Genomic DNA, 47,385 nt, shown 5'->3' with positions numbered 1-47,385 from the left:
CGGCCTGCGGCTTCGGCGCGGCGGGCCGTGGCCCTCCGGGCTTGGGTGCCGAGCTGGTGACGCCGCCGTTCGCGGACACGCCGGCTGCGGGTGCCTTGGGCGCGGCGGGGGCCGCCTTCGGGGCGGCGGGCTTGGAGCCGCCACCCAATGCCTCACGGAGCCGTCGGGCGACGGGCGCTTCGACGGTTGAGGATGCTGATTTGACGAATTCGCCTTGCTCGCTCAGCCGGGCGAGAACTTCCTTGCTGGTGACACCGAGTTCTTTAGCCAACTCGTGCACGCGGGCCTTGCCTGCCACTACATCTCCTGTCTAGGAGGCGACAGCAGTGGGCCGCGCCTCGGGTTTAGCTATGACGCATGGTCATCGGAACTTCACGGTGTGCTCATGTTCTTGACTACCTGTTCTGTTGCCGGGCGAACCGAGTCTTCGTTTCTGGTGAAGAACTCGACCACCGCGGAGGTGTTCGGCGAACCGGTGATGCGCAACGCTCGTGCGAATGCTCGCCGCTTGATTGCCACCTGTAGACACTGCTCGTCGGAGTGCAGCCATGCACCCCGCCCAGGCAGATTACCCGCTGCATCGACGGTGACGGCGGATTCGCCGTCTCCATCGTCTACAGCGGCCACTCGAAGCAAATCGGCGGCCAGCTCACGCTTCCGGCATCCCACACACGTTCGCACTGGTCCTTCGGGACTTTTGTGCTGCCGCGCGCGGTTGGCCGAACTCTCGCGCTGGATCACGGTTCAGTCTACCGTCACGATCACCGCAGAAAGAAACGCGTGCCAACTACCCCTCGCGAGAGGCGCTGTGGGGCGCCTCCTTCTCGGGCGCGGGTTCCGCGTCACTGCGAATGTCGATGCGCCATCCGGTCAGTCGGGCGGCCAACCGAGCGTTCTGCCCTTCCTTGCCGATCGCCAGCGACAGTTGAAAGTCGGGAACGACGACACGGGCGGCTCTTGCGGCCTCGTCGATCACCGACACCGACACGACCTTGGCCGGCGAGAGTGCGTTGGCGACGTATCGCGCCGGGTCCTCGTCGAAGTCGATGATGTCGATCTTCTCGCCGGACAACTCGCTCATCACGTTGCGCACCCGCTGTCCCATGGGCCCGATGCAGGCACCCTTGGCGTTGAGGCCCGCGACCCGCGACCTGACCGCGATCTTCGAGCGGTGGCCGGCCTCGCGGGCGACCGCCGCGATCTCCACGGAGTTGTCCGCAATCTCGGGCACCTCCAGTGAGAACAGCTTCCGCACCAGGTTCGGGTGGGTACGTGACAACTCGATCTTCGGTTCGCGCGCACCGCGCGTCACGCCGATGACGTAGCAGCGCAGCCGATCCCCATGCGTGTAGGACTCCCCCGGCACCTGTTCGGCGGGCCTGATGACTCCCTCGGAACCCTTCGCCTCGGTGCCGAGGCGCACGACGACGTTGCCGCGGGTGTTCTCGCGGGCGTCGCGCTGGACAACGCCGCCGACGATGTCGCCTTCGCGCGCCGAGAACTCACCGAACATCCGTTCGTTCTCGGCGTCGCGGAACCGCTGCAGCATCACCTGACGGGCGGTGGTGGCCGCGACCCGGCCGAATCCCTCAGGGGTGTCGTCCCATTCGCTGACCAGGTTGCCGTCGTCGTCGGTTTCCCTCGCCATCACCTTGACGATGCCGCTCTTGCGGTCGATGTCGATGCGGGCCGCGGCTTCGTGCCCCTGGGTGTGGCGGTAGGCGGTCAGCAGCGCGGACTTGATGGTCTCGAGCAGTTCGTCGACCGGAATCCCCCGGTCCACTTCGATGGCATGCAGCGCACCCATGTCGATGTTCACTCTTCAACCTCCTCAACAGACACCCCGGCCAGCTCGAGCTCGAGCGGGTTCGGCGGTGAGAATTCCACCTGGACAACGGCATTGGCGACGTCGTCGATGGAAAGTTCGCGAATCTTTGGTTTGGCGCCACGGTTGGCGACGACCAGTCGCAGGACACCGTCACCCGGTTCCCCCAACCGCCCGACCACCTGGGAGCCGTCGGACAGCGTCACTTCGACCTTGCGCCCGTGGGCACGGCGAAAGTGTCGCTCGGAGGTCAACGGCCGGTCCACTCCGCGCGAGGTGACTTCCAGCACGTAGGTGGCTTCGTCAGGCGTGTCGTCGATCTGGTCGAGCAGTTCGGAGGCCAACCGCGACAGTTCGCCGAGGGCGTCCAGGTCGAGTCCGCCGTCACCATCGGCGATCACCACGATGCGTGGCGGCCGGGCGGCGGCCTCGACGACGACGTCGTCGACGTCGTATCCGGCGCGGCCGAATGCGCCTTCGAGCAGCTCGGTCACCTGCTGCGGGGACGGCAACCGCGCAGACCGTAGCGGATTCTCCGATGCCACGGTGAGCTCCTCGTCTTGAGTTGTACGGACGCGATTCCGCCAAGCGTTGCGTGGAACCGAGTGTCAAGGATACGCCAGCCGAGGGGCCACTCTTGGCAAACGTTCGGCGAGACGACCGCGGTCGAGTCCAGACGAGCCCGCGCCAGCGGGATGGCAGGATGTCGATGTGCCGAGCACCATTCCCACCGTCAGCAGGCGGCGCGTGCTCGTCGGCGCCACGGCGTTGGCCCTGCTGGGGGGCACCGTGGCCACGGCCTGCGGCTCGTCCCCGCCCGTCAAGGACGTCGACGCCCTGATCGCTGTGCTGGAGCGCGCCCGCGACGACAGTCAGCTGGCGGGCAACGCCGCGGCAGCGGCGGCACCCAAGATCGCGGCGGCGCTGTCGGTCGTCGCCGACCAGCGGGCCGCCCACGCTCGGGCCCTCACCGACGAGATCACCAGAATCTCCGGCGAGGCGCCCACCACCTCGGCGTCGACCTCTGCGTCGTCGACGTCTGCCACTCCGACGACGTCGGGTCCGCCCCCGAAGCCACCCACCAGCGCTGACGTGGTCGCCGCACTCAAGCAGTCGGCGGACGGCGCCGGCCTGCTCGCGACACAGCAGTCGGGGTACCGGGCCGGACTGCTCGGGTCGATCGCCGCGGCGTGCACGGCCGCGGCCACGGTCACCCTCGCCACTTCAGGGGTGACGTCGTGACCTCTCCCGACACCGGCTCGTCGACCGCACCGTCGCCGTCCCGCCCGTCGGACCCCGCCGACGCCGCCCTGTTCGACGCGGTCGCCGTCGAACACGGAGTCATCTACGGCTACGGGCTGGTCTCGGCACATTCGACACCCGACTCGAATCAGCTGGTGTCCAATTCCCTTGCGGGACATCGCGAACTGCGCGAAGAGGGCATCCGTCGACTCGTCGAGCGCAAGGTGACGCCCCCGATACCGGCGCTCGGTTACCAGCTGCCGTTCGTCGTCGACGACCCGACGGGTGCGGCGAAGCTCGCCGTCCGGATGGAGGAGGACTCCGCGGTCGCGTGGCGCGCGGTGCTCGAGCAGGCCGCTGCCGGTGACGACCGCGAACTGGCCGTCACCGCACTGACGCGCGCCGCGGTGACGGCCGCAAGGTGGCGAGCGGTGCTCGGCGTCGAGCCGACCACCGTCGCCTTCCCCGGCGGCAACGACTGACTAGCCGGCCAACTTGCCGGCGATCGTCGCGGCCGCGCCGTCGACCGCGATCTCCTCTACCTCGCCGCTGAACCGGTTTCGCAGCTCGACGACACCGTTGGCCCAGCCGCGTCCCACCACGACGAGCCACGGCACGCCGAGCAGTTCGGCGTCCTTGAACTTGACCCCCGGCGACATCTTGCGGTCGTCGAGAAGGGGTTCCACCCCGAGCAGGTCGAGCTGCTCGGCGAGTTCCGTTGCCCCGGTGCGGGCGTCGTCGTCCTTGTTGGCGATGACGACGTGCACGTCGAAGGGCGACACCGACGACGGCCAGCGCAAGCCGATGTCGTCGTGGCTCTGCTCGGCGATGACGGCCACCATCCGCGACACCCCGATGCCGTAGGAACCCATCGTCAGCCGCAACGGCTTGCCGTTCTCGCCGAGGACGTCGACGGTGAAGGCGTCGGCATACTTGCGGCCGAGCTGGAAGATGTGGCCGATCTCGATGCCGCGCGCCGAGACCAGCGGGCCTCCCCCGTCCGGCGACGGATCGCCGTCGCGCACCTCGGCGGCCTCGATGGTGCCGTCTGGCACGAAGTCCCGTCCCGCCACCAAGCCGACGACGTGCTTGCCGTCCTCGTCGGCTCCGGTGATCCAGGTGGTTCCGTCCACCACGCGTGGATCGACCAGGAAGCGAACACCGTTGGCCAACAACGCCTTTGGCCCGATGTATCCCTTGACCAGGAACGGGTACTTGGGAAAGTCCTCCGCAGGCAACATGACGTACTCGGCCGGGTCGAGGGCCGCACCCAGTCGCTTGTCGTCGACCTCCCGGTCACCGGGCACGCCGATCGCCAACAGCTCCCACTCGCCGCCCGGCTGGCGAACCTTCAGCAACACGTTCTTGAGGGTGTCGGCGGCCACGACGGTGCGACCCGCGAACTCGGGCAGGTTGGCACCGTTGGCCCAGTCCACCAGCGTCGCGATGGTCGGGGTGTTCTCCGTGTCGTGGACGACCGGCGCTGGCAGTCCCTCGACGGGCAGCGACTCGGGCCGCTGGGTGATCACGGCCTCCACGTTGGCCGCGTACCCGGATTCCAGGCAGCGGACGTAGGTGTCCTCCCCGACCTCGCTCTCGGCGAGGAATTCCTCCGACGCGCTGCCGCCCATCGCGCCCGACACCGCCGAGACGACGACGTACTTGACGCCCAGCCGCGCGAAGATCCGCTGGTAGGCCTCGCGGTGCGCGTCGTAGGCGGCCTTGAGACCGTCGTCGTCGACGTCGAACGAGTAGGAATCCTTCATCACGAACTCGCGCCCGCGCAGGATGCCGGCCCGCGGCCGCGCCTCGTCGCGGTACTTGGTCTGGATTTGGTAGAGCCGCAACGGGAAGTCCTTGTAGGAGGAGTACTCCCCCTTCACGGTGAGGGCGAAGATCTCCTCGTGGGTGGGCCCGAGCAGGTAGTCGTTGCCGCGGCGGTCCTTCAGGCGGAAGAGGCCTGCGCCGTACTCGGTCCACCGATTCGTGGTCTCGTACGGTGCGCGTGGGAGCAGGGCTGGTAGCAGGATCTCCTGTCCGCCAATGGCATTCATCTCCTCGCGGATGATCTGCTCGATCTTGCGGAACACGCGAAGCCCGAGGGGCAGCCAGCTGTACAACCCCGGTCCGATCGGCCGGATGTATCCGGCCCTGATGAGCAGCTTGTGGCTGGGCACCTCGGCGTCGGCGGGGTCGTCGCGCAGCGTGCGTAGGAACAGTTCGGACATGCGGGTGATCACAGCCGACAACCTTATCTACCCGCGCAGCTAGTCCCGACCCTGCCACGTGCATACGCACACCTCGTTGCCCTCGGGGTCGGCCAGGACCCAGAACGCGGGGGCGGCGGCATCGGACTTCAACGTGCCGCCCGCCGCCAGCGCCGCGTCGACGCGGGGCCGGGCCAGTTCGGGCGGGACGTCGACGTCGAGGTGGATGCGGTTTCGCTCGATTCGTGGCTCGTCCATCTGCTGAAACCAGATGGCGGGTCCGCGTCGCAGCGGGTCGACGAGGCCGCCGTCGGGCAGATCCATCTCGGCCGGCTGCTCGACGTACCCCGTCACCGCCTTCCAGAACGGCCTGACCAGGGGTATGTCGACGGCGTCGACCGCGATCTCGAAGGTCTGCGGCGCCACGTCGTCGACCGCAGGCTGCGTGTGCAGCCCGTGGGCCACCAGCGCTGCGGTCACGCGCGCGACCAGCTCCAGGTCGGGCTCGGTCACCGAGCCGGCGTCGACGGTGTGCACGCGGAGGACCAACCGGTCGGCGTGAAGGTCGACGGTGAGGTGCCCGTCAACCCCGTCGGTCGAGATCGCCACCGCGGCGGCCTCGGCTGCGGCGGCCAAGGTGGGCACCCGCACGTGGGTCACGGCGACCCCGAGGATCAGCCGCCAGCCCAGCGGGTCGACCACGTCGGAGATGCGTTGGCGGGTGAGTTGCTCGGTCATGGGGCCACGCTAACGCGGTGCCCCGACAGCCCACCCGTTACAGCTCGCCAGCCTCCACGGCCTCCTTCGTGTGCTGGGCGCGGGCGATGTCGCGGGCGGAGAAGCCGATCCAGAACGCGGCGACGCCGACCAGGATCGAGATGCCTGCCACCCACAGCAGGGAGTAGGTGTAGCCGGCTCCGAGCGCGTCGAGCTGGGTGGGCGTCATGTTCTTGACCGGGCCGGTGGTGCCCCCGAGGTACAGCGTGCGGGAGGTTTGCACCGCCATGATGGCGACCAGCACCAGCGGTCCGCCGAGGTTCTGCACCATCAGGGTGATCGCCGACACCGGACCGATCTCACGCGGCCCAACCCCGGCCACCGCGCACAGCGGCAGGATCACCGAGATGATGCCGATTCCGAAGCCGCCGAGCACGATCGGGATGAAGAGGTTCGGGAAGTACGGGATGCTGCGGTCCAGCGTGGAGCCGTAGAGCATGGCCGCGAGCACGTAGATTCCGCCACCGATGATCAGCCAGCGCGGCGCGACCAACGGCGCCAGCTTGGTGGCCAGTACGTTGCCGACGCCAACCGCGACGGCGAACGGCAGGAAGCACACGCCGGCCCGCAGCGCCGAGTAGCCAAGTACGTCCTGCGCGAGCAGGCCGACCATCACCGTCACGGTGAGCAGCACCCCGCCGCCGAGGAACCATGCGGTGAACGTCATCACCCGGTTGCGGTCGTTGAAGACCGAGAACGGCACCAGCGGATTCTCGGCGGTGCGCTCGGCAAGGAGGAAGGACACGAAGAAGACGATCGACGCGACGGCGGCGCCGATCACCCACGGGTCGACCCAGCCGCGCGGTGGTCCCTGGGTGAACACCAACACCGCCGACGTGCAGCCCAGCGTGGCCAGCAGTGCGCCGGTGATGTCCAGCTTGAGCCGTTCGTGGTGCGTCTCGCCGATCCGCAGCCATGCGATGACGATGATGACGATGCCGATCGGCACGTTCATCAGAAATGCCAGCCGCCACGAGATGACCGTGAGCAGTCCGCCGAGCACCAGCCCCATCACCGATCCGATGGCCTGCATTCCCGCCGAGACCGCCATGGCCTGGTTGCGCGCGTGTCCGACGGCGTAGGTCGTGGCGATGAGCGCCAGGCCGGTCGGGGCGGCGACGGCCGCGCCGATGCCCTGCAGGGCGCGCGCGGCGATGAGCGTGAACTCGTCCCCAGCCAGACCGCAGATCAGCGAGGCGATGGTGAACACCCCGACGCCGGAGAGAAAGGCGCGCTTCTGACCGATCGCGTCACCCACCCGCCCGCCGAGCAGCAGCAGCCCGCCGAAGGTCAGAACGTAGGCGGTGATCACCCAACTCTTGCCGGCGTCGGACAGGTCGAGATCGGCCTGCATGCGCGGTAGCGCGACGATGACGATGGTGCCGTCGAGGGTCGACATGAGCTGCATGCCGGTGATGGCCACGATGGCGATGCCGAGCACCGACGACGACAAGGGCGCGGTCGAATTCTCCGTCGAACCTGAGGTACCACCCGCGGCAGACATTGCCGACACCCTACCCAGCGGGACCGATCGTGAAACCGATGTCGGCGGTGGCGGCGTTGGCGCGCTGCGCGGTTAGTTCTTCGAGGCGGCCGCGCAACGCGTCGGTCACCAACTGCCAGGCGTCGGATCCCAGCACCAGCCGGCGGGGCGGATCGTCGGAGTCACCCGCCCGGATCATCGCAGCCACGGTCTTCTCCTGGCTGTCGACCATGTCGTCGATCGTCGGCGCAGGCCGGTCCGCCGGCCCACCCCGGTACGGCGCGCTCAGGGGTATCCGCGTCGCAGCGTCGAAGAAGCCGGTGCGGACGACGCCCGGCTCGACCAGGGTGGTCCGGATGCCGAACGGCTCGACCTCCTGGGCCAGCGCCTCGTAGAAGCCCTCGATGCCCCACTTCGTCACGTGGTAGAGGGAGAAGGCGGGAAAGGCGATGTGCGCGCCCATGCTCGACATCTGCATCAACAGGCCGCCGCCCGTGGCGCGCAGGTGCGGCACGGCCGCCCTGGCCAGGTGGATCGATCCGGTGAGGTTGGTGGCGATCATCGAGTCGATCTGCGCGTCGGTGAGGTCTTCGGCGACACCGAACACTCCGTAGCCTGCGTTGGCGACCACGACGTCGACTCGCGCGTGGGACGCGAACGCCTCGTCGGTCACGGCGCGGACGGCGGCGGGGTCGGTGACGTCGAGCGCCCGCACCCAGAACGCGTCGCCGTAGCGGTCGGCGAGGTCGGCGACGTGGCCGGTGTCGCGGACCGTCGCGGCGACGTGGTCGCCACGGGCCAGCAGTTGTTCGGCGAGTTCGCGTCCCATGCCGCGTGATGCTCCGACGATGAACCAGGTCTTGGGCATGTGTCTCTTCTCCTCGATGTCACGTGCTGTCGGTCCTGTTCAACCTCCGGGGCGGCGGCCGCAATCCATACCGGCCATGACGGTCTCAGATCGCTGCCATACGGTTGACGCATGGCTAGGGTGACGCCATGGACGACATGACCCTCGCGGGGCTGCGCGTGGTCCGTGAGGTGGCGACCCTCGGTTCGTTTACCGCCGCGGCCCGGTCACTCGGCTATTCGCAACCCGCCATCTCGCGCCAGGTCGCCGCCATGGAGGCCGCCGCCGGCGTGCCCCTGTTCGTGCGCAACGCTCGCGGGGTCAGTCCCAGTGCCGCTGGCGCGGCGGTGGTCGCCCGCGCCGGACGCATCCTGGCCGACGTCGACTCGTTGCGGCGCGATCTCGACGGGCTGGGCGACCGGCTGGCGGGCCGCGTGCGATTGGGCGTGTTCCCCGCGGCCGCCGCGGTTCTCGCGCCGCGCGCCATCGCACGGCTGGCCGGCGAACACCCCGGTCTCGAGGTACGGCTGACCGAGGCGTCGACCCCGGCGCTACTTCGAGAGGTGCGCGCCGGACGGGTGACGGTGGCCGTCATCGGCTCGGGCACGGGCCTTGAGGACTACGACCTGACCGGCTTGGCAGTACGGCGGGTGTTCGCCGGCGACCTCTGCGTCGCGGTCCCCGTTGGGCACCGGCTCGGCGCGGCGGCGACGGTGCCGGTCCGCGCGCTGGAAGGCGAATCGTGGGTGGTCGGCGAGGGCAACGCCGGCGATCCGCAGTTCGGACCTTGGCCGACGCTGACCGATCCGGTGGTCGCGCTGCGGACCAAGGGCTGGCAGGCCCGGCTGGGTTTGGTGGCCGCCGGGCTCGGCGTTTGTCTGCTACCCGAACTGGCCGCTCCGTCGGTGCCCAAGGGTGTGACGACCGTCCGCGTCGAGGACCCGAATTGGTTGGGCCGCGTCACCCTCGCGGTGACCCAGCCGACCCCCGGTGAGGCCGCGCGGGCCGCGGTCGCGGCGCTGGTCGCCGCCGGTGACGGCATTCGCGCCGAACCGGCACGGTCGGCCTAGATCTCGCCGGCGTCGATCGCTTCCTTGGTTTCCTGAGCCTGGGCGACCTGCTGCGCGGTGTAGCCGATGAAGAGCGCGACGACGCCGACGATGACGGCCACGGCCGCGACCCACAGCAACCCGTAGGTGTAGCCCTGGTCGAGGGCGTGCATCTGGGCGGCGTCCATGTTCTTGACCGGCCCGGTGGTTCCCCCGAGGTACAGCGTCCGCGACGTGATGACCGCCTGGATGACGGCAAGCACCACGGGGCCGCCGAGGCTCTGCAGCATCAGCGCGATGGCCGAGACCGGACCGATCTCGTCGATCGCGACGCCGGCGATGGCCGACACCGTGAGCGGCACGACGATCATGCCGATGCCGAAGCCGCCGACCGTGATCGGGATGACGAGGTTCGGGAAGTACGGGATGTCGCCGTTGAGCGTGGAGCCGTAGAGCATGGCCGCGAGGACGAAGACGCCACCGATGATCACCAGGACCCGCGGCGGCAGGATCGACACCAGGTAGGACGACAGGCCGAGCCCGATGCCGAGCGCGATGACGAACGGGATGAAGCCGATGCCGGCGCGAAGGGCGCTGTAACCCATGATGTCCTGCACGTACAGGCCGATCAGCACGGTCAGCGTGAACATGATGCCGCCGCCGAGGAACACCGCGGCGAACGTGGCAACCCGGTTGCGGTCGCGGAAGAGACTGAACGGCACGACGGGGTTGACCGCGGTGCGCTCGACGAAGAGGAAGGCGCCGAAGAGGACGAACGCCGCCACACACGAGCCCACCGTCAGCGGGGCGGACCAGCCCTTCTCCGGGCCCATCGAGAAACCGAAGACCGCGGCGGTGCACGCGAGGGTGGCGAGGATGGCGCCAGTCGCGTCGAGCTTCATCCGTTCGCGGTGCGTTTCGCTCAGGGTTCGGCGGGCCAGGTAGATCATCAGCAGACCGACCGGGACGTTCACCAGGAATGCCCAGCGCCAGGAGAATTCGGTCAGCGCGCCGCCGACGACGAGCCCCATCACCGAGCCGACGCCGGTCATGGCGGCGAACACCGCCGTTGCGGTGTTGCGGGCCGGACCCTTCGGGAACGTGGTCGCGATCAGGGCAAGGCCGGTGGGCGACGCGATGGCCGCGCCGACGCCCTGGGCGAGCCTGGCGATGACGAGGGTCGTCTCGTCCCACGCCACGCCGCAGAGGATGGACGCGATGGTGAACAGTGCGACACCGACGATGAAGGTGCGTTTGCGGCCGATGGTGTCGCCGAGTCGCCCGCCGAGCAGCATCAAGCCGCCGAAGGTCAACACGTATGCGGTGATGACCCAGCTGCGCCCCGCGTCGGACAGGTTGAGCTCGTCCTGGATCTTGGGGAGCGCGACGATCGCGACGGTGCTGTCCATCGTGGCCAGCAGCTGCATGCCGCCGATGGCGATGACCGCGGCGATGAAGCGGCGCGACGGTAGCCATTCGGGATACCAGCTGCTCTTGACGATCTGCGTCTGGGTGATCGGCATGGGAAGAGCTCGTTCGGCATCTCCCGCATCACGCTCAGCGGCGGCGCGGGCTGCGTCGTTGGGAGCCGTCATATCGGGTTACCCTACAGTAATCTTAAGAACCCTCTAAGTGGCGAAGCCCGCGACAGCCCCGATCACGATGATTGCGGGAGGTCGAATGCCGTCCGCGCGGATGTGTTCCGGCGCGTCGGCCAGCGTGGTGCGCAGGGTTCGCTGCGCGGCCGTCGTCCCGTGCTGCACCACCAGAACCGGCGTCTCCGCTGGTCGGCCGCCTTCCAGCAGAACCTTCGCGAACAATTCGATCCGTTCGACGGCCATCAGCAGGACGATCGTGCCGGACAGCGCGGCCAGCGCATCCCAATTCACTAACGATTCGGGGTGCCCCGGCGCAAGGTGGCCGCTGACCACCACGAACTCGTGGGTGACCCCGCGGTGGGTGACGGGAACGCCCGCCGCAGCAGGAACCGCTATGGCACTGGTCACACCGGGCACCACGGTGACCGGAATGCCCGCCTCGGCGCACGCCAGCAGCTCTTCGTGACCGCGCGCGAAGACGTACGGATCACCGCCCTTGAGCCGCACGACGAACTTGCCCGCCTTGGCGCGGTCGATCAGGACGGCGTTGATCGCGTCCTGGGCCATGAAGCGGCCGTAGGGGATCTTCGCGGCGTCGATCACCTCGACGTGCGGCGCCAGTTCGGCGATCAGTTCCTGGGGGGCCAGGCGATCGGCGACCACCACGTCTGCCTGTGCGAGCATCCTGCGCCCACGAACGGTGATGAGCTCGGGGTCGCCAGGGCCGCCGCCGACGAGGGCGACACCGGCGTACTGCGTGCCAGGTGCCCCGACCTCGGCGGAGGAGGCGATCACGCCCGTCTGCAAGGCCTCGTGGATGGCCGACCGGATGGCCGCCGAGCGGCGGTGCTCGCCGCTGGCCAGGACGCCGACGCTCAGTCCGTCGTATTCGAACGACGCGGGCGTCACCGCGGTGCCGTCGCGGGCGACGTCGGCCCGGACGCAGAAGATGCGCAGCCGTTCGGCCTCGGCGACGATCGCCGCGTTCACCGTGGGGTCGTCGGTCGCGGCGAGCGCGTACCAGGCACCCTCGAGGTCACCGGGTCGGAAGTCGCGCAGCACGAGGGTGATTCCGTCGAACGCCTCCACCGCGGGCGTCGCCGCACGGGCGATGACGTGCACGTCGGCCCCGTTGGCCAGCAGCAGCGGGATACGCCGCTGCGCGACGCTACCGCCACCGACGACGACCACCCGCTTGCCGTTCAAGCGCAGGCCGACGAGGTAGGCGTTCTCAGTCAATTCCTCGCTCCTCGCGTGCGCAGTCATGTCCTCGCTCCTCGCGTGCGCACCCGGCGAGCTTAGAGGTAAGTGCAGACCCTACGAACCGGGTGGCCGCCAGCGGGTGCGCCGCCGCGTGCGCGTGGAGATAGGCGGCGTGGACCCCGACGGTGACCGCGCCGTCGGTGACCGTGGCGCCGGCGCCGTCGCGGAAGCCCCATGCGGGCTCGCACTCCCCGACGAACGTGACGGCGGTGCGGTGGAACTCGTGTCCGACCACCCGGGCGCCGGCCCGGTGCACGGACGAGTCTCCTAGCGCGACCGCGTCGCGGTATCCCAGCGTCAGTCGCTCGGTGAATCGGGCGCTGCCGGGCACCACGCCGCACATCGGATGCCCGTCGAGTTCGTCGACCAGGTAGGTCAGGCCTGCGCATTCCGCGTGGATGGGAGCACCACGGCTCGCAAGCTCCCTGATCTGCCTGCGGACCACCTCGTTGTCGGAGAGCTCCGCGGTGAACTGTTCGGGGAAGCCGCCGGGGATCACCAGGGCGTCGGTGTCGTACGGCAGCGGATCGGTCAAGGGGTCGAACGCGACGACGTCCGCGCCTGCGGCGGCGAGCAACTCCGCGTGCTCCGGGTAGCCGAAGGTGAACGCTCGCCCCGCGGCCAGCGCGACGGTGACGCGACCCGCGACGGGTTCGGCGATCGTCGGCGTCCACGGCTCGGAGGCGACGTAGGACCGGGCAATGGCGGCCACCGCGGCCAGGTCGACGTGCTTGGCCACCAGCGTGGTCATCGCCTCGACGGCCGCGACGGCGTGCCTGCCGTGCTCGGTCGCCGTCACTAGGCCGAGATGCCGTGACGGCACGGCCAATTCGTCGGCCCGCGGGATGGCCCCGAGCACCGGAACGCCCGCCTGCTCGCACCCCTGCCGCAGAACCGCCTCGTGCCGAGGCGAGCCGACCCTGTTGAGGATGACGCCGGCCAGGTGGATCGAGCTGTCGAACGTCGAGAACCCGTGCACGACCGCGCCGATGCTGTGGCTCTGCCCGCGCGCGTCGACCAGCAGGATCACCGGCGCCCCGAGCAGACCGGCGACGTGGGCGGTCGAACCGCGGGCGAGCCCGGTGGCGTTCGGGTCGATGCGGCCGTCGAACATGCCCATCACGCCCTCCACCACCGCGAGGTCGGCGCCGTCGCTGCCGTGGCGGTAGAGCGGGCCGATCAGGTCGTCGCCGACCAGGACGGGATCAAGGTTGCGCCCCGGCCGACCGGAGGCGAGGGCGTGGTAGCCGGGGTCGATGAAGTCGGGCCCGACCTTGAACGGTGCGACGGTACGGCCGGCTCTGCGGAACGCGCCCATCAGGCCGGTCGCCACGGTGGTCTTTCCGCTGCCCGAGGACGGTGCGGCGATGACGACGGCCGGTGTGCTCACCACTCGATGCCGCGCTGACCCTTGCGCCCGGCGTCCATGGGGTGCTTGACCTTCGTCATCTCGGTGACCAGGTCGGCGGCGTCCAGCAGTCGCTGCGGGGCGTCGCGCCCGGTGATGACGACGTGTTGCCTGCCGGGCCGGTTGAGAAGGACCTCGACCACCTCGTCGACGTCCACCCACCCCCACTTCAACGGGTAGGTGAATTCGTCGAGCACGTAGAAGTCATGGCGCTCGTCGGCCAAGCGGCGTGCGATCTCGGCCCAGCCGTCGGCCGCCGCGGTGGCGTGGTCCACCTCCGAGCCGGGCTTCCTGGACCACGACCATCCGGAGCCCATCTTGTGCCACTCCACCGGGCCGCCGGCGCCGTGCTCCTCGTGCAGGCGGCCGAGTTCGCGAAATGCGGACTCCTCGCCCACCTTCCACTTCGCGCTCTTGACGAACTGGAAGACGCCGATGTCGAAGCCCTGATTCCACGCCCGCAGGGCCATCCCGAACGCCGCGGTGGACTTGCCCTTGCCAGGGCCGGTGTGGACGGCCAACAACGGGGCGTTGCGACGAGCCCGCGTCGTCAGGCCGTCGGCCGGGACGGCGACTGGTTGACCCTGTGGCATGGAACATCTCCTCCGTGACGAATCAGGCGGCGCGGTCGCCGGAATGCGATCGGACCAACCGGGTCAGACCGTCCGCGCGCAGCTCCGCGAGCCGAACCGCGGGCGCTTCAAGCTGGGTGGCCAGCACCTCGGCCAAACCCAAACGCACATAAGAGGTTTCGCAGTCGACCACCACGGCCGCCGCGCCCTCCGCCAGGAGCATCGCCGCCGCGGTGCGGGCTCGTCCGAGCGGGTCGGGTCCGCCGGTCGCCCTGCCGTCGGTGAGGACCACCACCAGACTGCGCCGCGCGCGGTCGCGCGCCTTCTCCCTGACCACCACGTCCTTGGCCGCGAGCAACCCCTGGGCCAGTGGTGTCTTGCCGCCGGTGTCGAAGCGGGCCAGGCGCCGGCCCGCGATGTGCACAGACGTGGTCGGCGGAAGCAACACCTGCGCCTGGGCGCCGCGGAAGGTGATCACGGCGACCTTGTCGCGACGCTGATAGGCGTCGCGAAGCAGCGACATGGTCGCGCCGCCGACCGCCGAGAGCCGGTCTCGCGCCGCCATCGACCCCGATGCGTCGACGAGGAAGATGACCAGGTTGCCTTCCCTGCCCTCGCGGATCGAGCGGCGCAGATCAGCGGGACCCAGCCGTGGCCGGCCCGGTCGGGTTTGACGTTCGGCGGCGGCCAGCAGGGTACCGAAGACGTGCAGCCCGTGACCGGCCTGCGGATCGTCGGTCGCGGCGATCGGTGTGCCGGTGCGGTTGCGGGCCCGGGACCGACGGCCGGGAGCACCCTCGCCGACTCCGGGCACCACGAGGGCCTTCGCGCGGAACGTGGCCGCGGGCGCGTCGTTGGGCCGCGGTGTGGACGACGGCGAATTGCGCTGCTGCGCAGGACCGCTCGACGCCTCGGATTCGGAGGACTCCGGCGCCTCTCCCCCGCCGCCACCCGGCGGGTCGGGCTCGGGTTCCGGCTCGTGATCCGGTCCGGGCTCCGGGTCCGGCCCCGGCTCGTCGGCGGCCTCGCCGGCCTGGCTCATCGCCTCGTCGAGCCGGTCTTGATCCAGGCCCGGGTCGTCGAACGGGTCGCGGCGACGACGGTGGGGCAGCGCGAGTTCGGCGGCGACGCGGACGTCCTGCTCCTCGACCCGCTCTCCGCCACGCCACGCGGCATGCGCCACCGCAGTCCGCGCGACCACCAGGTCCGCGCGCATCCCGTCCACGTCGAACGACGCACACAGCGCCGCAATCCGACGTAATTCACTGTCCGGCAACACGATCGAGGACACCATCGCGCGCGCAAGCGCAATCCGACGGGCCAGGTCGACGTCTCCGTCGGCGTATCGGGCGGCGAAACCGTCGGGATCGGCTTCGAAGTCCATGCGGCGCCGGATCACCTCGACCCTGGTGTCCACGTCGCGGGACGCGCGGACGTCCACGGTCAGGCCAAATCGGTCCAGCAGCTGGGGCCGCAGCTCACCCTCTTCGGGGTTCATGGTGCCGACGAGCATGAACCGGGCCTCGTGGCTGTGCGAGACACCGTCGCGCTCGACGTGGACCCGACCCATCGCGGCCGCGTCGAGGAGCACGTCGACCAGATGGTCGTGCAACAGGTTGACCTCGTCGACGTAGAGCACGCCGCCGTGCGCCCGCGCCAGCAGGCCCGGCGAGAAGGCGTGTTCGCCGTCGCGGAGTACGCGCTGCAGGTCCAGCGATCCGACGACCCTGTCCTCCGTGGCACCGATCGGCAGCTCGACGAGGCGGGCTCCCTCGTCGACGTCGGCGAGTACCGACGCCAACGCCCGAACGGCAGTCGACTTGGCAGTCCCCTTCTCGCCGCGGATCAGCACGCCGCCGATCTCTGGCCGCACCGCGCACAGAATGAGCGCGAGCCTCAGCTGATCCTGACCAACGAGTGCGGAGAAGGGATATGGCGTCGGAAGTGAAGTCGTCATCGCCTCTCAGCTTGCCCCATGAAGACCACTGCGCCGCAACATGGGGAGGTGCGGAATCCCGTCGTCGAGGAACTCGTCTCCGTCGGGGACGAAGCCGTGCTTGGCGTACATGTCCACGAGGTAGGTCTGGGCGTCGATGCGGCAGGGGTCGTCGCCGACCTCGGCGAGTGCGGCCTGCATCAGCCGGCTGGTGTGGCCGTGGCCTCGGTCGCTTCGCCTGGTGCAGACCCGACCGATCCGAAAGACCTTCTCGCCGCCGGGATGTTCCTCCATCAACCGCAGGGTCGAGACCACCTTGCCGTCGGAATCCTCGAGCCAGAAGTGTCGCGTCTCGGCAAGCAGGTCCCGTCCGTCCAGCTCGGGGTACGGCGTGGCCTGCTCGACGACGAACACCTCAACCCGAAGCTTCAGCAGCTCGTAGAGCGTCGCGGCGTCCAGGTCCTTCGCCCAGCTACGGCGCGGCGAGACGGTCACGGCGCCACCGTCATACGGGGACCGCGGGCACGTCCGTGGCCTTGTGGTCGAGCTTGAGCACCTTGGTACCCCAGTCCCACACTTCGCCGAAGAGCTTGGGGTCGCCGGACAGCTGGGTGCCGAACGACGGCACCATCTCCTTGATCTTGGGCTGCCACGACGGGAACCGGTCGGGAAAGCATCGTTCAAGGACGTCGAACATCGCCGGAACGGCCGTCGACGCGCCGGGCGAAGCGCCGAGCAGACCGGCGATGCTGCCGTCGGCCGCCGAGAGCACCGTGGTGCCGAATTCCAGCACGCCACCGGCGCCCTTCTTCCGGATCACCTGGACGCGCTGTCCCGCGATGTCGAGCTCCCAATCGGAATCGATTGCGCCGGGCGCGAATTCACGAAGCGCGTCCACCCGGTCGGCTTCGCTGAGGGCCAGTTGACCGACCAGGTACTTGACCAGGCTCATCTCGGTGAGGCCGACCCCGAGCATCGAGCCGAGGTTGTTCGGCTTGACCGAGAACGGCAGATCGGTGACCTTGCCCTGCTTGAGGAACTTCGGCGACCACCCGGCGAACGGGCCGAACAGCAGGTAGGACCGGCCGTTGATGATGCGAGTGTCCAAGTGCGGCACGGACATCGGCGGAGCTCCCAGCGGCGGGGCGCCGTAGACCTTGGCCTGGTGCTGGGCGGCCAGCTCGTGGTTCCCGGTGCGCAGCCACTGGCCGCCGACCGGGAAGCCGCCGAAGCCCTTGGCCTCATCGATGCCCGACTTCTGCAGCAGCGGAAGGGCGCCGCCACCGGCACCGACGAACACGAACTTGGCGTTGATCTTGCGCTTTTGGTGGGTGCGTCGGTTGGTGACCTTGAGCGTCCAGCTGCCGTCGGATTCCTTGGCGAGGTCACGCACCTCGTGGCCGAACAGCGTCGTCATGCCGCGTTCGACGGCGTAGCCGATCAGCTGCCGCGTCAGGGAACCGAAGTTGACGTCGGTGCCGTCCTGGGTCCAGTTCAGCGCGACGGGCTCCGAGAAGTCGCGCTTGGCGGCCATCAGGGGCAACCGACGGGCGAACTCGTCGGTTGAGTCGACGTACTCCATCGTCGCGAACAGCGGGTTGGTCACCAACGTTTCGCGGCGGCGCTTGAGGTAGTCGAGATGCTTGGCGCCGTGCACGAAGCTGACGTGCGGGATCGGGTTGAGGAAGCTGCGGACGTCGGGGATGACGCCGTTCTCCACCGCGTGTGCCCAGAACTGGCGCGACACCTGAAACTGCTCGTTGACGTGGACGGCCTTGGCGATCTCGACCGTGCCGTCGGCCCGTTGCGGGGTGTAGTTCAACTCACACAACGCGGAGTGCCCCGTGCCTGCGTTGTTCCACGGATCGCTGCTCTCGGCGGCGGCACCGTCGAGCCGCTCCACCAGCGTGATGGACCAGTCGGGCTCCATCAGCTTGAGCAGAGTGGCGAGCGTGGCGCTCATGATGCCCGCCCCCACCAGCACGACGTCGGTCTTGGCTACCTCAGACACGTGATCCTGGACCCTTCGTGGTCGCGAACTCCGCTCGTCACGGCTTTCAGATTTACCAGGTTATCCCCTGCGCGTCGGGCGCATTCCGTCGGCCGACACCCCTGCCGCCCCGCCGTGACGGGTCGACGTCCGCCTAGAGTTGAGGCCGTGACACCGAGGGAACCCGGCGAGGAGCCCGTGTGGCAACCCGACGTCCTTCCCGGGTACTGGCAGCAAACCCTGCCGCTCGGCCCCGATCCGGACGGCGAGGGTCAGCTGTTCGCCACGCTGGTCCGGCGCGGCGAGGCGGGTAGCGGCCCGCATGCGGTGCTGGCGCTGCACGGGTACACCGATTACTTCTTCAACACCGAGCTGGCCGACCACTTCGCCGATCGCGGCTTCCGGTTCTACGCGTTGGATCTGCACAAGTGCGGCCGCTCACGCCGCGAGGGGCAGACGCCGCACTTCACCACAGACCTGACCCGCTACGACGGTGAATTGGATCGTGCGCTGGCGCTGATCGCCCGCGACGCCGTCGACTCCCCCGCCGACCCGCCTCGGGTCTGCGTCTACGGACATTCGGCTGGCGGGCTCATCGCCACCCTGTGGTTGGACCGGCTTCGGGAGCGCGGGCAGGCGGCGCACATCGGAGGGCTGGTGCTCAACAGCCCGTTCTTCGACCTGCACGGGCCTGCGATCTTGCGCACCGCGCCGACGTCGGCGGCACTGATCGCACTGGCCCGGCTCCGCAAGCGGCAGGTGATCCGCAAGCCCACCCCCGGCGGCTACGGCACCACGCTGCATCGTGACTACGCCGGCGAATTCGACTACGACCTCGAGCTGAAGCCGCTCGGCGGGTTCCCCGTCACGTTTGGCTGGATCAACGCGATCCGCCGCGGTCAGGCGAAGCTGCACCGCGGTCTCGACGTCGGCGTGCCCAATCTGCTGCTGCGATCCGACCATTCCGTCGCCGAAGCCCCCCATCCCGAGGCGATCCAACGCGGCGACGCCGTCCTCGACGTCGCGCAGATCGCGCGCTGGGCCGGCTGCGTCGGGAACCGTCAGACCATCGCACCGATCACCGACGCCAAGCACGACGTCTTCCTGTCGCTGGCCGAGCCTCGCGCGGCTGCCTACAGCGAGCTGGCGCGTTGGCTCGACGACTATCTGGGCTCCGACTCTCGGAGCACGACAACGAATTTCGGACGGGACTAATTACGTGGAACACTTCGATCTGGCAATCATCGGCACGGGGTCTGGCAACAGCATCCCCGACCCGGGCGTCGACCCCAGGTACGGCGACATGCGGGTGGCGATCTGCGAGCAGGGCACCTTCGGTGGCACCTGCCTCAACGTCGGGTGCATCCCCACCAAGATGTTCGTCTACGCCGCAGAGGTCGCCGAGACCATCCGGCACAGCGCCCGGTACGGCATCGACTCGACGATCGACAAGGTCCGGTGGTCCGACATCGTCGACCGCGTCTTCGATCGGCGTATCGACCCGATCGCGGCGGGCGGCGAACGGTACAAGCGCGGCCTGCCCAACGTGCGGGTGTATGCCAGCCACACCAGGTTCGGCCCAACGCAGGCCGACGGCCGGTACACGTTGCGCACCGACGACGGCGACGAGTTCACCGCCGACAAGGTGGTCATCGCCGCGGGCTCGCGGGTGCACGTTCCGCCGGCCATCGCCGAGTGCGGCGTCGAGTACCACACCAGTGACGACGTGATGCGGATCGCCGAGCTTCCCGAACACTTGGTGATCGTGGGCGGCGGTTTCGTGGCTGCGGAGTTCGCGCACGTCTTCTCCGCCTTGGGCGTGCGCGTCACGATCGTGGTCCGCGGTTACGGTCTGTTGACCCACTGCGACGAGTCGATCTGCCATCCGTTCACCGACCTCGCCACGGAGAAGTGGGATTTGCGCACCCACGAGAACGTGGTCGGAGTGCGGCAACGCGACGGTGGCTGCGTGCTCGAGCTCGACGACGGCAAGACCATCGAGGCCGACATGCTGCTGGTCGCCACCGGGCGGGTGCCGAATGGGGATCAGCTCGACGCGGAGCTGGCCGGCGTCGAGGTCGACGACTCGGGCATGGTGGTGGTCGACGAATTTCAAAGGACCTCCGCGCGTGGCATCTTCGCGCTCGGCGACGTCTCGTCGGCGTATCAGCTCAAACACGTCGCCAACCACGAGATGCGGGTCGTGCGGCACAATCTGTTGCTCGACTGGGACGACACCGAGTCGATGCGCGCCTCCGATCACCGCTTCGTGCCGTCGGCGGTGTTCACCGATCCCCAGGTCGCGATGGTGGGCATGACCGAGGACGAAGCCAGAGCCGACGGATACGACGTGGTGACCAAGGTGCAGAAATTTGGCGACACCGCCTACGGCTGGGCGATGGAGGACGAGCACGGCCTGGTCAAACTGATCGGCGACCGGGCGACAGGCAAGATCCTCGGCGCCCACGTCATGGGCCACCAGGCGTCGTCGATCATCCAGCCGGTGATCCAGGCGATGACCTTCGGGCAGACCGCGAAAGAGGTTGCCGAGAACCAGTATTGGATCCATCCCGCGCTGCCGGAGGTCATCGAGAACGCACTTCTCGGGCTGGTGCAGGGCTAACCGTTGGCGCGGGTCGGGCCGTGATGCCAACTCCCGCTCGGTGTTGAGTCGGTTCAGATGCTTCCACAACGCCAACCCACGGCCCGACCTCGCATGCCTAGGTTATCACGTGAACACATGAACAGTTGGACAGATACGGCTGTTCGCCCCTAGGCTTCGTGGTGCACGGAACACGCATTGCGAGAAGGGAATTGCATGGCCGAGTACGCCCTACCCGATCTTGGTTACGACTACGGAGCGCTCGAACCGCACATCTCCGGTGAGATCAACGAGATTCACCACGGCAAGCACCACGCGACCTACGTCAAGGGTGTCAACGACGCCATCGCCAAGCTCGAGGAGGCGCGCGCCAACGACGACCACGCCGCAATCTTCGGAAACGAGAAGAACCTGGCGTTCCACCTCGGCGGCCACGTCAACCACTCGATCTGGTGGAAGAACCTGTCCCCCAACGGCGGTGACAAGCCCACCGGAGAACTGGCCGCCGCGATCGACGACCAGTTCGGATCGTTCGACAAGTTCCGGGCCCAGTTCACCGCCGCCGCCAACGGGCTGCAGGGTTCGGGCTGGGCGGTGCTCGGCTACGACACGCTTGGCCGGCGACTGCTCACCTTCCAGCTGTACGACCAGCAAGCCAACGTGCCGCTTGGCATCATCCCCCTGCTGCAGGTCGACATGTGGGAGCACGCCTACTACCTGCAGTACAAGAACGTGAAGGCCGACTACGTCAAGGCCTTCTGGAACGTCGTCAACTGGGCCGACGTCCAGGACCGGTTCGCCGGCGCCACCACGAAGGCACAGGGGCTGATCTTCTAGCGCACGGCAGTTGCGCTGCCGCCCGGCCACTTTCGTGTGAAGGTGGTTCCCATGAACGGAGTCGAGGCGGCGGCGTGCTCATAGCGCAACTGTCGGATCCCCACGTCCGGCCCAAGGGCGAGCTCTATCACGGGGTGGTGGATTCGAACGCCGGTCTCGCGGCGGCGGTCGAGCACGTGCTCACCCTGGACCGCCGCCCGGATCTGGTGCTGATCACCGGAGATCTGGTCGACCACGGCGAGCCCGCGGAATACGACAACGTCCGGGAAATCCTTCTGGCACTTCCCATTCCGTTCCTCGTCATCCCCGGCAACCACGACGATCGCGAGAACTTTCGCCTCGCCTTCGCCGATCACGACTACCTTCCTCGCCGTGGACCGCTGCACTACTGCGTCGACGACCATCCGGTGCGCATCATCGGACTGGACTCCACGGTGCCCGGCCACCACCACGGGCACGTCGACCAGCCCGGCCTGGAGTGGCTGGCCGCCACGTTGTCTCAGGACACCACCAAGCCGACGCTGATCATGCTTCACCACCCGCCGTTCGTCAGCGGCATTCCCTACCTCGACGAGTACCGGTACTTCGAGGGCGCCGAGCTTGCCGCCGTGGTCGAGCGCGCCCCGAACGTCGAGATCGTGATGTGCGGACACGTTCACCGGTCGATGGTCAGACGGTGGGCGCGGACCGTGATCGTCACGTGCCCAAGTACGACAACGGAGATCGACCTCCAACTCGCGGCGTCGGCGGAGTCATCCAGCCACGACGGACCACGTGGGTACCTGCTGCACCTCTGGGACGAGCCAGAGGGAATGACGAGCCACGCCAGGCAGATCGGTGACTTCGCGGGCCCCTATCCCTTCGCCTGAGGCTCCCAGCGTTCTTCGATGCGCCCGAAACGCCACACCGCGAGGGCGATCACCCACACCAGTACGAACAGCCCCACGATCGTGAAGCCGACGAACTCCAGGTCCGCCGAGCCGATGAACGCCAGCGGCCCCGAATCGATGCCGAGCCGGTCGACCAGCAGGCCGATCAGCACGATGCCGCCGATCACCAGGGCGACGAACACCGACAGCAGCGTGATGGTCAGGTTGTAGTACACCTTGCGGATCGGCTTGAGGAACGCCCAGCCATAGGCCCGAGCCATGAAGACACCGTCGGCGGCGTCGAACAGGCTCATGCCCGCCGCGAACAGCACCGGTAGCACCAGGATCGCGTACCAGGGCAGAGTGAAGGCCGCGGTACCCGCGGCGAGCACCAGCAAGGCCACCTGCGTCGCGGTGTCGAAGCCGAGTCCCATGAGCAGCCCCACCGGGTACAGGTGCCACGGCTTGCTGACCCGTCGCATCACGCGCCCGAGCAGCCGGGCGAGGAACCCGCGACTGTTGAGTTGGCGTTCCAGTTCGGCCTCGTCGAACTCACCGGTCCGCATCTCGCGGAACACCTTCGCGATGCCGACCACGGCGAACAGGTTGGTGAGCCCGATCAGGATGAGGAACGTGCCTGCCACCAGTGAGCCGATCATGCCGAGCGTTTGCAGCATCGACGAGTTCTCGTCCTGGACCGGCCCGATCAGCGCCTTGACGCCGAGAGCCAACAGGAACGCCAGCCCGAACACCACACTCGAGTGCCCCAGCGAGAACCAGAACCCGGTGGACAGCGATCGCTTGCCCTCGCCAACCAGCTTGCGGGTGGTGTTGTCGATGACCGCGATGTGATCGGCGTCGAAGGCGTGCCGCACTCCGAGCAGATAGGCGGTCAGGCCCAAGCCAACGCCGAACACGCCGGTGGAGCCCAAGGTGATGTGCTGCGGGGCGACGCCGAAGACCAGCACGCCCCAACCGAAGACGTGGAGGAAGACGACGACGGCACTCATACCGGCGATGGACAACCAGTCGGAACGATTCAACTTGCCCACCACGGTCGGGCTGAGCGGGGACTCCGACGACGTATCGAGGATCACACGGTCGAGCTTATGGGGATGTCCGCACGCCTGTCTAGCTGTACAGATGTTCAGGCCGACGGACTACCTGGATGGGCAGGTCAACCGTGCGCGGCGCCGATCCAGTGCAACAGATCGTGGACGATCTCGTCGTCGAGCCGGTAGGCCACCGACCGCCCGACCCGGGTACTGCTCACCCACCCCTGCTGGCGAAGCACCCGCAGTGCCTGAGAGACGGAATTCTCCGACCGGCCAACCACGGCGGCCAGGTCACTCACGCAAATACCGGGCGCACGATGCAGGCTGAGCAGGATCTCCAGCCGATTGGGATCGGACAGCAGGTCGAATCGCAAGTTCCAGCCGCTGATGTCGACGTCGGACAGCGCCGACGACGCACGTCGCACCATCGCCTCGCCGCCAGCTTCCATGTCTGCAACTTAGTCGACCGACAGGCCGACCACTAGCTGTCCAGGAACCCGTGCAACAGCGCCGCCGATCCCCACACGTGTGCCGTCATGGTCTCCGCAGCGCCGTCGACGTCCCCGGCCAGGATCGCCATCACGATCGCCTCGTGCTGCTCGTCGGAGTGCACGATGTTGCGCGCGAGCAACGGGATGTGGTCAAGGAGTTCGTTGAGCCGCATCCGGTTGTCGGCGACGAGGGGTACCAGCGACGGCGCCCCTGCCGCCTCGGCGATCGCGAGATGCAACCGGGAATCCAGCCGCCGGTAGTCCTCCAACGCGGCACCCCGGACGTCGGCCAGCCTGGCCCAGAGGGTTTCGCGGTCGGTGGCGGCCAACGTCCGACCCGCCGCCATCCGGGCCGCCCCCACTTCGAGCACCTCGCGCAGCCGCAAGGTGTCGTCGATGTCCGCACGACTGAACCGAACCCCGTCCGCGCTGGGCGCGGGTAGGTCGTCGGCCAGGAAGGTTCCGCCGTACCGGCCTCGTCGCGACACCAGATACCCGGCGTCGGACAACGACCTGATGGCGTCGCGCACGGTGTCGCGACTCACCCCCAGCCGCGCGGCGAGTTCGCGTTCTGGCGGCAGGGACTCACCCGGCTCCAACAACCCGAGTCGGATGGTTTCGAGCAAGCGGCCAACGGTGTCCTCGAAGGCGTTGCCCAGCCGGACCGGACGCAGCAACGCTTCGCTGGCGGGCTGCGGATCCGGTGTGGGGTGGGCAGTCATGTCGGCTACAGCGGCGTGACGTAGTGGCCGGTGATGCCGCCGTCGACCAGGAACGTCGACCCCGTGATGAACGATGCGTCGTCACTAGCCAGGAACGTGACGGCGGCGGCCAGTTCGTCGGGCTCGGCGAAGCGGCCCATCGGCACGTGGATCAGCCGGCGCGCGGCGCGCTCCGGGTCCTTGGCGAAGAGTTCCTGCAGCAGAGGGGTGTTCACCGGGCCGGGGCACAACGCGTTGACCCGAATGCCCTGCCGCGCGTACTGGATTCCAAGCTCCCTCGACATCGCGAGCACGCCGCCCTTGGACGCGGTGTAGGAGATCTGCGAGGTCGCCGATCCGTTGACCGCGACGAACGACGCCGTGTTGACGATCGACCCCTTCTGCGCGGGAACCATGTGCCGCAGCGCGGCCTTGCAGCAGAAGAACACCGACTTGAGGTTGATGTCCTGAACGCGGTCCCAGGCGTCGATGCCGGTGACCTCGATCAGGTCGTCCTCCGGCGGGCTGATGCCCGCGTTGTTGAACGCGATGTCGACCGAGCCGTGGGTCTCGGCGGCGGTGTCGAACAGGTTGTCGACGGCCGCCTGGTCGGACACGTCGACCTGGACGAAGGTCCCGTTGAGGTCCGCGGCGACACTCTTGCCGGTGTTGGGGTCGATGTCTCCGATCACGATCGTCGCGCCCTCGGCCCGCATCCGCTTGGCCGTCGCGAGACCGATACCGCTGGCGCCGCCGGTGATGACGGCAACCTTTCCCGCCAGCCGCTGGGTCAAATCCATCTAGAGCTCTCCAATCGCAAAGAAGACGTTCTTGGTTTCGGTGAAGTGCAGCGGCGCGTCGGGACCGAGCTCGCGCCCGAGTCCCGACTGCTTGAAGCCGCCGAACGGTGTGTTGTAGCGGACCGACGAGTGCGAGTTCACCGACAGGTTGCCGGACTCCACCCCACGCGATACCCGCATCGCCCGCGACAGGTTGTCGGTCCAGATCGAGCCGGACAGGCCGTAGGGGCTGTCGTTGGCGAGTTCGATCGCGTCGGCCTCGTCGGTGAACGGCAGGACGGTGACGACGGGTCCGAAGATCTCCTCGGTCACCGTGCGGTCGGAGCGCTGGGGGGTGAGAACCGTTGGCGGGAACCAGTATCCGGGACCCGTCGGGGCCGACCCCTGGAACGCGATGGGCGCGCCGTCGGGGACGTACGACGACACGGTGTCGAAGTGCGGCCGCGACACCAGCGGCCCCATCTCACTGTCCCGTGACGTCGGATCACCGACGACGACACCCTTGACCGCGGGTTCGAGAAGCTCCATGAACCGGTCGTAGACGTTGCGCTGCACCAGGATTCGACTGCGCGCGCAGCAGTCCTGGCCGGCGTTGTCGAACACGCCGTACGGCGCGGTGGCGGCGGCCTTCTCCAGATCGCAGTCGTCGAAGACGATGTTGGCGCTCTTGCCGCCCAGTTCCAGCGTCACCCGCTTGACCTGTTGGGCCGCACCCGCCATCACCTTCACGCCCACCTCGGTGGAGCCGGTGAAGACGATCTTGCGGACGTCGGGATGAGAGATGAACCGCTCCCCCACGACCGATCCCTTGCCGGGCAGCACCTGGAAGAGTCCGTCGGGAAGGCCCGCCTCGAGACCGAGCTCCGCCAGCCGCATCGTGGTCAGCGGGGTGATCTCGGCGGGCTTGACCAGGACGGCGTTGCCCGCGGCGAGGGCGGGCACGAATCCCCACGACGCGATCGTCATCGGGAAGTTCCACGGCGAGATGACCGCGACGACGCCGAGGGGCTCGTTGAACGTGACGTCGAGACCGCCGGCGACGGGAATCTGCTTGCCGGACATGCGTTCCGGGCTGGCCGAGTAGAACTGCAGCACGTCGCGGACGTGGCCGGCCTCCCATTCGGCGTTGCCGATCACGTGCCCGGAGTTCGCCACTTCCAACTCGGCCAATTCCCCAATGTGGGCGTCGACCTGCGCGGCGAACGACCGCAGCGCAGCGGCTCGCTCGGCAGGCGCCAGCTTGGCCCACGTCTTCTGGGCGGACTTGGCGCGCGCCACCGCGTCGTCGACGGCAGGAACGTCGAGCAGCTCGACGGTGCGCAGCACCTCCTCCGTCGCCGGGTTGATCAGTGTGGACGTGCTCACGCGTTATTCCTCTCGAACGTTGAGTGCTTCTCCGATGCGTACTCCGCGGCCGCCTCGACGACGCCTGCGAAGAGTCGCAGGTCGTCGAGCCGCTCCTCCGGGTGCCACTGAACGGCCACGACGAACGCGTCGCCGTGCCTTTCGACCGCCTCGATCACGCCGTCAGGATCCCAGGCACTCGCCATCAGCCCCCTGCCGAGCTCGGCGATGGCCTGATGGTGGTAGCACTGAGCGTCGGTGGTCGTGCCGATCAGGGCGGCGAGCCGGGTCCCCGGCACGGTCTCGATCTTCGAGGTGCTGAACACGGCGTTGCCCAGCTGATGCTGGTAGTGCCCGACCACCTCGGGAAGGTGCTGATGCAGGGTGCCGCCGAGCGCCACGTTGAGGACCTGCGCACCTCGGCAGATACCCAAAACGGGCAGGTCGCGCGCCAAAGCCCCTCGCACCAAGGCGAATTCCCACGCGTCGCGGTCCAGCGCCGGCTCGTCGGTGCTCGCGTGCGGAGCCTGCCCGTATCTCGCCGGGTCGACGTCGCGGCCGCCGGTGATCACCAGACCGTCCAGACCGTCCAACACGCGGTCGACGACGTCGTCGTCGACCGGCTGCGGCGGAAGCAACATCGCGATGCCGCCCGCGGAGGTGACGCCCTCGACGTAGACGGCGGGCAGGAACGCCGCGCGCACGTCCCAGACCCCCGTCTGGGCCTGCTGCAAGTACGTGGTCAGCCCGATTGCCGGCCTAGAGGCGCTCGAAGCCACGGCGCCTCTCCCAGTCGGTCACCGCCGAATTGAACGCCTTCAGCTCGACGCGGGCGTTGTTCAGGTAGTGCTCGACGACGTCGTCGCCGAACGCCTCGCGCGCCACCGTTGACGACTCGAACAGCTCGGCCGCCTCGGCGAGCGTGGTCGGAAGCCGTTCGGCGCCACTGGTATACGCGTTGCCTGCGCACGCCTCGGGCAACTCTAGCTGCTGGTCGATGCCGTGCAGGCCGCCGGCGATCAGCGCGGAGACGGCGAGGTACTGGTTGACGTCGCCGCCCGGCGCGCGGCACTCCATCCGCATGCCGTGGCCGTGGCCGACCACCCGCAATGCGCAGGTGCGGTTGTCCATGCCCCACGCGACGGCGGTCGGGGCGAAGCTGCCGTCGACGAAGCGCTTGTAGGAGTTGACGTTCGGCGCATAGAAGAGCGTCATTTCGCGCAGCGTGGCGAGTTGGCCGGCGACGAAGCTGCGGAACATCGGCGACATCCCGAGCGGGTCGTCGTCGTCGGCGAAGACGGCCGAACCGTCCTCACCGCGGAACGACAGGTGGATGTGGCAGCTGTTGCCCTCCCGCTCGTCGAACTTCGCCATGAAGGTCAGGCTCTTGCCGTGCTGATCGGCGATTTCCTTGGCGCCGTTCTTGTAGATCGTGTGGTTGTCGCAGGTGACCAGCGCGTCGTCGTACCGGAAGCCGATCTCCTGCTGGCCAAGGTTGCACTCGCCCTTGACGCCCTCGCAGTAGAGTCCCGCGCCCTCCATGCCGTTGCGGATGTCGCGGAGCAACGGCTCCATCCGCGTGGACGCCAACATCGCGTAGTCGATGTTGTAGTCGGTGGCGGCGGTCAGCCCGGTGTACCCCTTGGCCCAGGCCTCGCGGTAGGAGTCGTCGAACACCATGAATTCGAGCTCGGTGGCCGCGACCGCGGTCATCCCCCGCTTGGCGAGCCGGTCGAGCTGCGTCCGCAGGATTCCGCGCGGCGACGGACCCACCGGGGAGCCGTCGTGCCAGCCGAGGTCGGCCATCACCAGCGCGGTGGCGGGCAGCCAGGGAATTCGCCGCAACGTGGAGAAGTCCGGTGTCATCACCATGTCGCCGTAGCCGGCTTCCCAGCTCGACATCTTGTACCCGTCGACGGTGTTCATGTCGACGTCGACGGCCAGCAGGTAGTTGCAACACTCTGCGCCGTGAGCGATGACGTCGTCGACGAACAGGCGTGCCGAGATCCGTTTGCCGGTCAACCGCCCCTGCATGTCGGTGAACGCGACGATGACGGTGTCGACGTCACCGTCGGCGACCATCTTCTTCAACTCGGAGAGCTCCAACGTCATGTGCCCTGCCTCTCGAAACCGACGAACATGGGTGTGAGTCAACCATTGGAAACGGATCACCGCGCATTTCGGTCATAGATTTACACGACCGTCACCGCCAAAGGTAGGACACCAGACCATTGCGGCTCTATTCTCCCTACCAGTGAGCGCCCTCTTGGGTGCTGCCCCGAGAAGGAGAAATACCGTGCCAGAGGGTCACGAAGAACTGTCTGACGACGAAAAGCACCTCGCATCACTCGGCTACACCCAGGAGCTGAACCGCTCCTGGTCGAGCTTCAGCAACTTCGCCATCTCGTTCTCGATCATCTCGATCCTGGCGGGCTGCTTCACCTCGTTCGGCCTCGGCTGGAACAACGGCGGGCCCGCCGCCATCGCCTGGGGCTGGCCCATCGTGTCGGTGTTCATCCTCATCATCGGGCTGTGCATGTCCGAACTGGTGTCGGCGTACCCCACCTCCGGCGGCATCTACTGGTGGGCAAGCAAGCTCGGCGGCGCCAAGGCCGGCTTCTACACGGGCTGGCTGAACCTCATCGGCCTCATCGCCATCCTGGCGTCGGTCGCCTACGGCTCGGCGACGTTCCTCGACCTGACCCTCGGCACGTTCAGTGAGAACTGGCTGGCCGGTTACAGCCTGACGAGGGTCTTCGTCATCTTCCTGGTGATCCTGGCGCTGGCCGCGACCGTCAACATCTTCTCGTCACACCTGCTCGCGGTCATCAACAACGTCTCGGTCTGGTGGCACGTGGCGGGCGCGACCATCGTCATCGCCATCCTGATCGTGGTGCCCGAACAGCACGCCAGCCTGTCCGACGTCTTCGCCAAGACCATCAACAACACCGGCATGTTCGGCGGTGCCACCTCCGGTGTCGGGTGGCTTCTCTTCGTGCTGCCGATCTCGGCGATCCTCACCCAGTACACGATCACCGGCTATGACGCGTCCGCGCACCTCTCCGAGGAGACCAAGAGCGCGGCCGACGGTGCGGCCAAGGGCATTTGGCGGTCCATCTTCTACTCGGCGATCGGCGGCTGGATCCTGCTGCTCACCTTCCTGTTCGCGGTCAACGACTCGGACGCGGTGTCCGCGGGTGGCGGTGCGGTCGCGGTGATCTTCAGCCAGGCGATGAGCTCGCCGTGGGTGGGCGTCGTGTTGCTGATCTCGACGGCCGGCCAGCTGTTCTGCACCACGGCCTGCCAGACCAGCTGCTCCCGAATGCTGTTCGCGTTCAGCCGCGACCGCGCGGTGCCCGGACACCAGCTGTGGTCCAAGGTCAGCAAGAACAAGATCCCCGCCAACGGCGTGGTGGTCACCGCCGTGATCGCAGCCCTCATCACGCTGCCCGCCCTCGTCCAGGTCGACATCAACGGCGCACCCGTCCCGGTCGCCTTCTTCGCCGTCGTCTCCATCGGCGTCGTCGGCCTGTACCTGTGCTTCGCGGTGCCGATCTACTACCGCTGGAAGGCCGGGGACTCGTTCCCCGTCGGCAAGTGGAATCTGCGCGGTCACCACAAGTGGATGGCGCCGGTAGCGCTCGTCGAGATCATCGTCACCTCGATCATCGCCATGTTCCCAACCTCGATGGGCGGCATGCCGTGGGACCCGAGCTTCGAGTGGAAGTTCGTCAACTACACCCCGCTGCTCGTCGGCGGCGTGCTGATCCTGCTGTTCATCTACTGGCACGTGTCGGTGAAGAAGTGGTTCACCGGACCCATCAAGCAGGTGACGACCGTCGCCGAGGAACTCGACCTCACCTAGACCGCTCACCCGCTTCGGCGACAGACCCCCGGGCCCCTCGTGCTTCAACGCCGAGGGGCTCGGTGCCGTCAGCCGAACAGTTCTCGAACGTCGGAGTCGGTGATTGCCGTTCCGAAGACGTCGCCCTCGTCGACGACCGCGGCGAACAGGTCGCGCTTTCGGTTCTGCAACGCGACGACCTTCTCCTCGATGGTGCCCTCCGAGACGAGCCGGTAGACGGTGACCGGACGCGTCTGGCCGATGCGGTGGGTCCGGTCGACGGCCTGAGCCTCGGCCGCCGGATTCCACCACGGATCGCAGATGAAGCAGTAGTCGGCCTCGGTGAGGTTGAGCCCGAAACCGCCGGCCTTCAAGCTGATCAGGAACACCTGGTTGACGCCCGTTCTGAAGTCGTTGATCGCCTGATCCCGCTGTTGCGAGCTCGACGACCCGTCCAGGTAGCTGTAGCGCACCCCGACGGCGTCCAGATGGCTCCGCAGGATCGCGAGGAACCCGGTGAACTGGCTGAAGACCAGGGCGCTGTGTCCTTCGGCGACCAGCTCCGGCAGCTGCTCGACCAGGAAGTCGACCTTGGCCGCCGCGACGTCCATCTTCGACTCGTCGACCAATCCGACGTGAAGGCTGAGCTGCCTCAGCAGTGTCAGCGACCGCAAGATCTGGAAGCGATTCTTCTCCCAATCGCCAAGCAGCCCAAGCACCTTCTGCCGCTCGCGGGCCATCCGGGTGTCGTAGATTCGTCGATGCTTCGGCCCGAGGTCGAGCGCGAGGACCTGCTCCTGCTTCGGCGGTAGTTCGCCTGCGACCTGCCCCTTGGTGCGCCGCAACATCATCGGCTTGATGCGTCGGCGCAGCACGGCAAGCCGTTCCCGGTCGGTGCCCGATTCGATCGGCTTGCGGAAGTGTTGGGTGAAGACCGCGGGCGACGGAAACAGACCAGGGGCGGTGATCGACAACAGCGACCACAGTTCCATCAGGTTGTTCTCCATCGGCGTGCCGGTGATGGCGAGTTTGAATCGGGCGTCCAGCCGACGCACGCACTGGTGGGTCTTGCTGTTGTGGTTCTTCACGAACTGAGCTTCGTCGAGAATGACTCCCGCCCAGTCGATCCCGGCGTATGCCTCGAAGTCGATGCGCAGGATGGCATAGGAGGTGACCACGATGTCGGCGGTCGCCGCGCGTTCCGCCAGCGACGTCCCCGATCGGGCCTCGGTGCTGGTCACCGCCACCGCCGTCAACCCGGGTGTGAATCGGCCACACTCGGCAACCCAGTTGGTGACGACGCTCGTCGGCGCGACGACCAGGAATCTCCGCGGGCCCTGCTCGGCGACGCGGGCGATGAGGGCGAGGGTCTGCACGGTCTTGCCGAGCCCCATGTCGTCGGCCAGCACCCCACCAAGCTGGTTGTCCCACAGGAACGACAACCAGCTCAGGCCGTCGAGCTGATAGTCGCGCAGCGTCGCATCCAGTCCGGCAGGCACCTCCACCGGCACGGGCGGGCGGGCGGCGGTCCGCATCGCCAGGCTCTCCTGCCAGCCGGCCAGTTGCTCGTCGACCACGCCGAGGGCCAGCAGCTCCTCCCACAGGGTGACGTTGTGGGAACCCGCGTTCACCCGGTCGCCGTCGATCTCACCAAGCGCGCGGGCCTCGTCGATGAGTTCCCGCAGCCGCAGGAGTTCCGGTGTGTCCAGCCGGAAGTAGACGCCGTTGGGCAGGAGCATGTGCGTTGCGCCCATGGCCAATTCGGCGATGACCGAGGCGATGGACACCTCCTGGCCGTCGATCGTCAGCGAAATGCCCAGGTCGAACCAGTCGTTGCGCACGGGCTCGTCGTCGCCGCTGCCGAACTGCAGCTGAGGGGCGTTCTCGGCGGCACGGAAGTTGGGCACGCTCAGGTCAACGTCGAGGACGAAGTCGTCTCGGCAGTCCAGGGCAGGCAGCACCTCGCCGACCAGTACCGCCGCCTCGGTCAGGGTGAGGTCGACCCCCGAGAGAAGGGTGGGCGGCGACGCGGCCGCGGCGGCGGCGACCGCGTCGGGAGACCGGGCGACCGAGGTCATCTCGTCGACGAGCGCAATGGAGATGGTCCGCTTGGCCAGCTGCTGAAGATGACGTGCGGCTTGTTGCTTCCAGGTCCGCGAGGCGGCCGCGACGGCTCTCAACGCGGGAAGCACCGCGTCCCACATCAAGGTTTCGGCATCGGCGTCCCGGTAGGCGGTGCGCTGCGCGGCCGACCCTGGCTCGAACTCGTGGTGCCGGTCGTTGACCAGGTAGCGAGTGGTCCAATACGCACGCATGCCGCCGGAGGTCGACTTCAGCGTCAGCACAGCCGTCGGTCCGCTGATCGTTGGCGGGGTGAAGAGGCCGTCCTGCACGTCCACCTGCGTGACGTCGGCCAACCGCGGAAGGACCTCCAGCGAGAACTCCGGCACCATGTCGGCGGGAATGTGCAGGACCTCCCTTCGGAGGACGAGGTCCAGCGTCGTGCGTCCGGGCACCGGGTCGAACCGGCCAAGCCGGAGTACGCCGTCGGCGATCGTGTACATGCCGTGTGGCACGGGCGATCCGATGAGACCGACGTCGTCGGTCGGGCAGCGCTCGCCGTCGACGACCATCGCGACCGTCATCGTCGCGCCGCCCGCGTCGTCGGAGACGAAGTCGAGGCGCAGCTGTGCGCTCTTGACGAGGTCGACGCCGGTCAGCCCGCTCCCGGCGTGGGCGACGATGGTCACCCCAGCGTCGATCGCATCGGTCAGCCGAGACCAAAAGCCAGACGGCACACGGGAAATCGTCATCACGTCGTTGATCGGCACGATGCCGGACCGCTGGGCGTCGCCAACCAGGGCGCGCAGGGCGTCGTACTGTCCGCGGTCGAACTCGCCTGCGGCAGCGTGGTAGGACAACCGTTGCCAGTTGACCCCGGTCCTGATCCAGGTGCCGCGCTTGCCGACGGTGACGGGGCGCAGCGCGATCTCGGCACGCGGGCGGTAGCGAGTCGGTGGCGAGACGGAGAACTCGAGGCCCATCGGCGCGGCATCCTCGGCACCCAGCGGCGCCAACTCGTCGAGCATCTTGGTCAGCACGGTGCGCCACCGGTCGACGGCGGGCGGGGGCGACTGGTGGTTGGACGACGCCGTCAGCAGCAGCGCGACGGCATGCTTGCAGTAGACCCCCACCGGGCAGGAGCACTCGGCCCACACCAGCCGGAGATCCTCACCCGAGCGCTGGAATCCGGCGGCCACCCGATACCTGTGTCCGTCCGAACCCGAACAGAGGCCGACGAGCTCGAGATCCTCCTCGTTCCAGTCGGTGTCACTGACTCGTCCGAGGTCGGCGTACCGCGTGCCGCGGCTGACCGTCGCCGAACCGAACTCGGCGACCAACTCACCGATGTTGAGGACGAGGCCGAGCGGCGGCACCATGGACCGAGGATAGAGAAGTCCGCCGACAACGGGTCGGCGGCCACGTCACCAGGTGCTGGTGCGCAGCACGATCTCGGCGGCCAGTTGGGCCGTGGACTCCTGCGCGTTGCGGCGGCCCAGCAACTCCACGATGCGGTAGTCGCCGTAGACGTAACGCTGGCTGGCCTTGGCCACGGTGCGCGCCGCGGGCGAGCTCACCAGCGCGGTGGTGTTCACCTCAACGGGCGGGCAGTGCTCGTCTCGAACGTCGCCCGCCTGATCCGGAACGCGCGGATGTCCACGGTCGACGACGACCAACCCGATGAACCGGTCCAGCCGGGTGGCCGCCAACTCCCAGGCCAGTTCTCCCCCGACCCGGTCGCCAACCAGAAGCGCCCACCGCACCCCAACGGAGTCGAGTATCCCCACGACGGACTTGGGGCTCAGCCGCGGGTCTGGCGCGATGACCACCGTCCGCAACGATGCCGTGTGCAGGCGTTCGCAGATCGCGTCGTAGGCCGCCGGCCCTTGCGCGGCCCCCAGCAGCACGACGACCGACCCCTTCTCGGGGCCGGACACGTCGACTGTCGCAGGAAACCCGTCGACGGTGAGCACGGTCGATGGCATTGCGCCACGCTACAGGGGTTCGCTCGGGTTCAGTCGGGTTTTCACGGGCTTGCAACGCAACCCTCAGGGTTGCCTCAGCCGCTCGGCCTGCTTGGCGGTGACGTCCAGAAACGTTTGCGGCAGCGACCCTTTGACGGAGATGGTGGAATCTGGGGTCGGGAACGCGATGCCGAACATTCCCGACTCGCCGATGTTCTCGAACGTGAAGTAGACGCTGCTCTCCTCGCCATGCAACTGCATGGTCTGCTGGTAGATCAGCGACTGCGGGCGCGACGACTCCATCTTGGTGGTCGTCATCAGGATCGGGTCCGACGCCTTGTCGAAGTAGGTCACGTACAGCTCACACCGGGTCGCGGTGGCTTCGAGGCGACGGAGGTCCAAGGCGGCCACCAGGATCGTCATCACGATCCGAGCTCCGTCGTAGGACACGTTGTACTTCGCGGAGCTTCCCGGTCCTCGGTCGACCGACGCCGCGATGTCCTTGGTCAACCCGTCGGCACACCCCTCCGGCTCGGACTCCATCGCCGGTGGTCGGTCCGCTCCGTCGGGGGTTCCTGGTTGCTCGAGGACGCGGTCGAACCGGACGCCGGGCGGAAAGTCCTCGGCGGTCAGCAACGTGGCGTCCAGTCGCGCACCGGGCCACGTCGGGGTGCCCTCGACGGCGCAGCCGGACAGGGACACGACCATTGCGACCGCGATGACGACTGCCTTGGATGCCGCTCGCATCCTTGAAGGCTACTCAGCGAAGGTCGAGGTGCGAGGTGATCACGGGGCGCGACGGCGCACCCCCGGTGAGCAGATCCGTCACCGCGTCGAGGTCGAGGTGTTCGGCGAGCAGGTCGGCCATCGCGTCGAGTTGGGCGTCACGCCTGCCGGTGACGTCGACGTCCTTGGCGACGACGAATCCGTGCCGGTCCGCCGCCGCGGCGGCGTCGGTGAGCCATTGGCGTCGCACGTCGTCGTTGTCGAACAGGCCGTGCCAGTGCGTGCCGTACACGGCGCCGCGCCGGATGCCGACGTCGAGCCACGTGTCCTCGGACGTGCGTGCCACCTGGCCGTGGTGAATCTCGTACCCGCGCAACGGCGTCTCCCAGTGCTTCAGGGTCTTGTCCGTGGCGAAGACGATGTCGGCGTCCAGCAGGCCGAGCCCCGCGACGCGTCCCAGGCGCGACTCGACCGGATCGTCGACGGTTCGGCAGAGCATCTGAAACCCGCCGCAGATGCCGACGACGGCGCGCCCGGACGCGGCGTGCGCGAGGACGCCGTCCGCCAGTCCGCGCTCTCGCAGCCACGCGAGGTCGGACACCGTTGCCTTGCTTCCCGGCAGGACGACGACGTCGGCGTCGGCCAGGTCCGCGACGTCGGCGACCCACCGGACCACCACGCCCGGCTCACACGCCAGCGCCTCGACGTCGGTGGAGTTGGAGATGCGGGGCAGCCGGACCGCGGCCACCCGGAGCGTGTCCCTGCCTTTCGGCGGGACTGGTTTCCCCACGATTCGTTGGGATTGGACGGACAGCGAGTCCTCCGCGTCGAGCCACAGACCGTCGTCGTATGGGACGACGCCGTAGGTAGGCCGCCCGGACAGTCGCTCGAGCTGGTCCAGGCCCGGTGCCAACAGGGCCGGATCGCCGCGGAACTTGTTGACGACGAAGCCTGCGATGAGCCGCTGATCGTCGGGTTCGAGTACCGCGACGGTGCCGAAGAAGTGCGCCAGCACCCCGCCGCGGTCGATGTCTCCGACCACGAGCACCGGGAGGTTCGCCGCCCGCGCCAGCCCCATGTTGGCGAGGTCGGTTGCCCGCAGGTTGATTTCGGCGGGTGAGCCGGCGCCCTCGCAGATGACGACGTCGAATTCGGTTCTCAGGGAGTCGAGTTGGTCGTTGACCACCTTGGCAAGCATCGCGCGGTGGTGGAAGTAGTCACCCGCGGCGACCGTGCCGACGACCTGGCCCATGACCACCAGTTGTGAGGTCCGGTCGCCGCCCGGTTTGAGCAGGACGGGGTTGAATCGCACGCTCGGTTCGAGACCCGCCGCCCTGGCCTGCATGGCCTGGGCGCGACCGATCTCACCGCCCTCGACCGTGACGGCCGAATTGTTGGACATGTTCTGCGCCTTGAATGGCGCAACGCGAATGCCCTTGCGCGCCAACAACCGGCACAGACCGGCGACCACCGTGGACTTGCCGGCGTCGGAGGTGGTGCCCGCGACCAGCAGCGCGCCGGTCACTCCGGGAGCGTCAGGATCTCGGCACCGTCGTCGGTGACCACCAGGGTGTGCTCGAACTGTGCGGTCCACTTCTTGTCCACCGTCGCGACGGTCCAGCCGTCGTCCCAGATCTCGTAGTCCAGCGCACCGAGGTTGATCATGGGCTCGATGGTGAAGGTCATGCCGGGCTCGAGGACGGTGTCGACCGCGGGCTGGTCGTAGTGCAGGACCACCAGTCCGTTGTGGAACGTGGTGCCGATGCCGTGGCCGGTGAAGTCACGAACGACGTTGTAGCCGAACCGGTTCGCGTACGCCTCGATGACGCGGCCGACGACGGACAACTGCCTGCCGGGCTTGACGGCCTTGATCGCCCGCATGGTCGCCTCGTGGGTGCGTTCGACGAGCAGTCGGTGTTCCTCGGACACCTCACCGGCGAGGAAGGTGGCGTTGGTGTCGCCGTGGACGCCGTCGATGTAGGCGGTCACGTCGATGTTGACGATGTCGCCGTCCTGGACGACCGTCGAGTCGGGGATGCCGTGGCAGATGACCTCGTTGAGCGACGTGCAGCAGGACTTGGGGAAGCTCTTGTAGCCCAGCGTCGAGGGGTACGCCCCATGGTCGACCATGTATTCGTGGGCGATGCGGTCCAGTTGATCGGTGGTGACACCGGGCGCGACCGCCTTGCCCGCCTCGGCGAGCGCGTTGGCGGCGATGCGGCCGGCAACGCGCATCCGCTCAATGACGTCGGGCGCCTGGACCCACGGCTCGGAGCCCTCCTGCACGCTGGACTTCCAGGCGTATTCGGGGCGCGAGATCGACTTGGGCACCGGGAGCGTCGGGGAGAGCTCACCGGGGCGGAGTGCGGTGCGAACGGACATCGTCCCAGCCTAACTAACCCCTGCCGAACAGCGACTTTCGCGGTCCGCGGACGTCGACGGAACCGCAGAAGGCTCGGCCGGTGAGGATCACGTGCGGTGACCCCTCGGCTGGCGCGTCCTTGCGGTGGTCCCTGGCACTTCCGACGACGACTTCGACGTCGTCGATCGACGCGCTCGCCCCGTCGGGCAGCCGGATGTCCACCGACCCGAACTTCATGTCCAGTTCGATGACGACGATCGGCCCGGCGAACCGCGCCTTGGTGAGGTCGAGGTCGACCGAACCCATGCGGCGCACCAGCGACAACCGGGTCGGCACGATCCACTCACCCTGACGCTTCAACGAGCCGAGCACACCCCGCAATTCGACCCGGTCGGTTGCGGTCGTGACGATCGCACCGGGCCCTGGCAGGTCCTCGACGAGCGCGGCGAGTTCGGAGTGCAGCCGGGCCTGCGACACCGCGGCCGACCGTTCTTCGAACTCGTCGATGTCGATCAGCCCGAGCGCCACCGCGTTGTGCAGGCGGCGCAACGTGCCGTTGCGGTCGGCGTCGGAGATGCGGAGCACCAGTCCTTCGGCACCCATGTCGGAGTTGCTGCTCATCATCACTGCCCGTCCCTTCGCCAGGACCAGGCTACTCAGGTCAGATAGTCCGGCGGCATTCCGTTGAGCATGTCCTTGCACATCCGCACGGCGAACTCGGAGCTGCCGCCGCCGACGATCAGGGCGGCGAACGCGAGGTCTCCGCGGTAGCCGGCGAACCAGGCGTGCGAACCGCCGTCGAATTCGGCCTCACCGGTCTTGCCGCGAACGTCGCCGCTGCCGTTGAGGTCCTTCGCCGTGCCGTTGGTCACGACCAGCTGCATCATCGGACGCAGTCCGTCGACCATCTTCGGGGTGATCGTCGGGGTGTCACCCGACACCTCGGTGTGCCTGCCCTCGATGAGCTGGGGCACCGGCGTCTTTCCCGCGGCGACCGTCGCCGCGGCCAGCGCCATGCCGAAGGGGCTGACGAGCACGCGGCCCTGTCCGAAGCCGTCCTCCGTGCGTTCGGTCAGGTTCACCGTCGGGGGTACCGATCCGGTGACCGTCGTGATCCCGTCGACGACGTAGTCGGTCCCGATGCCGTATTGCGCGGCGGCGGTCGTCAGACCCCGTGGCGGCATCCGGCTGGCCAACTCGGCGAAGGTGGTGTTGCAGGAGTTGGCGAAGGCGCGCGACATCGGCACGGTGCCGAGGTCGAACCCGCCGTAGTTGGGGATGGTCCGCTGCCCGATGTCGATGTGGCCGGGGCAACCGAGGAGGGTGTTGGGCGTCGCCATGTCGCGGTCGATCGCCGCACCCGCGGTGACGATCTTGAACGTCGATCCCGGCGGGTACAGACCCGTGGTGGCGGCGGGTCCGTCGGCGTCGGCGGCGGCGTTCTGGGCCACGGCCAGAATCTCGCCGGTGGACGGCTTGATCGCGACGATCATCGCCTTCCTGCCGACCATGTCGACGGCGTCCTGGGCGGCGTTCTGAACCGACCGGTCGAGGCTGATGGTTACCGAAGGCGCTGGGGCGCCCGGGGTTTCGTCGAGCACGTCGACGTCGGCGCCGTTCTGGTTGACGCTGACCACGCGCCAGCCCGCCTGGCCGTCGAGTTCGTCGGACACCGACTTCTTGACCTGGTTGATGATGTCGGGGGCGAATCGGTCGTCGACGGGGAGCAGTTCTGCGTGCGGGGTGATGACGACCCCTGGCAGATTCCCGATCGCGGGTGCCACGGCGTCGCGGTCGGCCTGGCGCAGCGTGATGAGGTTCAGCGGGGTCGCCGACGAGCTCGCCGTCTCGGCGAGGCGCTGGGCGTCCATGGTCGGGTCGAAGCGGCGTAGCGTGTCGGCGACGATTCTGGCCGTCGGCATGAGGTCGCCGCCTGCGGCCTTTGCGTCGAGGGAGTAGTTGTACAGGAATCCCGGCCGCAGCACGTCGCTGCCGCCGCGCTCGTTGACCGACGCGCGGGGCGGTGCGTCCGCGCGCAGGGCAAGCGTCTGGTTCTCACCGAGGTTCGGGTGCAAACCCGTTGCGCTCCAACGGACTTCCCACCGCCCCTCGTCGCGGACCATGTTCAGCCGACCATCGTAGGTCCAGGTGCGGTTCTTCGGAAGGTGCCAGGTGTAGCGGTAGGCGATGCTGCCGGTGTCCTCGGCGTACTTCGAGCCGAGGATCTGCGCGTCGAGCTTGGTCGCCTGTAGGCCGGCCCAGGCTTCGTTGAGGGCCGCCCTGGCGAGGGCGGGATGGTCGCTGAAGTCGGCGGCCGCGCCGGTGTCCCCCTTGGCGAGCGCGGTGAAGAACGCCGTCGCCACCGGTTCGGGCCCGTTCGGCCGTGGCGTGCAGGCGCTGAGTCCGCCGGCGGCCGCCATCACCGCGAGGACCGTGAGGAGACCAGTGACTCGTGATACGGATGAGGTTCGTGTTGCCATTGAGGCTGATGTTAGAAGCCGTCGCGGTTCAACACCCGGAGGCGCACCGAGACCGGAACGTAATTGGCTGGGAACGTCCCCGTGATCAGTCGAGCAGCACGGTCGCGAACGTGCCCACCTCGGCAAAACCGATCCGCGCGTAGGTGGCACGGGCAATCGTGTTGTACCCGTTGACGTAGAGGCTGGCGGTCCGCCCACTGCGGACGACCGCGCGGGCCAGCGCGGCAGTGCCGGCAACGCCGAGCCCCCGGCCGCGCCAGTCGGGATGCACCCAGACACCTTGGATTTGGCCGACGGCGGGCGACTGCGACCCCACCTCGGCCTTGAACACCACCTGACCGTGCTCGAAGCGGGCCCAAGCCCGACCCGCGGTGATCAGGCCGGCGACGCGACGTCGGTATCCACGGCCGCCGTCCCCCACCCGAGGGTCGACGCCCACCTCGCCGATGAACATCTCGATCGCCGCCACCAGATACGCGTCGAGCTCCTCGATGCGCACCGGGCGCACCTGCGGGTCGACGACGCACTGCGGCGGACTGGACAGTGCCATCAACGGTTGGTGGTCTCGCACGTCACGCGCGGGTCCCCACGCGCGTTCGAGGCGCTGCCACATCGGCATGACGAGTTCGGTCCGACCCACCAATGACGAGCACCGACGCGGTGTGCTCATCGCCTTGTCGGCGAACGCCACCAAGTCGGGCACCTCACCGCGCAACGGAATCAGGTTCGCCCCGGCGAAACACAACGAGTCACTGGGGCGACGACGCGTCCACATCTCGCCGCCGATCGACGTCGGATCCACCCCGTGGTCGGCCACCCGGGACGCCACCATGCAAGACCCGACCGGATCTTCGTCGAGCACGCGACGCACCATCGAGGCGTCGCGCACCACCGTCACGCGCCGCTCGTCGGCGAGGCGAAACAGTGGGGGTGCGGACATCTGGACCTTCTACGAGCCGGCGGCGGTGACCCTGCTCACAGGGTCGGGTTCAGCTTACGGTCACAACGGGCGCGCCGCTGGCCTCTGGTCCACGTGCCGGATCCATCTCGGCGGCAATCTTCATCGCCTCTTCGATCAGTGTCTCGACGATCATCTGCTCGGGCACCGTCTTGATCACTTCGCCCTTGACGAAGATCTGGCCCTTGCCGTTGCCGGACGCGACGCCGAGGTCGGCCTCACGGGCCTCACCAGGACCGTTGACCACGCAGCCCATCACCGCCACTCGCAACGGAATGTCCATGCCCTCCAGGCCCGCCGACACCTCGTTGGCCAGGGTGTACACGTCGACCTGGGCCCGCCCACACGACGGGCAGGACACGATCTCCAGCCCGCGCGGACGCAGATTCAGCGACTCCAGAATCTGGTTGCCGACCTTGATCTCCTCGACCGGCGGCGCCGACAACGAGACCCGGATGGTGTCGCCGATGCCCTTGGACAGCAGCGCGCCGAAGGCGACGGCCGACTTGATGGTGCCCTGGAACGCGGGCCCGGCCTCGGTGACGCCGAGGTGCAGCGGATAGTCGCACTGCTCGGCGAGCTGCTCGTAGGCGGCGACCATGATGACGGGGTCGTTGTGCTTGACGCTGATCTTGATGTCACCGAAGCCGTGTTCCTCGAACAGCGACGCTTCCCACAGCGCCGACTCGACGAGCGCCTCCGGCGTGGCCTTGCCGTACTTCTTCATCAGACGTGGATCGAGCGAGCCCGCGTTGACGCCGATCCGGATCGGGATGCCTGCGGCACCGGCCGCCTTCGCGACCTCCTTGACCCGGCCGTCGAACTCCTTGATGTTGCCCGGGTTCACCCGGACCGCGGCGCATCCGGCGTCGATGGCGGCGAAGATGTACTTCGGCTGGAAGTGGATGTCGGCGATCACCGGGATGTTCGCCTTCTTGGCGATCGCGGGCAGCGCCTCGGCATCCTCTTGACGGGGACAGGCGACGCGCACGATGTCGCAACCGGACGCGGTCAGTTCGGCGATCTGCTGCAGCGTGGCGTTGATGTCGTGAGTCTTGGTGGTGCACATGGACTGCACGGCGATCGGGTAGTCGCTGCCGACGCCCACGTTGCCCACCATCAGCTGACGCGTCTTGCGACGGGGAGCCAGCGTCGGCGGGGGCGGTACCGGCAAACCCAGACCGACGGTCATGATTGCTTCTTTCTCAAGGCTATTGGAACAGCCTGATCGGGTTGACCAGGTCAGCGGTAACGGTCAGCAGCATGTAGCCACCCACGATGACGAGCACGACGTACGTGGCGGGCATCAGCTTGAGGTAGTTCACCGGGCCGGCGGCAACCTTGCCGCGCGCCGAACGAATCATATTGCGGATCTTCTCGTACACGGCAATCGCGATGTGGCCGCCGTCGAAGGGCAACAGCGGGAGAAGGTTGATCGCACCGAGGACGAAGTTCAGCTGCGCCAGGAAGAACCAGAACGCCACCCACAGGCCGGCGTCGACGGTGTCGCCGCCGATGATGCTGGCGCCGACCACGCTGATGGGCGTCTCCGGATCCCGTTCCCCACCGCCGATGGACGTCCACAGCGCACCGATCTTGGTGGGGATCTTGGCCAGTGACTTGCCGAGTTCGACCATCAGGTCGCCGGTGAAGGCCACGGTCCCCGGCACCGCCGAAAGTGGGTTGTACTGCGTCGGCCCAAATTGCGCGCCGGCGATGCCGACCGCACCGACTTCGGTTGGGGCGCCGTTGCCCTCCTTGGTCCAGCGCTGGGCCTTGGTGACGTCGACGGTGGTGGTGAACTCCTCGGTGCGCCCGTTCTCGGTGCGCTCCACGACGAACGGCGTCGGTGCGTTGAGCTTGCGCACGGCGGCGACCATCTCCTGGAAGGTCTTCACGTCGGTGTCGCCGACCTTGACGACCGTGTCGCCGGCCCTGATGCCCGCCTGCGCCGCCGGGCCTTGGCCGGTGCACTCCCCCAGCTTGCCCTTGGTGACCTCGGACGACACGCAGGACGTCTCGCCGACGATGGCGGCGGTGGGCGGGTGCAGATTGGGCAGTCCCCACACCACGGCGATGGCGTAGAGCAGGACGAGACCGATGGCGAAGTTCATCGCGGGTCCCGCGAACAGCACCGCGACCCGCTTCCACACCTTCTGGCGGAACATGGCGTACGGGCGGTCCTCGGGGGCGAGTTCCTCGACCGACGTCATCCCCGCGATGTCGCAGAAGCCGCCAAGCGGAACGGCCTTCAGGCCGTACTCGGTGTACCCGAGTCGGTTGCGGCGCTTCGTCGACCACACGGTCGGTCCGAATCCGACGAAGTAGCGGCGCACCTTCATTCCGGTGGCGCGCGCCACCCACATGTGGCCGCATTCGTGCAGCGCCACCGAGACCAAGATGGCCAGTGCGAACAGCACAATGCCCAGTGCGAACATCATCTGGTTGCTACGACCTCCCGTGCTGCCTTCTCGACCGCGCCACCGGCCCTGTCCTTGGCCCAGTCCTGAGCGGCGAGTACGTCGTCCACGGTAGCCGGTTCCGCCGACCACTGGTCCGCAGCGCGCAGCACCTCGTCGACGATCCGGACGATCGCGGGGAATCGAATCCGCCCGGCGAGGAACGCCTCGGCGGCTTCTTCGTTGGCGGCGTTGTAGACCGCCGTCAGGCAACCGCCCCCGGTGCCCGCCTCGCGCGCGAGCGCCACGGCGGGGAAGACCTCGTCGTCCAGCGGTTCGAATTCCCACGTGGACGCCGTGGTGAAGTCGCACGGCGACGCCGCGCCGGGGACGCGTGCCGGCCACCCGAGCGCCAACGCGATGGGCAACTTCATGTCCGGGGGGCTCGCCTGGGCGATCGTGGAGCCGTCGACGAAGGTGACCATCGAGTGCACGATCGACTGCGGATGGACCACGACGTCGATGCGGTCGTAGGGGACGCCGAACAGGAGGTGCGTCTCGATCAGCTCGAGCCCCTTGTTGACCAGTGAGGCCGAGTTGAGCGTGTTCATCGGGCCCATCGACCAAGTGGGATGGGCACCGGCCTGCTCAGGGGTGACGTCCTCGAGATCAGCGGCCGACCACCCTCGGAACGGACCACCCGATGCGGTCAGCACCAGCCGGGCGACCTCGTCGGCGGCACCGCCGCGCAGGCATTGCGCCAAGGCGGAGTGCTCGGAGTCCACGGGCACGATCTGGCCCGGCTTCGCCGCCTTCAACACCAGTGGGCCGCCTGCGATCAACGACTCCTTGTTGGCCAGCGCCAACCGGGCGCCGGATTCGAGGGCCGCAAGGGTCGGGCGCAGACCCAGCGCGCCGACGAGTGCGTTGAGGACGACGTCGGCCTCGGTGTTCTCGACCAGGCGCGTCGCAGCGTCGTCGCCGACGAAGGTGACGTCGCCGATCTGATCGGCAGCCCCCGCCGACGCAACGGCGACATTGGTGACGCCGGTCTCAGCTCGCTGGCGGGCCAACAGGTCGGGGTTGCCGCCGCCGGCAGCCAGCCCGACGACCTCGAACCGGTCGGGGTTGGCGGCGATCACCTCGAGTGCCTGCGTGCCGATGGAACCGGTGCTGCCAAGTACCAGTACGCGCACACGATCCCGGGTCACCGGTCCATTGTGCCGCCTGGTCCGCCGGGTGACGACGACCCGACCGAATGTGACGCCAATATGACGAGCCCCCTCACAGCCAATCCGTGATCGCCATCACCGCGAATGCCCCATGAGGACGGCGAAACCAGCCGTCCCTGACACATTGGAGTGATCACGTCATGAACTCGACTCAGCGCAAGGCCTTCGCAGCAGCAGGCCTGGCCGCAGCGGCCATCCTCGGAACGTCCGCCTGTTCTAGCGAGACCGCCAGCAACACCGCAAGCAGCGTCTCAAGCGACGCCAGCAGCATGTCCTCCAGCGTGATGAGCAGCACGACCTCGAGCGCCGCCCCGATGACCGGTGCCGCCGACCCGGCCGCCGACCTGGTCGGCCCCGGCTGCGCCGGCTACGCCGCACAGGTCCCCGAGGGCCCCGGCTCCGTCGCGGGCATGGCGATGGACCCGGTCGCCACCGCGGCGTCGAACAACCCGATGCTCACGACGCTGACCTCGGCGGTCTCCGGCAAGCTCAACCCCGGCGTCAACCTCGTCGACACCCTCAACGGTGGCGAATTCACCGTGCTCGCACCGACCGACGACGCGTTCGCCAAGATCGACGCGGCCACCCTGGAGAAGCTGAAGACCGACGCCCCGCTGCTCACCAGCATCCTGACCTACCACGTGATTCCCGGCCAGCTGAGCCCCGCCGACGTCGCGGGCAAGCACAAGACGGTCGAGGGCGGCGAAGTCAACGTCACCGGTGCGGGCGAGGCCCTGAAGTTCGACCAGTCCGGCCTGGTGTGCGGTGGCGTCAAGACCGCCAACGCGACCGTCTACATGGTCGACACCGTCTTGATGCCCCCGGCCAAGTAGTTCCTACGAAGAGAGTTGAACAGTGATGAAACTGACTGACAAGACCAAGAAGGCCGTCACCGGCACCTCCATCGCAGCGCTGGCCGTGGCCGGGCTGCTCACCTCCACCGGTGTGGCCCAGGCGGATCCGGCTGCGGGCCTCGTCGGCTCGAGCTGCGCCGCCTACGCCAAGGAGGTCCCGACCGGACCTGGTTCGGTGCAGGGAATGTCGATGGATCCCGTCGCGGTCGCGGCGTCGAACAACCCGATGCTGACCACCCTGACCGCGGCCGTATCCGGCCAGCTGAACCCGGCGGTCAACCTGGTCGACACGCTCAACAGCGGCGAGTTCACCGTGTTCGCGCCGACCGATGACGCGTTCAAGAAGATCGACCCGGCGACCATCGACAAGCTCAAGGTCGACGCTCCCCTGCTGACCAGCATCCTGACCTACCACGTGGTGCCGGGACGGCTGAGCCCCGAACAGGTCGTCGGTACGCACAAGACGGTCGAGGGTGGCGAGGTCACCGTGACCGGCATGGGCTCTGAGCTCAAGGTCAACGATGCCGGCCTGGTGTGCGGTGGCGTGCAGACCGCCAACGCGACGGTCTACATGATCGACACCGTGCTGATGCCGCCTGCTCCTCCGGCGATGTAAGCACCAGCGTTCCGCCGACGGGGCGGTCCGGGCTTCGGCCTGGGCCGCCGTGTTGCGTTGGTGCTCAAGCTGTCTCGCGGTCCCGTTGGACGCGGCTGGCGCGGTCTTGGGCGCGGGTGGTCTTGCGTCGGGGCATGGTCAGTCCCGCGGTGTGTGCCCTGGGGACCTCTGAGGCAACCACCGATGCAGTGGGCTCGCTGAGTTCGGGGAACAGCAGGCGGCTACCCGGGGTGGTGATATAGCTCCGCCCGTCGGGTGCGGTCCAGACGATCGTGCCGTCGTCGAGTTGCCGGTCGCGCCAACCGCTTTGACCGCCCCAAAACGTTTTCAGCAAGTGGTGTCTTCGGCACAGACATTTGAGGTTGGACGCCGCGGTCGGCCCCCATGGCCACGGAATCGTATGGTCCACGTCACAATTCGTGGCCGGCACTCTGCAGCCGGGGAAGCGACACGTCAGGTCGCGGCAGCGGACGAAGTCGGCCAGCTTCTTCGACGGTCGGTATCGGGGTTCCGGTGGGGCTTGGCCGGGGTGGACGATCCGGGTGATGGTCGCGCCGACTGTGGCTCGGCAGGCGATGGCGCCGGGTAGGAACTGGCCACCCATCAGGGCGGCGGGCCGCAGGCTGGCCAGCCGACCCGGGGTGGGGGTGAGGGCTTCGGTGAGCGTCAGCTCGCGCAGCGGCTTGCTGAACATGGCCGGGGCGTCGCCGTCGAGGGCGGTGCGCTCGTCGGCTGGGTCGGCGGGGACGCCCTCGCGCGACTCAACTTGTGGCGCAGGGTCGCTCGAGCGGTCGGCGCTGTCTGACGTCGGCGGCTCACTGGGTACGTCGGGCGGTGGTGGCGGCAGGGGTGGCGCGTGCCGTTCCTCGAGGGTGTCCGCGCTCGCGATCACGTAGACCACCACCCCCGTCGAGGGCGGGTTCTGCGCCGCGGGGCAGTCGTCGGTGTCGCAGAGGCAGGCCAGGCGGTCGTTGTTGTGGGCGAGGGCGCCGA

General features: G+C 68.1%; 45 protein-coding genes. 10 read left to right on the top strand and 35 right to left on the bottom strand.

What is annotated here, in order from left to right:
- The 4 genes from B1790_RS35260 to rimP all read right to left on the bottom strand — a co-directional run.
- Positions 1-298 (bottom strand): translation initiation factor IF-2 N-terminal domain-containing protein (locus tag B1790_RS35260; RefSeq protein WP_233165049.1); only part of this gene is annotated, 298 nt, incomplete at its 3' end.
- Between the two features lie 74 nt (positions 299-372).
- Positions 373-741, bottom strand: coding sequence for a YlxR family protein (locus B1790_RS10485; protein WP_079923157.1), 369 nt, complete (start codon positions 739-741; stop codon positions 373-375).
- A gap of 46 nt (positions 742-787) precedes the next feature.
- Positions 788-1,819: a transcription termination factor NusA gene (gene nusA / locus B1790_RS10480; RefSeq protein ID WP_079923156.1), complete on the bottom strand. Its 1,032-nt coding sequence runs from the start codon at positions 1,817-1,819 to the stop codon at positions 788-790.
- On the bottom strand, positions 1,816-2,370 hold the full coding sequence (rimP, locus tag B1790_RS10475; protein ID WP_079923155.1) for a ribosome maturation factor RimP: 555 nt from the start codon (positions 2,368-2,370) through the stop codon (positions 1,816-1,818). Before rimP ends, nusA begins: the two co-directional genes overlap by 4 nt.
- 166 nt (positions 2,371-2,536) lie before the next feature.
- On the opposite strand from rimP, the gene B1790_RS10470 reads away from it, so the two are divergent.
- Together B1790_RS10470 and B1790_RS10465 are read left to right on the top strand one after the other, a co-directional pair.
- Positions 2,537-3,067, top strand: coding sequence for a hypothetical protein (locus tag B1790_RS10470; protein ID WP_079923154.1), 531 nt, complete (start codon positions 2,537-2,539; stop codon positions 3,065-3,067).
- Positions 3,064-3,549, top strand: a complete 486-nt coding sequence (locus tag B1790_RS10465; RefSeq protein WP_079923153.1) for a ferritin-like domain-containing protein — start codon at positions 3,064-3,066, stop codon at positions 3,547-3,549. Before B1790_RS10470 ends, B1790_RS10465 begins: the two co-directional genes overlap by 4 nt.
- Here the strand turns inward: B1790_RS10465 and B1790_RS10460 are convergent, their stop codons facing one another.
- Genes B1790_RS10460 through B1790_RS10445 form a run of 4 tightly spaced genes read right to left on the bottom strand, consistent with a single transcriptional unit; the run spans position 3,550 to position 8,402 of the window.
- Positions 3,550-5,307 (bottom strand): proline--tRNA ligase, encoded by a 1,758-nt coding sequence (locus tag B1790_RS10460; RefSeq protein ID WP_079923152.1) that lies wholly within the window; start codon positions 5,305-5,307, stop codon positions 3,550-3,552.
- A 27-nt stretch (positions 5,308-5,334) separates the two neighbouring features.
- Positions 5,335-6,012, bottom strand: a complete 678-nt coding sequence (locus tag B1790_RS10455) for a VOC family protein (protein WP_079923151.1) — start codon at positions 6,010-6,012, stop codon at positions 5,335-5,337.
- A gap of 37 nt (positions 6,013-6,049) precedes the next feature.
- Positions 6,050-7,555 (bottom strand): MFS transporter, encoded by a 1,506-nt coding sequence (locus B1790_RS10450; RefSeq protein ID WP_079923160.1) that lies wholly within the window; start codon positions 7,553-7,555, stop codon positions 6,050-6,052.
- 10 nt (positions 7,556-7,565) lie between these two features.
- The gene (locus B1790_RS10445) at positions 7,566-8,402 is read right to left on the bottom strand and encodes an SDR family oxidoreductase (protein WP_079923150.1); all 837 of its coding nucleotides are present in this window, start codon (positions 8,400-8,402) and stop codon (positions 7,566-7,568) included.
- A 128-nt stretch (positions 8,403-8,530) separates the two neighbouring features.
- Here B1790_RS10445 and B1790_RS10440 point away from each other — a divergent pair, with 128 nt between their 5' ends.
- Complete coding sequence (locus B1790_RS10440; protein WP_079923149.1) at positions 8,531-9,451, top strand: LysR family transcriptional regulator; 921 nt, start codon at positions 8,531-8,533, stop codon at positions 9,449-9,451.
- Here the strand turns inward: B1790_RS10440 and B1790_RS10435 are convergent.
- From B1790_RS10435 to mqo, 7 genes are all read right to left on the bottom strand, one after another.
- Positions 9,448-10,953, bottom strand: a complete 1,506-nt coding sequence (locus B1790_RS10435) for an MFS transporter (protein ID WP_233165050.1) — start codon at positions 10,951-10,953, stop codon at positions 9,448-9,450. The two genes, B1790_RS10440 and B1790_RS10435, sit on opposite strands and share 4 nt — an antisense overlap.
- Positions 10,954-11,058: 105 nt before the next feature.
- Positions 11,059-12,267, bottom strand: a complete 1,209-nt coding sequence (cobA, locus tag B1790_RS10430) for a uroporphyrinogen-III C-methyltransferase (protein WP_079923147.1) — start codon at positions 12,265-12,267, stop codon at positions 11,059-11,061.
- A complete protein-coding gene (locus tag B1790_RS10425; protein WP_079923146.1) occupies positions 12,260-13,681 on the bottom strand; it encodes a cobyrinate a,c-diamide synthase in 1,422 nt (473 codons plus the stop codon). The genes cobA and B1790_RS10425 overlap by 8 nt, the downstream gene beginning before the upstream one ends.
- Positions 13,678-14,292 carry a cob(I)yrinic acid a,c-diamide adenosyltransferase gene (gene cobO, locus B1790_RS10420; protein ID WP_079923145.1) on the bottom strand — a complete coding sequence of 205 codons (615 nt, stop codon included), beginning with the start codon at positions 14,290-14,292 and terminating at the stop codon, positions 13,678-13,680. The genes B1790_RS10425 and cobO overlap by 4 nt, the downstream gene beginning before the upstream one ends.
- Before the next feature lie 22 nt (positions 14,293-14,314).
- Positions 14,315-16,228: a magnesium chelatase subunit D family protein gene (locus B1790_RS10415; protein ID WP_079923144.1), complete on the bottom strand. Its 1,914-nt coding sequence runs from the start codon at positions 16,226-16,228 to the stop codon at positions 14,315-14,317.
- Positions 16,229-16,234: 6 nt separating this feature from the next.
- A complete protein-coding gene (locus tag B1790_RS10410; protein WP_079923143.1) occupies positions 16,235-16,702 on the bottom strand; it encodes a GNAT family N-acetyltransferase in 468 nt (155 codons plus the stop codon).
- 10 nt (positions 16,703-16,712) lie between these two features.
- Positions 16,713-18,218: a malate dehydrogenase (quinone) gene (mqo, locus tag B1790_RS10405; protein ID WP_079923142.1), complete on the bottom strand. Its 1,506-nt coding sequence runs from the start codon at positions 18,216-18,218 to the stop codon at positions 16,713-16,715.
- A gap of 147 nt (positions 18,219-18,365) precedes the next feature.
- Between mqo and B1790_RS10400 the strand changes: the two genes are divergently transcribed.
- The 4 genes from B1790_RS10400 to B1790_RS10385 all read left to right on the top strand — a co-directional run bounded on the left by B1790_RS10400 (position 18,366) and on the right by B1790_RS10385 (position 22,505).
- On the top strand, positions 18,366-19,412 hold the full coding sequence (locus B1790_RS10400; RefSeq protein ID WP_079923141.1) for an alpha/beta hydrolase: 1,047 nt from the start codon (positions 18,366-18,368) through the stop codon (positions 19,410-19,412).
- A gap of 4 nt (positions 19,413-19,416) precedes the next feature.
- Entirely contained in the window at positions 19,417-20,820 is a 1,404-nt protein-coding gene (gene mtr / locus B1790_RS10395) for a mycothione reductase (protein WP_079923140.1), read from the top strand.
- Positions 20,821-21,015: 195 nt separating this feature from the next.
- Positions 21,016-21,636, top strand: coding sequence for a superoxide dismutase (locus B1790_RS10390; RefSeq protein ID WP_079923139.1), 621 nt, complete (start codon positions 21,016-21,018; stop codon positions 21,634-21,636).
- Positions 21,637-21,710: 74 nt separating this feature from the next.
- Entirely contained in the window at positions 21,711-22,505 is a 795-nt protein-coding gene (locus B1790_RS10385) for a phosphodiesterase (RefSeq protein ID WP_079923138.1), read from the top strand.
- Here B1790_RS10385 and B1790_RS10380 read toward each other — a convergent pair.
- The 7 genes from B1790_RS10380 to B1790_RS10350 all read right to left on the bottom strand — a co-directional run bounded on the left by B1790_RS10380 (position 22,490) and on the right by B1790_RS10350 (position 29,008).
- Positions 22,490-23,602: a HoxN/HupN/NixA family nickel/cobalt transporter gene (locus B1790_RS10380; protein ID WP_079923137.1), complete on the bottom strand. Its 1,113-nt coding sequence runs from the start codon at positions 23,600-23,602 to the stop codon at positions 22,490-22,492. The two genes, B1790_RS10385 and B1790_RS10380, sit on opposite strands and share 16 nt — an antisense overlap.
- Before the next feature lie 80 nt (positions 23,603-23,682).
- A complete protein-coding gene (locus B1790_RS10375) occupies positions 23,683-24,009 on the bottom strand; it encodes a helix-turn-helix transcriptional regulator (protein ID WP_079923136.1) in 327 nt (108 codons plus the stop codon).
- A gap of 32 nt (positions 24,010-24,041) precedes the next feature.
- Positions 24,042-24,773 (bottom strand): FadR/GntR family transcriptional regulator, encoded by a 732-nt coding sequence (locus tag B1790_RS10370; RefSeq protein ID WP_079923135.1) that lies wholly within the window; start codon positions 24,771-24,773, stop codon positions 24,042-24,044.
- A 5-nt stretch (positions 24,774-24,778) separates the two neighbouring features.
- Positions 24,779-25,552, bottom strand: coding sequence for a 3-oxoacyl-ACP reductase (locus B1790_RS10365; protein ID WP_079923134.1), 774 nt, complete (start codon positions 25,550-25,552; stop codon positions 24,779-24,781).
- Positions 25,553-26,917, bottom strand: a complete 1,365-nt coding sequence (locus tag B1790_RS10360) for an aldehyde dehydrogenase (protein ID WP_079923133.1) — start codon at positions 26,915-26,917, stop codon at positions 25,553-25,555.
- Positions 26,914-27,675 carry a gamma-glutamyl-gamma-aminobutyrate hydrolase family protein gene (locus B1790_RS10355; protein ID WP_079923132.1) on the bottom strand — a complete coding sequence of 254 codons (762 nt, stop codon included), beginning with the start codon at positions 27,673-27,675 and terminating at the stop codon, positions 26,914-26,916. Before B1790_RS10355 ends, B1790_RS10360 begins: the two co-directional genes overlap by 4 nt.
- A complete protein-coding gene (locus B1790_RS10350; protein ID WP_079923131.1) occupies positions 27,656-29,008 on the bottom strand; it encodes a glutamine synthetase family protein in 1,353 nt (450 codons plus the stop codon). Before B1790_RS10350 ends, B1790_RS10355 begins: the two co-directional genes overlap by 20 nt.
- Positions 29,009-29,192: 184 nt before the next feature.
- Between B1790_RS10350 and B1790_RS10345 the strand changes: the two genes are divergently transcribed.
- Positions 29,193-30,761: an amino acid permease gene (locus B1790_RS10345; RefSeq protein WP_079923130.1), complete on the top strand. Its 1,569-nt coding sequence runs from the start codon at positions 29,193-29,195 to the stop codon at positions 30,759-30,761.
- Between the two features lie 68 nt (positions 30,762-30,829).
- On the opposite strand, the gene B1790_RS10340 is transcribed toward B1790_RS10345, so the two are convergent.
- The 12 genes from B1790_RS10340 to B1790_RS35840 all read right to left on the bottom strand — a co-directional run bounded on the left by B1790_RS10340 (position 30,830) and on the right by B1790_RS35840 (position 45,217).
- A complete protein-coding gene (locus tag B1790_RS10340; RefSeq protein ID WP_079923129.1) occupies positions 30,830-34,180 on the bottom strand; it encodes a DEAD/DEAH box helicase in 3,351 nt (1,116 codons plus the stop codon).
- 45 nt (positions 34,181-34,225) lie between these two features.
- A complete protein-coding gene (locus B1790_RS10335) occupies positions 34,226-34,786 on the bottom strand; it encodes an alpha/beta fold hydrolase (protein WP_056548817.1) in 561 nt (186 codons plus the stop codon).
- 63 nt (positions 34,787-34,849) lie between these two features.
- Entirely contained in the window at positions 34,850-35,512 is a 663-nt protein-coding gene (locus B1790_RS10330) for a hypothetical protein (RefSeq protein ID WP_079923128.1), read from the bottom strand.
- Between the two features lie 13 nt (positions 35,513-35,525).
- Positions 35,526-37,016 carry a cobyric acid synthase gene (locus tag B1790_RS10325; RefSeq protein WP_142271228.1) on the bottom strand — a complete coding sequence of 497 codons (1,491 nt, stop codon included), beginning with the start codon at positions 37,014-37,016 and terminating at the stop codon, positions 35,526-35,528.
- Positions 37,013-37,873, bottom strand: a complete 861-nt coding sequence (map, locus tag B1790_RS10320; protein ID WP_079923159.1) for a type I methionyl aminopeptidase — start codon at positions 37,871-37,873, stop codon at positions 37,013-37,015. The genes B1790_RS10325 and map overlap by 4 nt, the downstream gene beginning before the upstream one ends.
- A 13-nt stretch (positions 37,874-37,886) precedes the next feature.
- A complete protein-coding gene (locus B1790_RS10315; RefSeq protein ID WP_142271230.1) occupies positions 37,887-38,456 on the bottom strand; it encodes a DUF1707 and DUF2154 domain-containing protein in 570 nt (189 codons plus the stop codon).
- A gap of 53 nt (positions 38,457-38,509) precedes the next feature.
- Complete coding sequence (locus B1790_RS10310; protein ID WP_079923126.1) at positions 38,510-40,333, bottom strand: penicillin-binding transpeptidase domain-containing protein; 1,824 nt, start codon at positions 40,331-40,333, stop codon at positions 38,510-38,512.
- A gap of 85 nt (positions 40,334-40,418) precedes the next feature.
- Positions 40,419-41,273, bottom strand: a complete 855-nt coding sequence (locus B1790_RS10305) for a GNAT family N-acetyltransferase (protein ID WP_079923125.1) — start codon at positions 41,271-41,273, stop codon at positions 40,419-40,421.
- Positions 41,274-41,322: 49 nt separating this feature from the next.
- Positions 41,323-42,483: a flavodoxin-dependent (E)-4-hydroxy-3-methylbut-2-enyl-diphosphate synthase gene (gene ispG / locus B1790_RS10300; RefSeq protein ID WP_079923124.1), complete on the bottom strand. Its 1,161-nt coding sequence runs from the start codon at positions 42,481-42,483 to the stop codon at positions 41,323-41,325.
- 19 nt (positions 42,484-42,502) lie between these two features.
- Complete coding sequence (locus B1790_RS10295; protein WP_079923123.1) at positions 42,503-43,732, bottom strand: RIP metalloprotease; 1,230 nt, start codon at positions 43,730-43,732, stop codon at positions 42,503-42,505.
- On the bottom strand, positions 43,729-44,901 hold the full coding sequence (gene dxr, locus B1790_RS10290) for a 1-deoxy-D-xylulose-5-phosphate reductoisomerase (protein ID WP_079923122.1): 1,173 nt from the start codon (positions 44,899-44,901) through the stop codon (positions 43,729-43,731). Before dxr ends, B1790_RS10295 begins: the two co-directional genes overlap by 4 nt.
- 172 nt (positions 44,902-45,073) lie before the next feature.
- Positions 45,074-45,217, bottom strand: a complete 144-nt coding sequence (locus tag B1790_RS35840) for a hypothetical protein (protein WP_369832329.1) — start codon at positions 45,215-45,217, stop codon at positions 45,074-45,076.
- On the opposite strand from B1790_RS35840, the gene B1790_RS10285 reads away from it, so the two are divergent.
- Positions 45,192-45,755, top strand: a complete 564-nt coding sequence (locus B1790_RS10285; protein WP_369832327.1) for a fasciclin domain-containing protein — start codon at positions 45,192-45,194, stop codon at positions 45,753-45,755. The genes B1790_RS35840 and B1790_RS10285 overlap by 26 nt on opposite strands.
- 25 nt (positions 45,756-45,780) lie before the next feature.
- The gene (locus tag B1790_RS10280) at positions 45,781-46,392 is read left to right on the top strand and encodes a fasciclin domain-containing protein (protein WP_079923120.1); all 612 of its coding nucleotides are present in this window, start codon (positions 45,781-45,783) and stop codon (positions 46,390-46,392) included.
- Between the two features lie 64 nt (positions 46,393-46,456).
- Here the strand turns inward: B1790_RS10280 and B1790_RS34660 are convergent.
- On the bottom strand, positions 46,457-47,385 hold a 929-nt coding region (locus B1790_RS34660; RefSeq protein WP_198951973.1), incomplete at its 5' end, for an HNH endonuclease signature motif containing protein.

The organism is Mycobacterium sp. AT1, from assembly GCF_002043095.1.
Taxonomy (GTDB): domain Bacteria; phylum Actinomycetota; class Actinomycetes; order Mycobacteriales; family Mycobacteriaceae; genus Mycobacterium.
This window is presented reverse-complemented; position numbering and strand designations above follow the sequence as displayed.

Excerpts from the sequence above, each read along its gene's own strand:
- ispG (WP_079923124.1), bottom strand. The coding sequence starts at position 42,483 with ATGACCGTCGGTCTGGGTTTGCCGGTACCGCCCCCGCCGACGCTGGCT.
- B1790_RS10375 (WP_079923136.1), bottom strand. The coding sequence starts at position 24,009 with ATGGAAGCTGGCGGCGAGGCGATGGTGCGACGTGCGTCGTCGGCGCTG.
- B1790_RS10455 (WP_079923151.1), bottom strand. The coding sequence starts at position 6,012 with ATGACCGAGCAACTCACCCGCCAACGCATCTCCGACGTGGTCGACCCG.
- B1790_RS10440 (WP_079923149.1), top strand. The coding sequence starts at position 8,531 with ATGGACGACATGACCCTCGCGGGGCTGCGCGTGGTCCGTGAGGTGGCG.
- B1790_RS10450 (WP_079923160.1), bottom strand. The coding sequence starts at position 7,555 with ATGTCTGCCGCGGGTGGTACCTCAGGTTCGACGGAGAATTCGACCGCG.
- B1790_RS10310 (WP_079923126.1), bottom strand. The coding sequence starts at position 40,333 with ATGGCAACACGAACCTCATCCGTATCACGAGTCACTGGTCTCCTCACG.
- B1790_RS10415 (WP_079923144.1), bottom strand. The coding sequence starts at position 16,228 with ATGACGACTTCACTTCCGACGCCATATCCCTTCTCCGCACTCGTTGGT.
- B1790_RS10335 (WP_056548817.1), bottom strand. The coding sequence starts at position 34,786 with ATGCCATCGACCGTGCTCACCGTCGACGGGTTTCCTGCGACAGTCGAC.
- B1790_RS10365 (WP_079923134.1), bottom strand. The coding sequence starts at position 25,552 with ATGGATTTGACCCAGCGGCTGGCGGGAAAGGTTGCCGTCATCACCGGC.
- map (WP_079923159.1), bottom strand. The coding sequence starts at position 37,873 with ATGTCCGTTCGCACCGCACTCCGCCCCGGTGAGCTCTCCCCGACGCTC.
- B1790_RS10390 (WP_079923139.1), top strand. The coding sequence starts at position 21,016 with ATGGCCGAGTACGCCCTACCCGATCTTGGTTACGACTACGGAGCGCTC.
- B1790_RS10295 (WP_079923123.1), bottom strand. The coding sequence starts at position 43,732 with ATGATGTTCGCACTGGGCATTGTGCTGTTCGCACTGGCCATCTTGGTC.
- B1790_RS10305 (WP_079923125.1), bottom strand. The coding sequence starts at position 41,273 with ATGTCCGCACCCCCACTGTTTCGCCTCGCCGACGAGCGGCGCGTGACG.
- B1790_RS10280 (WP_079923120.1), top strand. The coding sequence starts at position 45,781 with ATGAAACTGACTGACAAGACCAAGAAGGCCGTCACCGGCACCTCCATC.
- B1790_RS10445 (WP_079923150.1), bottom strand. The coding sequence starts at position 8,402 with ATGCCCAAGACCTGGTTCATCGTCGGAGCATCACGCGGCATGGGACGC.
- B1790_RS10350 (WP_079923131.1), bottom strand. The coding sequence starts at position 29,008 with ATGACGTTGGAGCTCTCCGAGTTGAAGAAGATGGTCGCCGACGGTGAC.
- B1790_RS10435 (WP_233165050.1), bottom strand. The coding sequence starts at position 10,953 with ATGCCGATCACCCAGACGCAGATCGTCAAGAGCAGCTGGTATCCCGAA.
- B1790_RS10330 (WP_079923128.1), bottom strand. The coding sequence starts at position 35,512 with ATGCGAGCGGCATCCAAGGCAGTCGTCATCGCGGTCGCAATGGTCGTG.
- B1790_RS10315 (WP_142271230.1), bottom strand. The coding sequence starts at position 38,456 with ATGGGTGCCGAAGGACTGGTGCTCCGCATCTCCGACGCCGACCGCAAC.
- B1790_RS10340 (WP_079923129.1), bottom strand. The coding sequence starts at position 34,180 with ATGGTGCCGCCGCTCGGCCTCGTCCTCAACATCGGTGAGTTGGTCGCC.
- B1790_RS10285 (WP_369832327.1), top strand. The coding sequence starts at position 45,192 with ATGTCCTCCAGCGTGATGAGCAGCACGACCTCGAGCGCCGCCCCGATG.
- cobO (WP_079923145.1), bottom strand. The coding sequence starts at position 14,292 with ATGCCACAGGGTCAACCAGTCGCCGTCCCGGCCGACGGCCTGACGACG.
- B1790_RS10370 (WP_079923135.1), bottom strand. The coding sequence starts at position 24,773 with ATGACTGCCCACCCCACACCGGATCCGCAGCCCGCCAGCGAAGCGTTG.